Raw genomic sequence first — 52,759 nt, forward strand, 5'->3', positions numbered from 1 at the left:
CACCGACCCCTACCATGTCAAGGTAGTGCTCTAACCAACTGAGCTACAGTCGTACTTCTGTATTTAAGAATTGTTAATTGCTTAACAACGGTCGCTAATATATAGCGTGATGAGTGGTGAATCAAGCATGTTTATGGTTTTTAAGTTTATTTGCCGTTTTTTTATTCATATTGGACTGATTTCGCACGTTTTATAAAATTTTTGCCACCAGATAACATGCTCTTTTGCTGACGCTTTTAGCTGAGAGAGTAAGTTGTTAGAATTTGGGTCAAGTAGGGCATTTACCGCTTCACTACTCACTGCTTGATTAAACCACAGCTGCATATAAAGCGGCTGCAATGTTTCTAAATACCCGCTCAGCTGTGCTTGATAAGGCTGTATTTGTTTTAAATAATATTTATTAAATATATTACTGACAATTTTAGCCTGCTGCTTGTTTTTACCCTTTGGGCATATATCTTCAAACGTTAAAGTATTTACAAACTGGGTTGCCGCATAATTTAAGCTAATTTGTTCTCGCGCAGCTTGAATAAGCTGTTGGTCAAATTTGTATCTGTTGAGCGGTTCAAGCGCTGACAAAATATCATCGCTGTTTATTGCCATACTCTTTTTCGTTTCTATTTGGTGTTTTATGGTAGTTAGCTTTTTAAGTGCCTCAACTGTGTCGCTAAACCCAGCTGGTTGGGTGCTGAGTTCTTGGCCAGTTAGCTGCCAAGTGCTGCTCAGTTCAGGTTCACTATATAAAACATTATTAAAATAATGAGCGAGTTGAGTTTGTTTTTGGGTTTTTGCCGCTGCAATTTTACTGTGAACGTTGCTTTGTTTATCTAAGGTGTTTAAACAGTTTTGCGCGCTTTGAATAAAATCTATTTGGTACTTCAATTGGCTAGCAGCGGTGGCTATTTTGCCTAATTGATTATTATGCTCGCTTATCAGAACGTTAAGTTTACATTGGCTAATACCAGCTAGTTCAGTTATGCCAATTTTAATGGCAGGTTGCAACGCTTCAACTGGCTCTACTAAGGCTAATTGTTGCAGTGGCTTTGTGTGTGGCTCAGGCGTTTGTAAGGTATTACTCAAGCGAGACAAATAGGTTTTATTTGCCTCACTGGGCTGCTCTGAGCAGCCCAAAAGCACCATACAACATGCCGCCAATAACCAATTAAGCGGCAGTTTGGTATAGATTGATTGTTTAAGTGAGAATAAATGGTTCACGTTTAAATCGCCTATGAACGGTCAGCATCAGTAGTATAGCTGCAACTGATAAGCCAACGATAATGCCTATCCAAAAACCATGCGGGCCCATTGCTGGCACTATCATGTCTGTTCTTGCTAATACGTAGCCTAAACTAAAGCCGATTAACCAATAAGAAATAAAAGTAATATACGAAATCGGCGCTGTGTGTTTTAAACCACGTAAAATACCGTTTGCAGCTACTTGTAATGCATCAGGAAGTTGGTAAATACAGGCTAAAATCATAATTGATGAAGCAAGCGCAAGTACCGCAGGGCTATCGCTATATAATTGGCTGATCACATCACGCCCTATAAATGTAATAAAAGCGATAAACAACGCAACCATAGCCGCCATAATATAACTTGTTGATACTGCTACTTTTAATTGATCTAAATGATTTTGCCCAAATAAATTACCAATTCGTATGCTAATGGCAATTGAGAGGCTCAGAGGCATCATAAATAACAGTGCAGTCACACTGGCTGCAATTTGATGGCCAGACACAGCCACCGCACCCAAATGCGCAATAAACAGAGGAATACAGGCAAACAAGGTCACTTCAAAAAAAGTAGCGAGTGAAATAGGAATACCGAGTTTGGTAATAATACCAATGGTTTTAAAATTGGGTTTTTCAAAGCCAGTTAATAAGCCTTTGGCATCTATTTTTTTACTCAGCTGGCAATAAGTAACTTGCGCAATAGCCATTACAGTAAATACCAGTGCGGTGGCAATACCACAGCCAGCGCCCCCAAATGCGGGTAGACCAAATAAGCCCTTAATAAAAATATAATTGAGTGGGATATTTACCGCAAGTCCGAGTAGGCTGATATAAAACGCAGGCTTGGTCATCCCCATGCCTTCAGTCATATTTCTATACACGGTAAAAATTAAAAAACCAAATACACCCCATTTAACAAAATGAATGTAGTCAAAAGCAAGTCCCGCAATCGCCGGGCTAGTATCAAGCTGTAAAATAACGGTGTTGGCAAGCTGGGCAGCACAAAAACCTGCAATACTCAAAAGGAGCGTTAAATAAAGCGCTTGCTGAAAATAATGGCTAATGCCGTTGCGGTCTTTAGCACCCGCAAATTGAGCAATAACTCCCGTTAGGGCTAATAAAATACCTTGTATTGCTAATAAAATTGGGTTCCATATTCCTGTAGCAATTGAGAGGGCAGCGAGATCGGTTGGACTCACTTGTCCGGCCATAATGGTATCAACCACTGACATTAATACTAAGGTCACTTGTGCTAAAAAAACGGGAAAGGCGAGGGAAAGTAAACGTTTAGCTTCCCAACTACAAAAAGTCATAAAAATCAGCTATTCAGAAAAACATGGGCGCATTGTAGTCTATTGTGATTGCTCTATCTATGTAGACAATCAGCGAATCTATTAAATTGCTGCATAAGCTTACTTTTGTTGCGAATAAAAGTGCTATTAAGTGAATTATTTTAGCGATTGATACGTTAAACTAGCACTTTGTTAGAAAGAGAAGCGATTTTTATGTTTACCGGTATTATTCAAACTCAAGCAACAGTAGTCTCTAGAACCCATACGCAGGGTGTATTACGTTTAGTCGTTTCTGTTAATGAGCAATACGTAAAGCATTTAGACTTAGGTGCTAGCATCGCTATAAATGGTTGCTGCTTAACGGTAGTTAAAGTAGAGCTTAGTAATCAAGATGTAGTGGCTCAAGTGCATTTTGATGTTATTGACGAAACTTTGCAGCTTACTAACCTTGGACAACTGGAATTGGGTAGTTTAGTCAATTACGAGCGTTCTGTGTCGTTTGGTACTGAGCTGGGTGGGCACATAGTCTCTGGTCACATTCATTGTACTGCCAAAATAGTGCAAATAGTTAAACTAGAAAATAACTATAAAATGCAGCTTAGCCTTCCAAAAAAATGGCAAAAATATCTGTTATACAAAGGGTTTGTATCTATTAATGGCGCCAGTTTAACGGTTGGTAATATTGATGAGCATGGCTTTTGGTTACACTTAATACCAGAAACACTCGATATTACTAATTTAGGTGCAGCTGTTGTAGGTGATGAATTTAATATAGAAGTTGATCAGCAAACATACACTATTATAAACACCGTCGAAAACTACATGCGCCAACATAGCTAAAATATTTGTTCGTCATCGCTGTCCACGTGTAACTCTAACTTATTACGTGCATAGTCTATATGCATATTTAAATGAATTAGATTACAGCAAGCACTGCATTCTTCATAGTAGTCTTGATCGCCCATACTGGCATCAAGGTCTAAATGAATATGGTGTCCACAATGTGGACAGGCGATACGTTGTGATAAAAAGTCTTTCATAACACCCCCTTAAAAATTAAGTTATTTTACCTAGATAGCACATAATGGCTTAACACTAAGTAGCTTGAACTCTGACTAAATGATTTACTCATATTGAGCTATCAACAGTGACTTATTACAAGTAAATTTAATGCAATTAGCGTTAAAAATAACGCTCGAATAGATTTATTTTTTAGAGTTCAAGTATAAGTATAGTGCTTATTTTTTGTTTACTCATTTATTTAAGTTTAGTAGTTTTTCAACGTGTTCTTTAGCCTGATTTAAGTAATGGCCTGCATAAATATTGGCATGGTTTAAAATAGGGTAAAGCTGATAAACAAGCTTGCGATGTTGGTAGTTCTGAGAGAGTGGATAATGGTGATCATAGGCGTTATAAAATTCATCGGGTAATGGGGCAAAAAGTTCACTCATAGCAATATCGACCTCCCGATCACCGTAATAGCAGGCAGGGTCAAATAGGGTCGGAATATTATTTACAAATCCCATGTTTCCGCGCCAAAAGTCGCCATGTAATAACGAGGGCAAAACATGATGATTATGCAGTTGCTCTTTTACTAAATTTATCAGTTGTTCGGGGTCTGCCAGCACAATGTCTTTTTCAGCTAATAGCTGTAATTGCCAACCAATACGTTCTTCTGCAAAAAATACATCCCATTTTTTATGCCATTGATTTGGTTGAGGCGTAGAGCTTAAATAATTGTCTGTATCAAAACCAAACATCGCTTGCTCGTGTTTTTGATGTAACATGGCAAGGTGTTCACCCATCGTTGACCAATGCGTGTGGGGAAGGTCATCAAGTGTAAGCCACTCTAATACAATAAACGCATATTCTATATTGGCGCCAGTTGTAATACAGTCGGGCACCATAAATATACTGTTTTGAGTGAGTTGTTTTAAGCCCTGTGCTTGTGCTTCAAAGCGATCGAGCTCATTCTTTTGCGCAATTTTAACTAAATAATTGTGCTTGCCATCACTTATATGGAAAAGCTTATCGGTTGATGTGTTTTGCAACTGACGTTTATGGGTGTGTTTAAAATCGTAATGGATAGCTTGGCTGATCTGTTGATTGATTGTTTTCCACATAACAATTGCTCACCTTTTAAACCTATAAATAAACTATGGCAAAAAGGGATTAAATAAACAAATTAATCGGTGTAAAATTAAGACTATCAATTTCTGATACAAATCACTGAAATGGAATAAAAATGAATAAAAGTTTTATCACTAACTTATTGGCAGCGTGTTGTGTTGTTATTGGTTTTGTATTTGATCAAGCCATTGTACTTTCGGTGGGCTTATTTGCACTCTCTGGTGCGGTTACAAACTTACTCGCTATTCATATGCTATTTGAAAAAGTCCCGTTTTTATATGGATCGGGGGTGATTGCGCTCAAGTTTGAAAGCTTTAAAGTAGCTATAAGAAATTTAATCCTCACTGAGTTCTTTTCTGAGCATAAAATAGACAAGCTTCTAAGCAAGGCGCAGCCAACGATTGATTTTGAATCGGTAATTTATAAAGTAGATTTAAATCCCGCTTTCGATAATTTGTTAGTGGTGATAGAGCAATCACAATTTGGCAGCATGCTGGCAATGTTTGGCGGTACAGAAGCGGTAGAGCCAATGCGAGAAAAATTTATCGAAAAAATGCAATTATCACTGGTGCAAATAAGCGGCACCGACGATTTTAAAATGCTACTAAGCGATATGCTTACTCAAGGCAATAACGCGGAAAATTTACATAATACAGTACTCAAATTAGTGGATGAACGCTTAGATGAACTCACCCCTAAAATGGTAAAAGAAATAATTCAAACTATGATCCGCGAACACTTAGGCTGGCTCGTTGTATGGGGTGGGGTATTTGGTGGCTTGTTTGGTTTGTTGGCAGCGCTTATTTAATAATAAATACACGTTAAGCAGGTACTAAGCCCTGCTTAACGTGTTTGATTCGCGTAAATTGAACGTATTAAAACCGATTTCCTAGTCATAATTTAGGTTATTTAGATGCCGCCATAATAACCACCATCAGTTTATTTACCTTTGCCAAATCCCTTATTGATGTGCTGGTGGTAGCCTCAATATTGAAAAAGCGTGCAGATTTGTCTAAATCATAAAGCGCTACAAAATCATTCATTGATAAATCATTGCAGCGTAATTTTTTGCCAATTACATGCTTGTTGGTATGGAGCTCTTTAATTGTTTTGTGCAGTGTCAGTTGTTTGTTAGATGCAACGGCCATGCAAACTTGTGTACCGGGTGATGAATCAGTGGCAACAAAAGTGGTTGCCATTAGAGGCGCTGTTAATGTTGCTGCGCCCAATAATACAGTTGAATATAGAGTTGCTTTGAAAGAAATCATAGTAGTTGCATCTTTGTTTATGTGCAACTCAAGTATTGCTTAATGTAGCCGAAATCTTGTTAACTAAATGGGGCAAGCTGTAATAAGATGTGTATATAAATTATGCAATTTTGTAGGTGTATGAAAAGTTGTTCATAAGTAACCTGAACTATGAATAATGAATCTATCTCAAGCAGCTATTTTCAGCGCTAACTGCGTTGAATTTACTTGCAATAGGCCCGCTATTGACACGAAAATTCGCCTTGTTTTCACTGTAAATTTCTAGCTGGGGAAAACAAACCAAGTTATTAATATAATTCAATATGTTAGTAAATCTCTTAACCAGAGTTCAGGTTAAGTAATTTATTTTTGACACACTTTAGCGTTTTCATACTGAAATATTTTTTCAGACTGTTATTATCGCGCCCTAAATTTGTGGCATTTTATATTTTTGGAGCGCAATTGTGAATAAAACGTTAGCCAGTTACTACCAGCAAGCTTATGCATGTGAGCAACAGCATTTTAACCAATGTTTTTATTGCGGCTGTGAGGCAACAGAGCGCGATCATTGCCCGCCATTACACATGCTACAAAGTATTATTGATTTAGGCGAAGAAGCAGATTTTGTTGCTATTGCGGCTTGTTATGAATGCCATGCATTACTTCATAATGAACGCTTAATGACCATTGATGAGCGTTTTAGTAAGCTTAAAAAGAAACTATCAAATAAATACGCAAAGCCCTTACGTGTGTACAACATGTGGGAAGAAAGCGAGCTTGGCGACATGAGCGATGAATTTGCGCACAGCATTAAAGCAGGCATGAAACTCGGTAAAGAAGCGGCTGAGCGACTCGCCTTTACAGGGTTTAGTTATGCCACTGAAGAAGCGCGCGTTACGGTGCGCGAAAAAACCAAAGAGTTTGATGTAGAAGGCACCGTATTTACCGACTTCAAAGAAGCGCTTAACTATTGCATTACTGTATTAAAAGTACAAAAAAGTGATTTTTATAAAATTTTAGTCGAGGATTATCAAGGCGATTTTAATAAGGCATTGAGCCAATACAGGCATCGTCATGATAAAGTCACCGCCGCAAAAGATGGTAATACATTAATTAAAGATTTTTCAAAATTACATAAGCAAAATTCGGATTTTGTAACCCGAACGGTTAAACACTTTATTAGTAAAGATCCATCGCTCACCACAGAAGGGGCACTGGATAAGCTTTATAACAATTATATAAAAAAATAATTACAGAAACTCACCTTAAATAACCGCCTTTTCACCTGTTTTTTTAGCTTTATACGTTTGCTTTCGCTAAAGTAGTAAAAAAACAGGAGAACCTAAAAACATGCAAAAATTTGCTCCCTCATTGTTAGCTGTTAGTTTAGCAGCGGCTCTTGTTGGTTGCCAAGAAAGCGGCCCGCAAGATGCAAAAGTAACCATTAATAAAAACCCATACCCAAGTACTTATCAACCCGTTGCTACATCAAGCACATTAATTACCAATGCCACTGTATTAACAGGCACGGGTGAGCGTTTAGATGAAGCCGATGTATTACTTGTTGATGGTAAAGTACAGCAAGTTGGTAAAGATTTAACCGCTAACGCAGACACCACTATAGATGCGCAAGGCAAATGGGTAACGCCAGGTATTATTGATGTTCACTCTCATTTAGGTGCTTATCCAAATCCGTCGGTTGAGTCTCACCAAGATGGCAACGAAATGACTAGCCCAAATACAGCAGAAGTATGGGTTGAGCATTCAATTTGGCCACAAGATCCAGGCTTTAATCGCGCACGTGAAGGCGGTATTACCTCGTTACAAATTTTACCAGGTTCAGCTAATTTATTTGGTGGACGTGGCGTTACCCTTAAAAATGTACCGGCTCACACCATGCAAGGGATGAAGTTTCCTGATGCACCATACGGTTTAAAAATGGCGTGTGGTGAAAACCCTAAACGCGTTTATGGCCGTAAAGGTGAATTACCGATGACACGTATGGGTAATATGGCAGGCTATCGCACAGCTTGGATTGGGGCGCAAGAGTACAAGCGTGCTTGGGACAAATACGATGCTGATTACGCTGCGGGTAAAAACCCAGAAGCTCCACACCGCGATATTAAATACGATACCCTACGTGGTGTTTTAGAAGGTGAGGTTCGTATTCACAATCACTGTTATAAAGCTGAAGAAATGGCGATGATGATCGACCTTTCTAAAGAGTTTAATTACCATGCGGGTACATTCCATCACGGTATTGAAGCCTATAAAATCGCAGATTTACTGGCTGAAAATGGCTCGTGTGCAGCACTTTGGCCAGACTGGTGGGGCTTTAAAATGGAAGCCTACGATATGGTACAAGAGAACGTAGCGATTGTTGATGCAGTTAAAAACTCATGTGCCGTTGTGCATTCAGACTCAGACACGACCATTCAGCGCTTAAATCAAGAAGCCGCAAAAGTAATGTACAGTGCAAACCAAAATGGTTTTGATATTTCTGAGCAGCATGCAATTAAGTGGATCACGGCTAATGCCGCTAAATCACTCGGCATTGAAGATAAAACAGGCTCACTTGAAGCGGGTAAACAAGCTGATGTGGTTATTTGGAATCAAAGCCCATTTAGCGTTTACGCAAAAGCAGAGCAAGTGTTTGTTGATGGCGCAAAAGTTTACGATAGAAACGATAGCGCATTCCAAGCACAAAGTGATTTTATGTTAGGTCAACAATAAGGAGCACCCAGAATGAAAAAATTATCACGTTCGTTTTCGCTTTCTCTGGTTGCTGCAGGGTTACTAGCATCGGGTGCGGTGAGCGCTCAATCTCTTGCTATAATTAACGCAACACTGCATACATCCTCAGATCAAGGCGTATTAGAGTCTGCCAGCATTGTAATGAATGATGGCAAAATCACTGCAATTAATCCTAGCGATGTTAAAGCAGATAAAATTATTGATGCCAAAGGTCAAATCGTGACCCCTGGTTTTATTGCCACTGTAAATCAACTTGGTTTAGTTGAAGTAGGTGCGGTTGCGGGCTCTCGCGATGCGGGAGAAGAAAAAGCAGGTATTGATTTTGATGCAAGCTTGGCATTTAACCCTCGTTCAAGCCTAATCCCTTATGCACGTAAAGGCGGTGTTACTCGCGATTTGATCACCCCGTACGGCGGTGACAGCATTTTTGCAGGCCTAGCAAGTGTTGTCGATTTAAGCGGCAGCTTTGAAAGCGTAAATAAAAAGCAAGCAGCACTAGTGGTTCATTTGGGTGAACGAAGCAAAGGCTCTCGTGCATTTACATTGCAAACACTGATCAATAAGTTAGATGAGCATCAAACTAAAGCAAGCAAAGAAGCCAAAAAAGACGATGCTAAGCCAAGTGCTGAAGATAAAATAATGGCTAAAGTACTAAAAGGCGATATGCCATTACTAATTAGTGTGTCGCGTGCATCGGATATTGTTGAACTTATAAAAGTGAAACAGCAGTTTGGGGTAAATATTGTTCTTAATGGTGCGCAAGATGCCGTTGTAGTTAAAGATCGTATCGCAAAAGCGGGTATTCCTGTGATCATCAGTGCAATGGATAACTTACCAGGCAGTTTTGATTCATTACATGCAAGCCTAAATAATGCCGGCATACTAGAAAAAGCAGGTGTTAAAGTACTTTTAACTGTGGGTGGCGATGCCAGTCATAATGTTTACCAGCTCCGCTATGATGCCGGTAATGCAGTGTCTTATGGTATGAGCCAGCAAGGCGCATTAAAAGCGATGACTTCAAATGTGGCTGATGTATTTGGTATTAATGCGGGTAGCTTAGAAGTGGGTAAAGCCGCTGATGTTGTAATGTGGAGTAACGACCCGTTTGAGCTGAGCAGCCACGTAAATAAAATGTTTATTAATGGGGTTGAGGTAAGTACTGAATCTCGCCAAGATAAACTGCGTGAGCGCTATACAACAGAATCAAACATGCCACGTGCATACACTAAATAAACTTGTTTAGTTGAATATTAAAGGTCGCATTAGCGGCCTTTTTTACGAATGCCTTTTACTTATACCAATCCGCAAAGTAAACCACTTAAATAAGCGAATTGGTATTAGGCACAAAAAAAGGCGCTCTTTGGAGCGCCTTTTCATTCATTTTATGGATTTATACCAGTTTAGATAAAATCTCGTTAAATGTTGTGCTTGGGCGCATTGCTTTAAAAGCTGCATCGTCATTTGGCTGGAAGTATCCGCCAATGTCCATTGCTGGGCCCTGTGCATCGTTTAGCTCGCTAACAATTTGCTCTTTGTTAGTTTCAAGGTCGCTAGCAATTTGCGTAAACTGCGCTTTAAGCTCGCTGTCATCATTTTGCTTAGCAAGTTCTTGTGCCCAGAATAAAGATAAGAAGAAATGAGAACCACGGTTATCAATCTCTTTTACTTTACGTGAAGGCGACTTGTTTTCAGCTAAAAATGTGCCGGTAGCTTTATCAAGCGTATCTGCAAGTACTTGTGCTTTTTTGTTACCTGTTGTTGTGCTTAGGTGCTCAAGTGAAGCAGCAAGTGCTAAGAATTCACCTAAAGAATCCCAACGTAAGTGGTTTTCTTTCTCAAATTGTTGAACGTGCTTAGGAGCAGAGCCACCCGCACCAGTTTCAAATAAACCACCGCCATTCATTAGTGGCACAATTGAAAGCATTTTAGCACTGGTACCCAATTCTAAAATTGGGAATAAATCTGTTAAGTAATCACGTAACACGTTACCCGTTACAGAAATTGTGTCTTTACCTTCTTTGATGCGTGCTAGTGAGAACAACGTCGCATCCATTGGCGATAAAATTTGAATATCTAGGCCAGCAGTGTCGTGATCTGGCAGGTATTTATTTACTTTTTTGATTAGCTCAGCATCGTGTGCACGTTCTGCATCTAACCAGAAAATAGCCGGATTACCTGTTGCGCGAGCGCGGTTTACTGCAAGTTTAACCCAATCTTGAATAGGTGCATCTTTAACCTGACACATGCGCCAGATATCGCCTTTCTCAACACTGTGCTCAAGTAACGTATTACCGTTTGTGTCTACAACACGGATAGTACCGTCAGCTTTTGCTTCAAATGTTTTATCGTGTGAGCCGTACTCTTCTGCTTTTTGAGCCATAAGGCCAACGTTTGGTACGCTACCCATAGTCGTAGGATCAAATGCACCGTGCTCTTTACAAAAATCAATCGTTGCTTGGTAAACGCCAGAGTAACAACGATCTGGAATTACAAAGCTTGTGTCTTGTAATTTATCGTCTTTATTCCACATTTGACCGCTTGAACGAATTGCAGCAGGCATAGAGGCATCGATGATCACATCACTTGGTACGTGTAAGTTTGTAATGCCACGATGAGAATCAACCATTGCGATAGCAGGGCGGTTAGCATAAACAGCTTGAATATCTGCTTCAATTTCTTCGCGCTTAGCGTCATCTAATGTTTGAATTTTAGAGTACACATCGCCTAAACCGTTGTTTACATCAACACCTAGCTCTTCAAAAAGTGCACCGTGTTTTGCAAAAACGTCTTTGTAGAATACTTTTACAGCGTGACCAAAGATGATTGGATCAGATACTTTCATCATGGTTGCTTTCATGTGAAGCGAAAATAACACGCCTTTTTCCTTAGCAGCATTAATTTCAGCTTCTAGGAATGCTTGTAATTTTGCAGCGCTAATACGTGATGCATCAATTACTTCACCAGCAAGTAATGGCGTGCTTTGCTTAAGTACAGTGATATCGCCATTAGCCGCTACGTGCTCAATACGTACATCCGTTGCTTCATCAACAGTTACTGATTGCTCAGAACCAAAGAAGTCACCTTCTTCCATGCTTGCAACATAAGACTGTGAATCTTTGCTCCATGCACCCATAGAATGTGGGTTATTACGTGCATATTCTTTTACTGAACTTGGTGCGCGACGGTCAGAGTTACCTTCACGAAGTACAGGGTTTACTGCACTGCCTTTAATTTTGTCATAGGCGGCTTGAATCGCTTTTTCTTCATCGTTTTTAGGTTCTACAGGGTATTCTGGAAGTGCATAACCTTTTTCTTGAAGCTCTTTAATTACAGCGCGAAGTTGTGGAACTGAGGCACTGATGTTCGGTAATTTAATGATATTAGCTTCTGGTGTTTTTGCCATTTCGCCAAGTTCTGCAAGTGCATCACCAATGCGTTGTTCTTCTGTTAGGTAATCCGGGAAGCTCGCAATAACACGACCAGCGAGTGAGATGTCGCGTGTTTCAACTTCAACACCTGCCGCATTTGTGTACGCTTGGATAATAGGTAACAACGAATACGTTGCTAGTGCCGGAGCTTCGTCCGTTTTTGTATAGATAATTTTTGATGTCATCATCATTCCTAGATAGTAGGCCGCATTGGCCAAATTCAACAATGCAAAGAAATCATCGCTTAATACCTTATAAATAAAGCATTAGTATATGCAATGAGTAGTCTGTTAGGTGTTGGTACTCGTATAACCTAAACAAGGTGAGAATAATCACACCTGACGGACTAGTGTCTTTTATAACTAAAATTTATGTAAATCTAAACTAGCCATTAGGCTAAAGTAATTACGTTTTACAGGATAAAGAGTGTAACAAGCTTGGCTAAAAAGGGCTAGGATTACGCGCCAAACGCCAGCAGTTAAACATCTAATAGTGAAATTATTGGGGTAGATAAAATAAAATCAAGGAGTGGGGTTGAATTAACGAACAATGAAGCAATTTATATGTAAGTGGTTAGGGGTTTTAGGGGATTAAGCGAGGATCTAAACAGGTCGCTCGCTTTAGTCTCATATTTACAATCACTCTATAATATCGCCGTTAGGGGCTATATTAGTAGCGTGTAGACCTTTAGGGCCCTGTTGTAATTCGAAGGTAACATCTTGACCAGCTTTAAGCGTCTTGTATCCGTCCATTACAATAGTGGAGTAATGAGCAAAAATGTCGTTCTCGCAACCGTCTTCTACGATGAAACCAAAACCTTTGGCGTTGTTGAACCATTTGACTTTACCACAAGCCATACTTCTACATCCTTCTATAAGTTGACTAATTTAGTTATCCTAAACTGTATTGTTTGCTAGACTGACTAAGGTTTAATCAATCACCATTTGACTGTAGTTTATTTAAGCAACCAGTCAAGTGTTTTGGGTTATTTTTTAACATTTTATTTATTTTTTTATTCAAGTTTGCTTGAGTTACAAAGACAAGACTATATTTAATTATGAGTGGTATGAAAGATTCTGGTGTTATCGACACCGTTCGCGATAGTGAAAAGCAAAAGTTGCAGCCACCGCGAAAATATAAAGTTGTGTTAAACAACGATGATTACACGCCGATGGATTTTGTAATTGAGATCTTGATGACGTTTTTTAATATGGATAGCGATAGAGCAACTGATGTGATGCTGCAAATACATCAGCAAGGTAAGGGCATTTGTGGTGTTTACAGCGCAGATGTAGCACATACCAAGGCTGAGCAAGTTAACCGCTACTCAAGGGATAACGAGCATCCACTGCTATGTAGTTGTGAGCAGGAATAAATACCACAAAGGTGAACTTTCATCTTGAAGTGCGGTATAAAATTATTATCTCTGTAAGGGGTTGCCAATGCTAAATAAAGACTTAGAACTAACTTTGAATACCGCGTTTCGTGAAGCGCGTACACGTCGTCATGAGTTTATGACCGTAGAGCATCTTTTATTAGCTCTACTCGATAATCCATCAGCTGGAGAAGCGCTTAATGCGTGTGGTGTTGACATTTCTGGATTAAAAACAGAGTTACTTGAATTTATTGATGAAACCACTCCGGTTATTCCTGATTTAGAAGAAGAACGCGAAACTCAACCAACGCTTGGTTTTCAGCGTGTATTACAGCGCGCGGTATTTCATGTGCAATCTTCGGGAAAAAATGAAGTGACAGGTGTAAATGTACTGGTGGCTATTTTTTCTGAGCAAGAAAGCCAGGCAGTTTATTTACTTAAAAAGAATGATATTTCTCGCCTTGATATTGTTAATTTTATTTCTCATGGGATTGCTAAAGGTGATGACGAATTAGGCGATGACACTGACGATATACATGAAGAAGTGCAAGAAGTTGACAGTGAAGAAGCGAGTAAGCTCGACAGCTTCACCACTAATCTCAACATACAAGCCAAAGAGGGCAACATTGACCCTCTAGTTGGTCGCGACAGCGAAGTAGAACGCACAGTGCAAGTGTTGTGTCGTCGTAAAAAGAACAACCCATTACTGGTTGGTGAAGCTGGCGTGGGTAAAACCGCTATTGCTGAGGGTTTAGCGTATCGAATTGTTAACGAACAAGTACCTGAAGTTATTGCAGATGCGGTTGTTTACTCTTTAGATATGGGCGCGTTACTTGCCGGTACCAAATACCGAGGCGATTTTGAGAAGCGCTTTAAAAGCTTATTAAAAGAGCTGCAAGCTAAACCAGGCTCTATTTTATTTATAGATGAAATTCATACCATTATCGGTGCAGGTGCTGCATCGGGTGGGGTAATGGATGCCTCAAACTTAATTAAACCGCTACTTTCAAGTGGGCAATTACGTTGTATGGGTTCAACGACTTACGGTGAGTACAAAAACATTTTTGAGAAAGATCGTGCCTTGGTACGTCGCTTTCAAAAAATTGATGTGCTTGAACCTAGCGTTGAAGATACCACTAAAATTCTTAACGGCTTAAAAGAGCGTTATGAAGCACACCATGGTATTCGTTACACGCAAAAAGCGTTAAAGGCGGCAGCCGAGCTTAGCGCAAAGTATATTAATGAACGTCACCTGCCTGATAAAGCGATTGATGTTATTGATGAAGCGGGCGCAAACCAACGTTTGTTACCTACCTCTAAGCGTAAAAAAACGATTGGTGTATCTGATATTGAGATGATTGTGTCTAAAATGGCGCGCATTCCACCACAAAATGTGTCGTCTTCTGATAAAGAAACGCTGAAAAACTTAGACCGTAATTTAAAAATGTTGGTGTTTGGACAAGATCAATCAATTGATGCATTAACTTCTGCTATTCGCTTATCGCGCTCAGGTTTAGCAAACGAGAACAAACCGGTTGGTTCGTTTTTATTTGCAGGCCCAACGGGGGTCGGTAAAACAGAGGTTACCAAGCAATTAGCTAAATGCATGGGTGTTGAGTTTATTCGTTTTGATATGTCTGAATACGTTGAGCGCCATGCGGTGAGCCGTTTAATCGGTGCGCCTCCGGGTTATGTAGGTTTTGAACAAGGCGGCTTATTAACAGAAGCGGTTATAAAAAATCCACATGCAGTGGTATTGCTGGATGAAATTGAAAAAGCCCATCCTGATATCTACAACATTTTATTACAAGTTATGGATCACGGTACGCTAACAGATAATAACGGCCGAAAAGCTGACTTTAGAAACGTAGTCGTGGTGATGACCACCAATGCCGGCGTACAAGAAACTACACGTAAGTCGATTGGTTTTAGTGAGCAAGACCATACACACGATGCAATGGGTGAAATTAACAAAGTATTTTCACCTGAATTTAGAAACCGCTTAGATAACATTATTTGGTTTAATCACCTCGAGAAAGAGGTTATTTTACAAGTGGTTGATAAATTTGTTGTGGAGCTTCAAGCGCAACTAGACAAGAAATCAGTTAATCTTGAGCTTACCTCTAAAGCACGTGAATGGTTGGCTGACAAAGGCTATGACAAAGCAATGGGCGCACGCCCTATGGCGCGTGTTATCCAAGAAGACCTTAAAAAGCAATTAGCAAACGAAATACTGTTTGGTGAGCTAATTTCTGGCGGTACGGTAAAAGTATCGGTTAAAGATAAAAAACTACGTTTTGATTACGAGAGTGACTTAACGCCAGCCTAACCTAAAAGGTTAGCGATTTTAAAAAGCCTGCTTTGTGCAGGCTTTTTTTATTTGCCAAAGAAATAGGCAACAAAAAACCCAGCAAAGGCTGGGTTTTTTGTTTATTAAATGTAATTACTGGCTACTAGGGTCTGTTGACCTTTCAAGGTTAAATTTGCAGCAGTCTGTTTGGTATTTAGGCAAGGCAGAGCCTATGTGGTGTGGTTATTCCCCATAAATAGGCGATAACGCAGCATCAATGCCAAACAGGCGCTGCCCGAAGGGTTCTGCCTAGGGGCGATTTACTCTTTGTTGCTCGGTTTTTACTTAGCCCACTAGGTTACAAACCTCGCGCCGCGATTAAACCGCCCCTAGTTTGAACAAATTTTAATCCGCAAAGGTCAACAGACCCTAGCATTAATTACATTTAATAAACGCTTAAAGCTAGTTTGCACTAGCCAAAAACTAAATCTCGTTTACGCACTTACTTAGCGAGCACGGAATACGATACGACCTTTCGATAAATCGTAAGGAGTCATTTCTACCGTTACTTTATCGCCGGTTAAAATACGGATATAGTTTTTGCGCATTTTACCTGAAATATGAGCCACAACTACGTGACCATTTTCTAGCTCAACTCGGAACATTGTATTTGGTAAAGTATCAAGGACTGTCCCTTGCATTTCGATTACGTCTTCTTTCGCCATGTTTAGCGTAACACCTCTTTAATAGTTAAACGCTGCAGATTTTGCCCAAAATACGCCAATAAGTAAAGGCGCAGGGGCTATTTTTGTAAATTAAATAGCCAGCCACTGGTCATTGCACTGTTTTTGAGCAGGTAAAAACTGCGTTTTATAGTTCATTTTGTCGCATTCATCTATTTGATAGCCTAAATAAACAAACTGTTTGCGCTGCTGTTTAGCAAGTTTAAGCTGCTGTAATATCATTACAGTGCCTAAACTAAAGTGTTCGTAGTCAGGATCAAAAAATGTATAAATGGCCGAAATAGCGTTGTCCATACAATCAGTTACAGCAACAGCTACTAAGTTTTCTTGATCCCAAAGCTCAATAAAAGTAATGGTTAACCAACTACAAAACAAAAAGCTGTGAAATTGTGATTTATCAGGCGGATACATACTACCGTCTTGGTGGCGCAAGCTAATGTATTTACTGTAAAGTGGATAGTATTGTTCGCGTTCAACTTGAGAATATTTTACCTCAAAGCGGTTTTTTGCTTTGTTAAGTTTACGTTTTTGCGATTTTGTCGGTATAAACATATCAGCTAAAACGCGCACAGAACTACACGCGCTGCAAATAGGGCAGTGCGGACGGTAAATTTGGTTACCGCTGCGACGAAAGCCTAATGCTAATAATGACTCAAACTTATTGCTGCTGTAACAACTTGGATCGAGTATCACCAGCAATTGCTCTTGGCGATCAGGTAAATAACTGCACTCAAATGGTTGGCTTAGGCCAATACGAGCCGGAAGTTGTTCATTCATATATCGCGATTAGCTCCTGTGGCTGCCACATACTGGCAGCTGGGGTGTAACACTGTGCTTTATTAAGTTTAGTTAAAAATTCTTCACGTGGAATCACGCTGGCACCTAACGACATTAAATAAGGATTTTCTAATTGGCAATCAATAAAATGCGCATTGTGGCGTTTAAGCCAATTAACCAGCGCCCACATAGCCAGTTTGGAACAATTTGTTTGATGATGAAACATTGATTCACCACAAAAAACACCTGTTTGCATGATGCCATATAAGCCACCTGCAAGCTCTCCCTCGCGCCAAACCTCTAAACTATGAGCTAGGCCATTGTGATGGGCATTAATGTACGCCTGTTGCATTTGCAAAGTGATCCAGGTGCCATCGGTATCAATGCGTTGATCGCGACATGCTTCTATCACTTCTTCAAAGGCATGGTTTATGGTTACGGTGACCGGGTGCTTTTTTAAATGCTTACGTAGGCTTTTACTAACATGAAAGTCATTGAGCTCAACAATACCGCGTTCACTAGGCGACCACCACATAATTGGCTCGTGTTCACTAAACCACGGAAAAATACCTTGGCTGTAGGCATTTTTTAATCGTGATACTGATAAGCATCCACCAATGGCAAGTAAACCATCGGGATCATCTAATGCATGGTTGGGATCAGGAAAAGCAAAGTGGCTTTGAGCGAGTTGATAGAGTTGTTTAGTCATAACACCGATTGAATAACTGCATGGTCAAGGTAAAGTGTAACCTGTTGCTTTAAAATCACAAACCACAAATTATTGTGTTGTCCATAGGGTTGAGCAGGGCTTACATTCCTGTTAGGTAAATTTTAGACATAAAAAAAGCGCGTTAAAAAACGCGCTTAATTAAATGGTAAACTAATCGAATTAGCTAACCACTTTTACAGGTACTGCTTGTCCAGCGTTAAACTTAGTTGTCATTGCTTCTTCAACAGGTGTAAACGAGGTAAGGTCAATGCCTTCAACCGCAGACTTATACTCTTCGATAGTCGGGAAACGACCAAGTACAGTAGAAAGTACTACAACCGGCGTAGAACCTAGTAGTGACTCACCTTTTTTCTCAGATGTATCGGCTACTACACGGCCTTGGAACAGACGAGTTGATGTTGCGATAACAGTGTCACCAGGTTCTGCTTTTTCTTGGTTACCCATACATAAGTTACAACCAGGGCGTTCTAGGTATAGGATATTTTCATACTTAGTACGTGCCGCTGTTTTTGGTTTTTCATCGTCAAATTCAAAACCAGCGTATTTAGCAAGAATATCCCAGTCGCCTTCCGCTTTAAGCTCATCAACAATGTTGTATGTTGGTGGCGCAACAACTAATGGTGCTTTGAATGTGATAGAACCGTTTTTCTTTTCAAGGTTACGTAGCATGTGAGCAATAATTTTCATATCGCCTTTGTGAACCATACACGAACCAACGAAACCTAAATCAACAGGTTTGTCGTTGTAAAAAGAAACAGGGCGGATCACATCGTGAGTATAACGTTTAGAAACATCATCGTTGTTCACGTCTGGATCGGCAATCATTGGCTCAACGATTTGGTCCAAATCAACCACAACTTCTGCGTGGTATTTAGCGTTGTCGTCTGGAGAAAGTGCTGGCTCTTCACCAGATTGAATACCTGCAATACGCTTGTCAGCTAAGTCGATTAGACCTTGTAGCGTTTGCGCTTCGTTATCCATACCTTTGTTGATCATGATTTGGATACGTGATTTAGCAAGTTCAATTGACTTAATTAGCGTTTCATCATTTGAAATACAGATTGACGCTTTCGCTTTCATTTCTGCAGTCCAGTCAGTGAAAGTAAACGCTTGGTCAGCCATTAGGGTACCAATATGCACTTCAATGATACGACCTTGGAACACGTTTTCTCCGCCAAATTGCTTAAGCATTTGCGCTTGCGTTGCATGAACAACATCGCGGAAATCCATGTGCTTAGCCATTTTGCCTTTAAATGTCACTTTAACTGAATCAGGAATCGGCATCGCTGATTCACCGGTTGCAAGTGCAACAGCAACGGTGCCTGAATCGGCACCAAAGGCAACGCCTTTAGACATACGTGTATGCGAGTCACCACCGATGATGATAGCGCGATCATCAATGGTAATGTCGTTCAATACTTTGTGAATAACGTCAGTCATTGCATGGTAAACGCCTTTCGGGTCACGTGCAGTGATCAAACCAAACTTATTCATGAACGCCATTAGTTTTGGAATATTTGCTTGTGCTTTGCTATCCCATACTGATGCAGTGTGACAACCAGACTGATAAGCACCATCAACAAGTGGTGAAATCGTTGAAGCAGCCATCGCTTCTAATTCTTGTGCTGTCATTGGACCGGTTGTATCTTGCGAACCAACGATGTTCACTTTAACACGAACATTTGAGCCTGCGTGAAGTGGCGTATCTGATAGAACACCTACCGCATTACGGTTAAAGATTTTTTCAACCGCTGTTAAGCCTTGGCCTTCATGTGAAATTTCTTTTGAAGGTGCATACACAAGAGGAGTTTCAATACCCAGCGTTTCAGCAGCAAACGTTTGTAGTTTTTTACCAAATACAACAGCGTAAGAACCACCAGCTTTCATGAATTCAACTTTTTGCGGTGTGAACGCTGATGATACATCAACCAGTTCTTTATCGCCGTTATAAAGCTTTTTCTCTTTTGTATTGATTGTTAATACAGTACCTGTGGCAACTGAATAAGCTTCTTCAAGCACTGCATCGCCATTTTCATCAGTTACAGTATTGCCTTCTGCATCTACTTTCTTAACCCAGTTTTTAAGGTCAAGACCAATACCGCCGGTTACATCAACCGTCGTTAAGAAGATTGGTGCGATACCATTAGTACCTGCAACAACAGGTGCAATGTTGATGAAAGGAACGTATGGACTTGCTTGTTTACCCGCCCAAAGTGCAACGTTATTTACACCAGACATACGAGATGAACCAACGCCCATTGTACCTTTTTCAGCAATAAGCATTACTTTAGCATTAGGGTGTTTCTTTTGAAGTTCAACGATTTCTTGTTGTGCTTCTTCAGTGATCATACACTTACCGTGTAATTCACGGTCAGCACGTGAGTGTGCTTGGTTACCTGGAGACAGTAAATCAGTTGAGATGTCGCCTTCACCAGCAATGTAAGTTACTACTTCGATTTTTTCTTCGATGTCAGGTAGTTTTGTGAAGAATTCAGCTTTTGAGAAACTCTCTAGTAATTCTTTAGCAATTGCGTTACCTGCTTCGTAGGCCGCTTTTATGCGCTCCATATCAGCATCGTATAAGAATACCTGAGTTTTAAGTACTTCTGCAGCCTGTGCTGCAATTGCTGCGTCATCACCAAATGCTAAATCAATTAGCATTTCAATTGACGGGCCGCCTTTCATGTGTGAAAGCAGTTCAAATGCAAATTCTGGAGTGATCTCTGCAACGTGCTCTTCACCTAAAATGATTTCTTTTAGAAACTGTGCTTTAACGCCCGCAGCACTAGTTGTTCCAGGTAAAGTATTATAAATAAAGAAATGCAGTGAATCTTTACGGTGCTCGTTATTAGTATCTTTAATTTGATTAATTATTTCTGATACTAGTTCAGCGCTATCGATTGGTTGTGGGCTTAATCCAAGCTCCGTTTTACGGGTTTGGATTTCTTCCATATATTTTGTATACAAACTCATAGAAAACTCTCGGTAATTTACTTGATATGAAGTTAAGCATTTTAACTGATTTTACAGTTTCTAGTAATGCCTAAATGAATAAAGCTTTTATTCCTGACGATAATTATAGCTAGTTTTACTTATATAATTTGACGGTATTTGTTGCTCACCCTTAGATCCTATCGCACCTAAGCCATTAATTGTATAAATAAAACTAATTTCAATTATAAGTACAATGAATTTTGGTGTGAGTACAGTTATGTTTGGGCACAAAAAAGGGCTGAAAATTCAGCCCTTTTTTAATTTAGATTCTAAATTACAGATTATCTAAAAAGCGTTCTGCATCAAGTGCAGCCATACAGCCAGTACCGGCAGAGGTAATCGCTTGACGGTAAATATGGTCAGATACATCACCAGCAGCAAATACACCTGGCACACTAGTTTGTGTTGCATTACCGTTAAGACCAGATTCAACCACTAGGTAGCCGTCTTTCATTTCTAGCTGACCTTCAAACATATCGGTGTTTGGCTTATGGCCAATGGCAATAAACACACCCGCTAAATCAAGTTCTTCAGTAGCATCTGATGCCACATCTTTAATGCGAACGCCGGTCACGCCCATTTGGTCACCAAGTACTTCATCAAGTGTACGGTTGTAGTGCATGACAACATTACCGTTCGCAGCTTTTTCAGCAAGGCGGTCAGCAAGAATCTTTTCACTACGGAAACTATCACGACGGTGAATAACATGAACTTCATCAGCAATGTTAGACAGGTATAACGCTTCTTCAACCGCTGTGTTACCACCACCAACAACCGCTACTTTTTGACCTTTATAGAAAAAGCCGTCACAGGTTGCACAAGCAGAAACACCACGGCCTTGGAAATTAGTCTCAGACTCTAAGCCTAAATATTTCGCAGAGGCACCGGTTGCAATAATTAAAGCATCACATGTGTAAGTACCTTGGTCACCGGTTAGTGTGAAAGGGCGCTTAGATACGTCAACTTTGTTGATGTGGTCGAACACAATTTCAGTTTCAAAGCGTTCTGCATGCTCTTTCATACGATCCATTAATGCAGGACCAGTTAAACCGTGTGCATCGCCAGGCCAGTTTTCAACTTCAGTAGTGGTTGTTAGCTGGCCACCTTGTTGAATACCTGTAATTAAAACAGGGTTTAAATTAGCACGTGCAGCGTAAACTGCAGCTGTATAGCCTGCAGGGCCCGAACCTAAAATAAGTAACTTACAATGTTTTGCTTCAGTCATGATCTTTTCCTAAACGTTTAATACGGTTTTAATGCGCCCGATTCTAAGAAAAACAAGCAGGAAGTAAATAAAAGATGAGATTATTTTTTTTCGCAAATTACAAAGCTGTTCATTAATGTGTACTGGTAAATGCATTAAAGCCAGCGCCCGCCTAATAAATAGACTGTTAGCCAATAAAACGACGTTAATTCATGACCAGCCTGATTTTTTTTGTTATCTTTTAACTAATTTTGATTTGTCACTGCTTAATTATGTGACCTAAGTGAATAGGCAACTATGTTATTTTGGCAAGAGAAACCCGCATTTGGGTTGACTTCAAAAGACGTTAACGTCTTAACCAATGCGCAAGAATACCGTACGCAATTGTTAGATTTAATTGCCAACGCAAAAAAACGAATTTATATCACCACACTTTACTTACAAGATGATGAAGCGGGTCGTGAAATATTAGCCGCACTACACAGTGCATCGTTAGCTAACCCTTCGCTTGAAATTAAAGTACTGGTTGATTTTCATCGTGCGCAACGCGGTTTAATTGGAGCTGAAAAGTCTGAGGGCAATGCAAGCTTATATTGCGACGATTTAGAAAAATTTAATTCAAACGTTCAAGTGTATGGTGTCCCCGTAAAGGCAAAAGAACTGTTTGGGGTGTTGCATTTAAAAGGCTTTGTTATTGACGACACACTGCTCTACAGCGGTGCCAGTTTAAATAATGTGTATTTGCAATATAGCGACCGATACCGGCTCGATCGCTACTTTTTAGTCTTGCAAAGCGAATTATGTGACTCAGTAGTCGATTTTATTGAATCAACTTTATTAAGCTCTGAAGCGGTACCAAGAATAGATCAAAGACCGCTTAAACGCATGGCTGACTTTAAACTTGAACAAAAGCAACTTATGCGTGAGCTTAAATCGGCAAGCTATAAAAGTGCGCAGCACTTGAATACTCATGCAATGGGTATTCGTTTATTTTTAGGATTAGGCCGTCGTAATAATGAGCTTAATCGCTTAATTAAAGCGTTATTTGATACCACCGAGCAAGAGCTGGTGTTATACACGCCGTATTTTAATTTTCCGGCGCCATTAATGCGCTCTTTACGCAGGTTATTAAAGCAAGGTAAACAAGTTACTATTGTGGTGGGTGATAAAACCGCAAACGATTTTTATCTGCCACCTAGCGAGCCATTTAGTAAAATTGGTGCACTGCCGTATTTATACGAAACTATTTTGCACAAGTTTGTAAAATCGCAAAAACGCCACATAGATAATGGCAACCTAAACGTATACCTTTGGAAACACGAGAGTAACTCGTTCCATCTAAAAGGGATTTGCTGCGACCGTAAAATGCATTTACTTAGCGGGCATAACCTAAATCCGCGCGCGTGGGGGCTGGATATCGAAAATGGCATTCTGATAGAAGATCCTGAACAATCTATCATGCGCGATATTGATAATGAACGCCAAGAAATTTTAAAGCATTGTCGACGTTTAACCGGCCCAGATGATCTAGAAACCATGGACGATTACCCACAGCCAGTGAAAAAACTGCTTGGTCAAGCTAAGCGCGTAAAAGTCGACTTTATTATTAAACGATTTATATAACATTAAGGTCTGTTAACCACAGACCCTAAAATTTAGATACAAAAAAAGCAGCTAATTAGCTGCTTTTTTAATGCTTATACCTAAATTATGGCTTAGGTATAAGCGGTAAGAATAATAGTTACGCGTTTTCTACTGCAGTGCGTGGGTCAACATATTCCATATTGAACGCTTCAGCTACTTCTTTGTAAGTTACTTGGCCTTTAATTACGTTTAAGCCTTTTAAGAAGTGAGCGTCATCTAGTAGTGCCTTTTTGTAACCTTTATTTGCAAGGTTAATAATGAACGGCAATGTTGCATTGTTAAGTGCAAACGTAGATGTACGTGGAACAGCACCTGGCATGTTAGCAACACAGTAGTGAACAACTTCATCAACGATGAAAGTAGGATCAGCGTGCGTAGTTGCTTTAGACGTAGCAATACAACCACCTTGGTCAATGGCAACATCAACAATTGCAGCACCTGGCTTCATTGCTTTAATGTGTTCAGCAGTCACTAGCTTAGGTGCAGCAGCACCCGGTATAAGTACGCCACCAATTACTAAATCAGCTTCAAGTACGTGCTTTTCAAGCGCGTCAGCTGTTGAATAAATAGCTTTAACTTTATTACCAAACTGTGCGTCTAGTGCACGTAATACGTCGATGTTACGGTCAAGTACAACAACCTCAGCACCTAGGCCAACGGCCATTTGTGCAGCGCTTCGACCAACCATGCCGCCGCCAATAACAACTACTTTAGCTGGCTCAACACCTGGTACACCACCTAGCAACATACCACGACCGTGGTTTGCTTTTTCTAGCGCTTGTGCACCTGCTTGAATAGACATACGGCCAGCAACTTCACTCATTGGCGCTAGAAGTGGTAAACCACCGCGTGAATCAGTCACAGTTTCATAAGCAATACAGATTGCTTTACTTTTAACAAGGTCTTCAGTTTGTGGAAGATCCGGTGCAAGATGAAGGTAAGTGAAAAGAATTTGGTCTTCACGTAACATTGCACGCTCAACAGCTTGTGGCTCTTTTACCTTGATGATCATTTCTGCTTTTGCAAAAACATCAGCAGCTGTTTCTAAAATTTCAGCGCCTGCTTGAACATAATCATCATTTGTAAAACCAATGCCCATACCAGCGTTAGTTTCAACAATCACTTGGTGGCCGTGATTTACAAGTTCGCGAACACTCGCAGGAACCATACCTACACGGTACTCATGGTTTTTAATTTCTTTAGGTACACCAATAATCATAATTTTGCCTTGTTAGAACGGGATAAAAATTTTTCACTATTATATTCATGCTAGGGTAGTGTGTCTCACCTTTTTTTAATCTCTTTGTAGTGTTAGTATCTGTAAAATTAATTTTATTAGAATAAAAAACTAAAAAGCCATGCATAACTTATTAGACCGTATTGATCGCAAAATTTTAGTCGAATTACAACTTGATGGCCGCCTGTCAAATGTTGAACTGGCCCGACGAGTTGGCCTAAGCGCCACGCCCTGTTTAGAGCGAGTGAAAAAGCTCGAACGAGAAGGGTATATTTTAGGCTACAAAGCAGTGGTTGATCCCGCCAAGCTTGGTCAAGGGCTTTCTGTGTATGTAGAAGTAACCATTACCAAAACATCGCCCGACGTATTTGAAGAGTTTAGTGCTGCTGTTAGAAAGCACAAAGAAATTATAGAATGTCATTTGGTTTCGGGTAATTTCGACTTTTTATTAAAAACCCGAGTTAACGATATGTCAGAATATCGAGGCGTGCTCGGTGATATATTATTAAAGCTGCCTAATGTGAGTGAAAGCCGCACCTATGTAGTCATGGAAGAAGTAAAAGGTGAAGAGGGCGTGGTTATCCGTCCTTTTGTTGCTTAATGACAGAGTAACAGCCTTTAATATACTTTTATTGTTGCAGCCAACTTTGCTTTTTTAATAAGTGTACGACTAAATAATAAAAACTTGTTCATAATCAGGCCATCATGGTTAAGATAAAGTGCATCAAAATACATTTCCTGCTAAGGTATTCTATTGCCAAGTGAGTGTAAAAAATAATAATGAGGGATAGGTAATTATGCGCCTAAACGGTGTACAAAGACTATTAGAAGCGGGGCTGATCGTCAGCACCTTTGCAGCGGTATTTATTTTATGTGCTTTAATTAGTTTTCATCCTGCCGATCCTGCTTGGTCGCAAACGGGTGAATTTACCAACGTACATAATATTACGGGTACAGCGGGCGCGTGGGTGGCCGACATACTATTACTTACCTTTGGCTGGCTTGCCTATTTTGTGCCAGCGGCTATTCAGCTGCTAGGTTACTTGGTGTTTAAGCAGCCACACCGTATTTTACAACTCGATTACACCACACTTGGATTACGCATTATTGGTTTTGCGCTGTTTATTACCTCAGCCACCGCTATTAGCAGTATTAATTTTGATGATATTTATAATTTTTCATCCGGTGGGGTAGTGGGTGATGTGATTGCATCAGCCATGATGCCAGCGTTTAATTTTACCGGTACCTCTATTTTACTACTGTGTTTCTTTTTTGCAGGGTTAACCCTATTAACAGGTGTGTCGTGGGTACAATTTGTTGATTACTTAGGTGATTTAATTGTTAGGTTATACCGCTTTTTGGTGACCTATGCCCGAGGCTGGATGCAACGTGAACGCATTGCAGGTAAAGTACAAGACGAGCAACCTGATGCTTATTTTGAAGACGATACACGCCAACAAGAACCTGATCTTGCTAATAAAGTAGCAGACAAACCAAAAGCACTCGATAAACCAGCAACTAAGGTTAATGCCCCTCAAGACGACGAGTTTATGCCGTTTGACGAGCTTGACCAAATACTCGATCAAGAAATTAGCTTTAGCGCCATAGACGATGAACCGATGGACACCGAGGCAGCACTTAACGCGCTGGATCAAAGCCCTGTGGTTGAACCTGAAAAACCAGCAACAACCGTGGTTTCACCAGCAAGGCCAATTAACAAGCCAAAATCAGGGTTTCAACCGCCGCCAACTGCCAAAGAGAAGTTTGAACAATTATTAGAGCAAGAGCCACCTCCGGGGCCATTGCCGTCACTGGATTTACTCGACAGACCCGACAAAGCAAAAAACCCAATTTCGCAAGAAGAGCTCGATAGCGTATCACGCCTTGTAGAAACAAAACTACTCGATTTTAACGTGCAAGCCACTGTGGTTGGGGTTTACCCAGGGCCTGTTGTTACTCGTTTTGAGCTTGATTTAGCACCGGGTATTAAGGTGTCTAAAATTACAGGGCTGTCAAAAGATTTAGCGCGTTCACTTTCGGCAATTAGTGTGCGCGTGGTTGAAGTTATTCCTGGTAAAACCTATATAGGTATTGAGCTGCCTAATAAATACCGTGAAATTGTACGTTTATCAGAAGTCATAAACGCACCTAAGTTTGAGCAAAACCCATCGCCACTAACCATGGTGCTTGGTAAAGACATTGCAGGGCAACCTGTGTGTGCCGACTTAGGTAAAATGCCACATTTATTAGTGGCCGGTACAACCGGTTCAGGTAAGTCAGTGGGCGTTAATGTAATGATATTAAGCTTACTGTATAAATCGGGCCCTGAAGATGTTCGCATGATCATGATTGACCCGAAAATGCTTGAACTTTCAGTATACGAAGGTATTCCGCATTTATTGTGTGAAGTTGTGACCGACATGAAAGAAGCCGCTAACGCACTGCGTTGGTGTGTAGGTGAAATGGAACGCCGTTATAAGCTGATGTCGGCTTTAGGTGTACGTAACTTAAAAGGGTACAACCAAAAAGTAATGGAAGCCAAAGAAGCGGGCTACCCAATTATGGATCCATTATTTAAAGACACCGACGGCATGAAAGACGGCCCTGATGAGCTAGATAAATTACCTAGCATAGTGGTGGTTATTGACGAATTTGCCGACATGATGATGATTGTAGGTAAAAAAGTTGAAGAGTTAATTGCCCGTATAGCGCAAAAAGCGCGTGCTGCGGGTATTCACTTAATTTTGGCAACGCAGCGTCCGTCGGTTGATGTAATAACCGGTTTAATTAAAGCGAATATACCTACACGTATGGCGTTTCAGGTATCAAGTAAAATAGACTCGCGCACCATACTTGATCAACAAGGCGCAGAAAATTTATTAGGCATGGGTGACATGCTTTATTTACCGCCAGGTACCAGTGTACCTGAGCGTGTGCATGGCGCGTTTGTAGACGACCATGAAGTACATGCTGTGGTAAACGATTGGAAAGCCCGTGCTAAACCAAATTACATAGACGAGATTTTAAATGGCGATGCCACGGAAGATATTCTATTACCAGGGGAAGCCAGTGAAAATGGCGATGAAGAGTCAGATCCGTTATACGACGAAGCGGTCGCCTTTGTAATAGAAACCGGTAAAGTGTCGGTATCATCAGTGCAACGTAAATTACGTGTAGGCTATAACCGTGCTGCACGATTAGTAGAACAAATGGAAACATCAGGTATCGTGAGTGCACCAGGACACAACGGCGCGCGCGATGTATTAGTACCTAATGGAGCAAATTAATGAAAAAATTAAGTAGTTTATTATTGGTATTGGGCAGTTTAGTGGCGATGCCAAGCTTTGCTGACGACAGCCAAGCATTACAAGATAAGTTATCGACCTTAAAAAGCTTTAAAGCACAATTTAAACAAAACGTAACCGACGGTGAAGGCCAACTGGTAATGCAAGGCCAAGGCAATATTGCGCTGCAACAGCCATTGATGATTCGCTGGCAGCAAACTAACCCAGACGACACCTTATTTGTGTCAAACGGCGATAAAACCTATTACTTTGATAGCTTTGCTGAGCAAGTAACCATTATGAAAACCAGCGGTTTAATTGACTCTACACCGTTTATATTGCTCACCTCTGAAGACCCTGCGCAATGGGAAAAATACAGCGTGCTTGCCACCGATTTAGGCTTTAGCATTACCCCAAATAAAGGCGTAGAAAGCCAAGTAGAGCAGCTTGATATTACTTTTGCTGATAACGAGCAAGGGCTTGCAAAACTGGTGGTTAAAGATAGCTCAGGCCAGCTATCTGCGTTTACATTTAGCAATGCACAGGTTAATACTGAGCTTGATAAAACAACTTTTGAATTTACCCCGCCAGCGGGTGTAGAAATAGACGATCAGAGTAACGGTGAGTAATTTAGGATTTAACTTTGGGCCCGATGTGCGCCCACTCGCTGCGCGTATGCGCCCTTTATCGCTAAACGATTACATAGGGCAGCAACATTTACTCAGCGCTGATAAACCTCTTCATCAAGCGATAGTAGCAGGGCGCTGCCATAGTTTAATTTTATGGGGGCCGCCGGGGGTAGGTAAAACTACGCTGGCGCAAATTATTGCCAACCATGCAGACGCTGAACTAATTCAAATGTCGGCAGTAACCGCTGGCGTAAAAGATATTCGCGATAGCGTAACCCAAGCGCGCGATAACTTACAAAGCCGTGGTCAGCGCACTTTAATGTTTGTTGATGAAGTACACCGCTTTAATAAATCTCAGCAAGATGCGTTTTTACCGCATATTGAAGATGGCACTTTTATATTTGTTGGTGCCACCACCGAAAACCCCTCGTTTGCGCTTAATAACGCGATTTTGTCTCGTGCAAGGGTGTATGTTTTAAAATCCTTGCAGGAAAGCGATTTATACACGGTAATAGAGCGTGCACTTAAACAAGATGAGCAATTAAGCCAAAAACACATCGTGATTGCAGATAACGCCAAACAAGCGCTGTGCCAAGCAAGCGGTGGCGATGCTCGTAAAGTGCTTAATTTACTCGAGCAAGCAGTGGATTTAACCACTGAGCAAAACGGCCAATTTCATGTTGACGAACAGGTACTCAGCCAAGTACTGCCTACGCATTTAGCTAAATACGATAAAGGCGGCGATGAATTTTACGATTTAATTTCGGCGTTTCATAAATCAGTGCGAGGCAGTTCGCCAGATGGTGCGCTTTACTGGTACTGCCGTATTTTAGCCGGTGGCGGCGACCCGCTTTATGTTGCAAGGCGCTTATTAGCAATTGCTACAGAAGACATTGGCAACGCCGATCCGCGCGCTATGGAAGTGGCTTTAAACGCATGGGATATATTCCAACGTGTTGGCCCAAGCGAAGGTGAGCGCGCTATTGCACAGGCCACTTTGTACTTGGCTAGTGCACCTAAAAGTAATGCAGTTTATATGGCGTTTAATCAAGCTAAACAAGACGCTAAAAACGAGCCAAGCTACCCCGTACCAGAGCATTTACGAAACGCCTCCACCAACTTAATGAAAGACTTAGGCTATGGTGCAGAGTATCGTTATGCGCATAACGAAGAAGGCGCATTTGCTGCTGGTGAAAAATACCTACCGCCAGAAATGGATGGCAAACAATACTACCAGCCAAGTGATCGTGGACTTGAGCAAAAAATTAAACAAAAGCTCGAGTATTTAAAAGAGCGCGACGCACAAAGCCCAATAAAACGTTATGAGCATGATTAAACTTTACATGATGATAGCCCTTGGCGGAGCGTCAGGAGCCTGTTTACGGTTTTTTATTAGCGAAACCATGCTAAAACTCCTCGGTAGGGGATTCCCTTTTGGCACGTTGACGGTTAATATTCTGGGTTCATTGTTGATGGGCATTTTATACGGTTTAATAGATAAACAAGTTATTGCCGTCAGTCCTGCTAAAACCCTCATCGGAATTGGCTTTTTAGGTGCGTTAACCACCTTTTCAACATTCTCAATGGATTCGTTGTTGTTTTTACAACAAGGTCACTTTATTAAAATGGCCCTCAATATCATCTTAAACGTGATGGTGTGTATTTTTATGGCTTGGCTGGGCCTTCAGCTAGTAATGCAAAAAGGTTAAAAAACTAACATGTTAGATTCTAAATATTTACGTCAAGATGTCGAACAAACTGCAGCACGTTTAGCCGCACGTGGTTATGAGCTAGATGTAGCGGTAGTGACTGAACTTGAAGAAAAACGCAAAACATTACAAGTAAAAACGCAAGAACTTCAAAGTCAACGTAACGCCAGTGCTAAAGCCATTGGTCAAGCAAAAGCAAAAGGCGAAGATGCACAGCCATTGCTAGACGCAGTTGCTAACTTAGGCAGCGAGTTAGACGCAGCTAAAGCTGAGCAAGACGAAGTGTTAGAAGCAATTAAACAAATTGCCTTAGCAATTCCAAACTTACCGGACGAGTCGGTACCAGAAGGCGCTGATGAAGACGACAACGTAGAAATTTTAACTTGGGGTACACCTAAAAAGTACGATTTTGAAGTTAAAGACCACGTTGATGTAGGGCAAGACCTAAACGGCCTAGACTTTGAAATGGGCGTTAAAATTAGTGGCGCACGTTTTACCGTAATGCGCGGCCAAGTAGCGCGTATGCACCGTGCACTTACCCAATACATGCTAGACACCCACATAGATAAAAACGGCTACACAGAAATGTATGTACCGTACTTGGTTAATAGTGCAAGCCTTTACGGTACGAGCCAATTACCTAAGTTTGCGGGCGATTTATTCCACACGTTAGGCCTAGTGAACGATGATGGCGAGCAGCAAGCTGGCTTTAGCCTTATTCCTACGGCAGAAGTACCGCTTACAAACAGCGCACGTGATGAAATTTACGAAGAAAGCGATTTACCTATTCGCTTAACAGCGCACACGCCATGTTTTAGAAGTGAAGCAGGCAGCTACGGTCGCGATACCCGCGGTTTAATCCGTCAGCACCAGTTTGATAAAGTAGAGCTAGTACAACTTGTAAAACCAGAAGATTCAATGCAAGCACTCGAAGAGCTAACAGGTCACGCAGAGCAAATTTTACAAGCGCTTGAATTGCCATACCGCAAAGTAATTTTATGTATGGGCGACATGGGCTTTGGCGCAGCAAAAACATACGATTTAGAAGTATGGTTACCAGCACAAGACACCTACCGCGAAATTTCATCATGTTCAAACATGGTTGATTTCCAAGCACGCCGTATGCAAGCACGTTTTCGTCGTGAAGGCGCTAAAAAACCAGAGCTTTTACACACACTAAACGGCTCAGGTTTAGCGGTTGGCCGTACACTTGTAGCAATACTAGAAAACTACCAACAAGCCGACGGCTCAGTAGTAGTACCAGAAGTACTTCGCCCATACATGGGTGGACTTGAAGTGATTGGGAAAGCTTAAAGCACTAGCTGTAAGCTGTCAGTTTTTAGCTATAAGCTTTAGAAAGCCGCTGTTTTAACGAACAGCGGCTTTTTTTTGTTTTAGGAAAAGGTTCGAGGTTAAAGGTAAAAGCTGAGATATTAATTCGCAGTGAAATTCATTGTGTAAGAATCGGCTTCATACATATCGGCGCTATTTTTGTATAAGGCGTACTTTAACGCGTGACACACAATTAAAAACTTTTGCTGGTTTTATAATCTCGAAAATGGGCTTACAACACCATTGGCTCCTTGTTGTAAAACATGAGTATATATTTGGGTTGTTCGCACATCACTATGGCCTAATTTTGCCTGAACCGTGCGAATATCAGCGCCACTTTGCAATAGGTGCGTTGCAAATGAATGGCGTAAGGTATGTGGTGTAACGTGTTTCCTAATTTTTGCATCGTCAGCAGCCTGTTTAACAGCGCGTTGTAATTGCTTTTCATCAATATGATGACGCCTCAACTGCTTACTCTCAGGATCCATGCTTAATTTATGTGATGAAAATAAATATTGCCACCCTAATTGTTTGTTATGGTTTGGATATTTTTTACGTAACAAATGCGGCATGTAAGCGCCGCTATATAAGGGGTTTTTCAGATCTAATTGCAGGTAACTATCAACTAATTGTATTTGAGAACGTAATTGCGGTATGAGCTCTACTGCAAGCGTTACAACACGATTTTTACCTCCTTTGCCATCCCAAATTCGAATGCAGTTATAGTCAAAGTCAATATCGTGTACTCGTAAACGCAGTACCTCCATTAATCGCATACCACTGCCATAAAGTAGTCCACAAGGTAAATAATGCTTCGCAGAGCACACTTTAAAAAAATTATTTATTTCCTGCTGCGTTAAAACTACCGGTAGTTTAGTTGCTCGTTTACTCTTAATAAAACCTAATGATAATGAGAGTGGCTTTTTAATCACTTCTTTAAATAAAAAGCTCAACGCATTTAAGGCTTGTGTTTGAGTATTAGGAGCAACATTTTGTTGGTTGACTAAATGATTTAAAAAAAGTTCGACCTCATTATCTCCCATCGTTGTTGGGTGCCTCATAGAGTTAAAACGAATAAACGAAGCTATCCAGTATAAATACGCTTTAATGGTACTTTTAGCATAACGCTTTAAATACATTTGTTCGGCTATCATAGTTAAAAAAGGTGATTTCATGATATGAATCTCTAGCAAAATTTAACTGTATATATAGACAGTGCATATTGTTTTGTCCAATATTACTGATCTCCACCATTTCGGTGTATTTTCGCACTGATTAAAAATAATTTTCAGTCAACTAATTGTTTACAGATGTTTATTTGATGGTTAAGATAAATGCATTGTAATATATGGACATTTTTCTGTTTATAAAACGACAAATGTCGTAGACAAAATTGTTATGAATTATCAAAAGGATTGATCATGAAAATTATGCTTATTTTCCCATTCTTAATCTTAGGCTTTGTCCAATTAGCGCTTGCTGAGGATAAGGAAGAGCCATCACTTGCACTTGAAGGCGGAATGAGCAGTTTATTGGTACTTAGAGATAACTTTATTATTACTTACAGCGACCAAGTTACGGACGGTTGTCTTCCTCAGCCTCACAAAATGAAAGACAAAATGGAAATTTCCTTGCGGCAAAACAATTTCTCTATAGAGACTGAAGAGGGCTGGTTTCCAAATAAAATACTAGTTACTGCTCTAGGCTTTAGTACTGGGGGTTCATCTTGTGCTATACACCTTAGCGCTAGTTTAAGTTTTTGGGCTTCTGTTGTAGTTCCATATGCGCAATCAGTACCTAGTGGTAATAATACACTGGCGCCATTAACTTACGATTTTGGTAGTGTCATATTGACTGGCAGCAAGCATGGAATGCAGGCTAGAGTTGAAAAGCAAGTTAAAGAATTTGGAGATACCTTATTTCTCGATATATCTAGAGCTAAAGATTTAGTAAACAAAAAGTTTCCAGAAATCTTCGAATACTATAAAACTCAACTCAAGAAACAATAAAAATTCATAACAAAGCGTTCAACCGGACTCGCCTTCGGCTCGCGCGGTTAACGCGGCGTTATGCTTTAAAACAAAAATCTTGTCATTTCTAACTTTAATAAGGAAATTTATGAAACGTTTATTTTTACCTGTAGCTGTACTTGTGTCTGTTATGTCTGGTTGTGCCAGCGTTCCAATGGAGTCGACTGCAGTTTCATCCAAAGCTAAGAAGTTTGAAGAGCCTTCCCCCGATATGGCTGGGATATACATTTACCGCAAAGATACTCCGGTAGGCGCTGCGCTTAAGAAGGATGTTTGGGTTGATGGCAAATGCATTGGTGAGACAGCTAAAGGAGTTTTCTTCTATCACGAGGTGGAAGGTAATAAAGAGCATACAATTTCCACTGAATCTGAGTTCTCTCCTAACGATCTCACAATTAACACTGAGACAGGCTCTCTGTACTTCATTGAGCAATATCTGAAAATGGGCGTATTTGTTGGTGGTGCGGGTCTCGAACTGAATAACATTGCTGAAGGTAAGCAGGAAGTATCAAAACTTGAGATGGCAACGCAAGGCAATTGCAGCGCTACTAAGAGCTAAAGCATAACAAAGCAGCTCACTAACTCGTCGCTACGCTCCTCGGGGACAAAGGCCACAACGCGGCAAGACGCTGGCCTTTGCCCGTGGCTGCGGCGTTAGCCATACATAAGGATCTGCATGAGCGTTGTTGCAAAGGTTAAAAAATCAGTCTGGAATCTTGGTGCAGCTTTATTCTTTATTTGGTTTGGATTTAAGGCCCTGGGATACGGAATGGATCTTTTAGGAATTGAAGGCCCATCATTATGCTCTTATACCGACGTCGCGGAATTTATTTCGCCGAATGGTAAAAAAATTGCGAAGCTTGGTTATTCAGATTGTGGAGCAACAACTAACTGGCAAACTGGAGTAAACATCGTAGATGTAGAATCAGGTAAAGAGTATAACGGATTCTTCGGATTGGACGGTAAGCCTGAGAATTTAAAAGTGGTCTGGACCTCAGATATTGAATTAACGTTTAGTCACTTTCCAGTAGATAGGTTACTTTGGTTCAACCAAGACTATATGTCAGGTGTAAAAGTAAAAATCGAGGCCAGTATGGCTAACAAACAAATTCATCCGACGCCAAACAGCGGCACGGCTGATTAGGGCGTTAGTTTCACAAGGAAAGTTTGTGCGAATATTTAAAATTCTTGTACCTGTTTTTATATTGCTTCTTTTTGCGTCTTTTATCTTCTTTAAAAAGGATGCGATAGCATGCGAAATGATCGGGCAGACGCATTTTTCTCAGATTTCAACAAATCTCTATGTTGATGACAGCCTTGACGAAGCACAACAATCGAACTTGATAGAAGCAATAAATGATGCAATCGAAAGAGTTTCAAATGTGTATGGTAACCCTATATCTTCACCAAGAATTATTGCTACAACTGGGGACCAGTACTCCAGTTTTGGCTTTAATCCAACGGGCATGCAAGCATCAGGGTTCTTTAGAGAATGCATATTTCTAGGCCCTAAGGGGCTCAACACAGACGTGATAGCGCATGAATTTGTTCATGCAGAGGTAAGGTACAGAACTGACCTTCTTGTAGAGCTTACGCAATTACCAGCCTGGTTTATTGAAGGAACAGGTATTAAAGTTGACTATCGCAGACCTTTTTTACTTGAAAATATAGAGATAACAGAGGAAGAACTAGCAAAAGTTAAATCTATTTTTTTTCTAAGCGACTTTCCAAATACAAGTGTGAAATACTACCAAGCATCAAGAATAGCTGTTGAACCAATGCATACTAAAAGTTTGTACTCAGGATTGGAAAGGTTAAACAATGGAGAGAAGTTTGAAGTGGTGTTTGGGCTGTGAAACTAACAAGGCGCTACTACGGAAAATTTATTCGCTAAGGCTCCTATATTTCCGCAGAGCGTGGCGTTAGCTATTTGATTTCTCAAGCCCTTGTAAGATGCCAAAATGATTAGTAAGAAAAGACCTAACGGATATTGGACAAAAGAGCGTTGCACTGACGAAGCTTTGAAATACAGGACTCGAAGTGAGTTTAAAAAATTGAGTCGGTCAGCTTTTGCTTCTGCGAAAAGGAATGGTTGGCTAGATGAACTTTGCGGTCATATGGTCCTGATGAAAAAGGCTAATGGTTATTGGACAAAAGAACGTTGTTCAGAAGAAGCACTCAAATATCAGACTAGAACTGAATTTCAGAAAAAGAGTAACTCAGCCTATAGCACCGCAAACAAAAATGGTTGGCTAGATAAACTTTGTAGTCATATGAGCACAAGGAAAATGTTGGGGAGTTACCAAACAAAAGAACAATGTGCTGAAGCGGCTATTAAGTTCAAATCAAGAAGCGAATTTAAAAGGGAGTGTTCAGCCGCCTATAATGTTGCTCGAAAGCGTGATTGGCTAGAAGATGTTTGTGCTCATATGAATTCTAGAGGTGGCTGGGACAAAAACCGTTGCTTCGAAGAGGCGATCAAATACCAAACTAGAACAGAATTTAATAAATTATGTGGAGCCGCTTATAGTGCAGCTTGCAAAAATGGTTGGCTGGATGAAGTTTGTCAACATATGAAAATCCAACGGAAGCCACAAGGATACTGGACAAGAGAACGCTGCGGTGTAGAAGCTCGTAAATATCAAAGTCGGGCGGAGTTTAATAAATTGTGCGGAGGAGCTTTTAAGGTATCTAGGGAAAAGGGCTGGTTGGATGAAATTTGCAAACACATGAAAGTTCCAAAAAAGCCAAATGATTATTGGACTAAAGAACGCTGCGGTGTAGAAGCTCTTAAATATCAAAGTCGGGCGGAGTTTGAAAAATTGTGTAGAGGAGCTTATAGGGTATCCAAGGAAAAGGGCTGGTTGGATGAAATTTGCAAACACATGAAAGCTCTACAAAAGCCAAGAGGTTATTGGACTAAAGAGCGCTGCTCAGAAGAAGCTCTTAAATATCAAACAAGACTTAAATTTCAAAAAAGTAATGAAGCTGCTTATACGGCAGCTCGCAAAAACGGTTGGTTAGATTCAATTTGTGCTCATATGATTGAAATAAAGAAACCTAAAGGTTTTTGGACTAAAAAACGTTGTGCGAAAGAAGCTTTAAAGTATGAGACCAGAACTGATTTCAACACCGGAAGTAACGGAGCGTATAAAACTGCAGTTAAGGAAGGCTGGCTAGATGAAATCTGCACCCACATGCTCCCTGTTGGCAATGAATACCTTAGAGGTTTGTACTTAATAATAAATAAGAGGCTAAATACTGTATACATCGGATTAACTTCTAACTTTAAACGCCGAAAAGAAGAACACCTCAAAGGGAGCCGTACCAATGCCTCTGAAATTATGAAAGAAAAGGATACGGATTTTATCCCCCTTACTGACTATGTAAGTGTAGAACAAGCGACAATTCTTGAGCTTGACTTTGCAAATAAATATGAAAAAGAAGGCTACCGATTGTTAAACGACAGAAGCAGGATTGGTGGACTAGGCGGCTCACGGCTAAAATGGACCGAAGAGCTTTGTAAAGTGGAGGCTTTAAAATATAACACTCGTTACGAATTCCAAAAAGGTAGCAGGCAAGCCCATGCTGCGGCACAAAGGCAAGGCATTCTTGAGAATATATGCAAACATATGGTTACAGCAAAACGTGAGGTTTACTGGACTAGAGAGCGTATAGAAGCTGAAGCAATTAAGTACAAAAAAAGATCAGCTTTTGCTAAAGGTAGTGGCGGAGCCTATAATGCAGCCAGAAAAAACGGATGGCTTGATGAGATATGTTTACACATGCGTAAACTAAAGTAATAATATCATGGAATTAAAAGAACTTTTAGAAATAGCTGGAGTGACTTTAGGTGCGCTTGGCGGTGGAGCCGCAATCATATTCGGGTTTTCAAGTTGGCTTGGAAAAATTTGGGCTTATAGGCTCATGGAAAAAGAAAAAGCTGAGCATTATCGAGAGCTTGAATCGCTTAGAAATAAGCTTACTCAAGATACTGAAAGTTATAAAGTTAAACTCAAGAAATCAGAATTTATTTTCGAGAAAGAATATGAAGCTGCATCCGAATTGGTATCACTCAAAAGAAGCTTTTTACCCACCTATTCTCACCCTAATATGTGCTGGAATGAGGCATGTGACGAAGTCGCTCATAATTTTCACAAAATTGAAACTGCGTTAAGTTCATACTTATCTAAGCATGGTGCTGTCTTAAGCAAAGAGACTAAAGACTTACTTAGCTATTCAATTGGAATTGCTGGTGAAAGTAAATTTGATATAACCAATCCAGATGTACCTACAGAAGCAAGTGCCGCTGCTGATAAATTATTAAAAAAATTAGATGAAGCAGAAGAGTGCTTGCTAAATCAGGTTCATTCACAATCAAGCAGCTAACGAACACCTAAAGCAGTGGACGCAAAAAGTTTGGCTTGCGCTCCTTCGTCGCTAATTATAGCCAAGCATTTTGCGCCGCTTAGGTGAGGCGTTAGCTGTCTTATCAATATCGCATGTTCAATTTACTGTACAACTTGAGTGGTGAAGACTATACTTGTTCCATTAAACGTACATGTGGAGGTTCTTATGAGAATCGTATCTTTTACTGAAGCTAGAAATGGTCTCAAAGCTGTTTTGGACGGTGTAGTTAATGACGCTGATACAACAGTTATTACACGCCGCGATTCTGAAGATGCTGTGGTTATGTCTTTAGACTACTACAATAGCCTTATGGAGACAGTTCACTTACTACGCTCTCCTCAAAACGCTGAACACCTAAACCGTTCAATAGCACAGTACCGTGCTGGTAAAACAACAGCACGAGAATTAATTGATGAGTAGTAGTCAACGTTTACTGTCGTGGACTGATGACGCTTGGGATGACTACCTGTATTGGCAAACTCAAGACAAGAAAACACTCAAGCGCATTAACAAACTTATCAATGATGTTAAGCGCTCTCCATTTGAGGGCATAGGTAAACCAGAGCCGTTAAAAGAGAACTTATCTGGTTTTTGGTCTCGTCGTATTGATGACACTAATAGGCTTGTTTACGCAGTCGATGATCAAGCGATAACGATAATTTCGTGTCGTTACCACTACTAAATCAGGTTCAGCGATCTGGCATCTAACAAACAATTTAAGAGTGATTCCCAACGCTTGGCATTTTTCATTCCATCGTTGGGTTTTGTGTTTAAGGTATAATGGTTTCGTTTCGTGGTAGCGTTGCTAACACCTTAATTGGGCGTTGGTATGACTCCCACTGTCAAGTTAAACGCACTGATCCTTGCTTAACTTTTTAAGCCATAATTACTTCAGCTCGAATTAGAGCGAGTTAATACATAGGATGAAGCAAGTAAGTTCGTCGGTTATCTTGCTGATATTCGTTGGTTATTACTATTTCTAGTAACAGAGCAGACCTTACTTATTCCGTCGTGGCACCTGTCTTCAGTCTATGTTCGTGGTTCAACGCAGCGTTAGCTGCATTGCCATCCTAACGCCGTCGGTGGTTGTGCCACACCCGATGCTTGATCCCATGCATTAACTCTAATTCGTTTATCATGCGGGTACTCTTGCCAATCTAAGTTTTGTATTCACTGGCGTAAGCACCACTTCTTTAGCAATGACCCATATGTACGCAATCATTTCTCGGGCAATTGCGGTGACAACCAGGTTGTAGTGTTTCCCTTTGGCTATCATTTTTTTATAGCGCTTGCAGAGCCTAAGTTGTGCTTTCCACGCAATATCAATAATGTCCTTTGGTAAACCTTCTTGTCGTTTTTGCATATCTGTCGATATATTTGCTGCATATCGATAAGTGTGCGCGCCTTCAACAAGGAGGCGTCTTGCTCGGCCATTTCCGCATTTTGTGATAGCGCCAATATGGCGTTTGCCACCACTCGAGTGTTCACTGGGTACAAGACCAAGATAACTCATTAATTTACGGGGATGATCGAAGCGCGTTAAATCGCCAAGCTCAGCAACAACACCGGTGGCGACCAACAAACGAACACCTCGCATTGCTTGTATTGCTTTAACAACGGGATAATAACGCCATTGATGGACGTGATGTGTAAGTTCATTATCTAATCGTTCAAGTCGGCTTATTCGCTCGGTAATTGTTTGTAAAAACTCTTGTAAAACGATGTGCTGTGCTGGGTGTGGAAGCACAAGCTCAGTGAGCCAACGTAAATGTTTTTGTGACCAATTTGCAGTGCCTTTGTAATTAATATTATTACGAAGCAGCAGTGCTTTTAATTGATATTTAGCATCTTTTAAATCTTTCATGGCTACTTCGCGTGCGCGAGATAAATCGCGTACGGCTTCATCTTCAGGCTCGGGAACATAGATAGGTGTTAAATCTTCAGATTTAAGTAATTTAGCGAGCTTAAGGGCATCACGTTTATCGGTTTTAATTTTTTCACCAGGTTTTTTAGGAATAAGAGACGGGGCAACCACATAACAGCAATGGCCAAGGCTTGTGATTAATCTGTAAATCCAATAACCACAAGGGCCTGCTTCATAAACAAAGTGTAGCGTTGCGCCAGGGTATTTAGATTCAAACTGACGGACAAGCTTTTGAACGGCCATTTTGGAAGAAGAAAATCGACCTAGGTGAACAGGTTGAGCGCCTCTATGTTCGTCAATATAGGCGACTTCATTGAATTCTTTATGTGTATCAAGACCGATAAAAAGTATGCTATGTTTATTCATGTTAGCCTCTGCTGTTTAGTTATTTGACAAACTAATTATGGCTCTGGCTTTGAATTAAGCTAACCCACGAAAAGCGGAGGCTAACACCGTGTGGGAGTCATTATGTCTATACGAATTGAGAAGTATGTATGTACATTGGACTAGCAATTATATTCCTTACACCATTTCTATTAATTGTATTGATACCAGTGCTTGTTTCAAAATTAACCGAAGTTGAAAAATATACTCATAATTTTAGCAATCGGAAAAAGCATTTTGTAAAAGTCAGTATTTTGTTCACATTAATGCTTTTATCAATCGCTATTAGTAAATTCTTCATGATTCCAGCATTTGCTTTAGGTATAGTATTTTGGTTACAGATTTTCGGTCGTAAGGTAGTCAAAAATTTTAAACTGCTAGTGCGTCGGTAACATTCGTATAGAGTTAAAGGGTTCAGACATTAAATTGCAAATGCCTAAACCGTCTTAATATAACCCATTATATTCCTCTTAAAGTGAAGCGCCTATAATCCTCTTTGTGAGCTAATTTGCTTTAAACAACATCAGCTCAGCATCTTTCCCATCGGTTAATATTGCAACATTACCTTGCGTGGTCACATACACATCCCTTAATCGTCCTATTGCTTCTGGAAATATGTGCGATTGGGTGAACTCACCATTCGCTAAATTTACACTGTAGAGCTTTTTATCGACCAATGTAGTAATAAGCACGTGACGTTGCAGTGAAGGGAAGGCTGCATGGTTAGCGCCATAATATGCCATGCCTGATGGGGCGATTGAGGGCGTCCAATCTACGGTTGGTTGAGCCATTCCGGGGTAGTCTCTAAAGGGGGAAATACGTGCTTGTGAATAATCGTCACCGTTGGTGATTACTGGCCAGCCGTAATTGGTGCCAGCCGTTAAATAGTTAAGCTCGTCACCGCCTGCAGGGCCGTGTTCGTGACTAATAATTTGCTTGGTATCGTAATCATAAACCAAGCCTTGCAAGTTACGGTGCCCGAGTGAATAAATGGCATGCGCGTTAGCGTTTTTGTGGCTAATAAACGGGTTATTGCTTGGTATTGTGCCGTTTAAGTTTATGCGTAATGTTTTGCCAAGTTGACTGGTAATAACCTGTGCTTGCTCACGGTAGTCAAAGCCATCGCCACTTGAAAATAATAAGGTGTTATCAGGCAGCACAAGCGCGCGGCCAGAATAATGCTGCGGTGTGCCTTTATCGGTGACTACTTTATAAATAATTTTTGGCGTTGAAAATTGCGCACCATCAAACGTGGCTTTGGCTATTACTAGCCTGTTTGCATCAAGCTCACCTTGGGCGTAAGTGAATATAATTTCTTGTGATTCACTGTAATTTGGCGAAAGCACTACATCAAGTAAACCACCTTGCCCTGCAACGTATAAGCCCTCGAAGTTTATTTTAACTCGGGTTTGTTGGTTGTTTTTAATGATAACAACATGGCCATCACGCTCGGTGATTAACCAGGTATTGTTTGGGAGTTTAACCATGCTCCACGGTGAATTGAGCCCTGTTGCTAAAGTACTAGCAGTATATTGCTGTGTTGGTAACTCGGCACTGGCGTGACAAGAAAACGCTAAAAGTGACAGTAGCGTAATACAATATAGAGATTGTTTACCCTGCAAGCCTTTGCTAGTGTAAGGAAAAAGTTTTATTTTAAGTTGAGATAACCATGCAGTTTTTAACACGTATACTCCCGTCATTTTTAGTTTCTTGGTTACTAACATTCACTCTTGCTAGCTTGTTTCATAGTCAATACGTTGTCAATCAATTAGTTAATGTAGGTGTTGTAGTGGGCTTTAATGATCGTGTTAACTTAACCCTTGAAGATTGGCTCGGCTTGCTACCGACCTATGGCGCTAATATTGCGGTTGCACTTGCTATCGCGTTTTTGGTTACTTGGTTTATTGCTAAAAAAATGAACAAGCAAGGTACACAACTATTTGTTATTGCTGGTGTGGTGGCGTTTGCAACGGCGTTAATTGCGATTGAATCTATTATGAATATTACTATTATTGCAGGCGCAAGAGGTTGGGGTTTTTATGCGCAATTATGTGCAGGTGCAGTAGGGGGTTATGTATTTGCAAAATTCATTAAGGAAAATAAGCACAAGGCAGCGCATCGCGGCTTTTAAGTCAGTATTGGTCTGCAATGTAAAAAGCCGCTATTAATATAGCGGCTTTTGTGTGTATAAATTGCGTCTTGATATCAAAAAATCAAACTAAACAGCTTGTAACTACTTAGGCCAAAAATAAGCACTAACACTGGTAAAGTAAATAGGTTTACCAACACTGAGTTAGTGTATTTACCCATTACAGAGCTTTGATTAACTAGCCAAACAAGGTAGGCAGTTACAATTGGCAACAGTAAACCGTTAGCGGCTTGGGCAAAAATTATCACCGAGACAGGGTCTAAACCCAGAGAAGCCACCGCCGCACCAAATAATAAAATAACAATGGCAACGCTTTTAAAGCGAACGTTATCCATTTTATTTGACCAACCTAACATGCCACATACGGCATAAGCGCCGGCAAGAGGAGCAGTTATTGCGCTGGTTAAACCTGCGGCAAATAAACCAATAGCAAAAAAGTAATGGGCGGCATCGCCAAGTAATGGCTCAAGCTGCACCGCCATATTGGCAGCGCTAATTTGCCCTGCATCGGTGCCATAAAATGCCACTGATGCGGTTGATAAAATAGCTAAGGTGATCACACCACCTAGGGTGATGGACACGCCCGTATCTATATTGGTTTCTTTAATTACTTTTTGTTTGTCACTCTCGCTGTCATGGCGAGCAGCCAGTACCCCTGAGTGTAAAAATAAGTTGTATGGCACTATGGTCGTACCTACCAATGCTAATACTGTGGTGACTGAGCCCTCAGGCATGCTAGGAATAAAACCAGCTAATACGTCACTGAGCGAGGGAGCCGCCATAATAAGCGTAGAGATAAACACTAGGCTCATTAAAATCACTAGTAAAATAAGCGCATTTTCAACAACTTTGTGTTTACCGCTATAAAGTAGTATGGCACTTAAAAAGGCAATCAGTGGCGTCCAAAGTTGGGCATTTACCTGAGGGAATATTTCAATTAATCCCATGCTGGCACCGCTTAAATTACCAGCCTCGTAGGCGGCACTGCCAACACCAATGGCGCTGATCACTAAAAATATAGCGAGAGATTTAAATAGGGGAGTTTCAATATGGGCTCTTAGTGCTTGTGCTAAGTCTTGCCCAGTGGCTACGCCTAGGCGCGCCGCCATAGATTGTAATAATATGGTGGCAATTACTGAAAATAGTAATGTCCATATTAGTGCAAAACCAAAGTTTGCACCCGCTACGCTCGCGGTGGTAATAGTCCCTGGTCCAATGAAGGCAGCGGTGACGAGTAGTCCTGGTCCTAATCGCATAATTGACCTTAATAGTGCTTTTTATATTGCTATTTAAAGTTACACCTAACGTTTGTTTAACGTGATGCCTGTAATATTGCTGCCACTTATACTAAGTGCCTTGCAGCATTAGCCGCCCCTTGGCTTTGCCTTTTTTGATAACCATATGTTAAAAAAGGTCGCGTAGGATACCAACTTATATATAAATTTAAAGGGGGTGTGGCGCGTTTGCACAAAATTAATACAATCAATAAATAACAGTAATACCGGCTGTCTATCATCAACATTCCCAGCTGTCACTTTTACAGCTAATAAACCCACTTCATCATTATGATGAGGTGAAGTTTAAAGCCATAAAATCAGCCCATTGATCCTTTGCCTCGTTTGGCTTCTCCCGTGAAAACGTGGTTGCGAGGAATACGCATGTTGTGACACACACCTGATTGATGAAAGGCAATTAATATAGTTATCACTTCGCTAGAGGATAGTCGAGGTGGCTTAATGCGTTGCTTTTCACCTGATTCTATTAGGTGTTTAAGCCACTGAGGTTCAAACAATAAACAAAAATCATCGACATCTACGTAAATTGCATCTAAGTTATTCATGCCCTTGCCTCGGTAATCTTATGTTTCTTGGTCGAAAGATCTGATCACCGCAAGGGCATTTAGTTCCATTTCTTATGTGCAGCTCAGGTTAGCTAATAAATCGAGATGCTGTACTTCTTCATCAGTAATAACATAGCCTGTAGGGTTAGTAGGGCAAGACACATAGTACGCTAATGCTGCTGTCGCTTGCTAATACTTGCTCAACAGCTTTAAATTTAATGATATATTTAAATTGGTTTGAGCCACTTTCAGTATTTAAAATTTCGATATCGGGCTTTATTGCTACAAACATATCGTCTGTTAAGCCTTGATCTGCATAGCTTACATATCAGGTGCCAGCGGAAATAAAACCTTTTTATGGCTTCCATCAGGCATACTGCCAGCTAACAGATTGAATAACAAAAAAATTGGCTTGGCTGCCATTACCCGCAGGGCCATCGTAAAGTCTAAGTACGTTGGAAAGTGTATTATTCACAACAAACTTTTGTAACTCATTGATAAAAAATTATTAACCTCAGGCACTAAGGCCGGATTACCACCACCGAGCATAACAATATTTGGATTGTTACTGTTTTTAGCATCGCCTAAATCTTCAATTAACTGAGTAATACCATTAGGTTGAGTAAATTTAGTGCCGAAGTTTGAGTAATCCATAATGACCGTGTGCCTTAAAAAATGATAAGTTAGTGTAAATTAACACTATGAATTTGATATTGAAAAATTTTCACCGCTTAGATTACTATAGCGATAACCCGCTATGATCGTTTTTAATATTTTAAGTAGGGCAGCCTTATCAGCAACCTTGAATCACACACTAAAACATCGTTAAACACCACAGCAGACGATTCGGTTATTACTGATACGAGCCTTAAAATTGCTACTTTTAATTTGTTTAATTACCTCGAGCCGCCTAATGCCTATTATGAATTTGAACGCATATACACCGCAGAGCAGTGGGCTAAAAAGCAGCGTTGGCTTGTAAATTACTTAACCGAGCATCAGCCTGATGTGATTGGCTTTCAAGAAGTATTTAGTATTAAGTCGCTTAAAGAATTAGTTAAAGAGCAAGGTTATGCGTACTTTGCCGTGGTAGATGAGCCCCAGGTAATCGACGACTTTATTTACAAACGCCCTGTAGTAGCGCTTGCTGCTAAATATCCCATCGTTGAAGTGGCGAGTGTTGAGCATGACCATGAGCTTGCTAAAACCCTTGGCTTAACTGAGGATTTTACATTTAGCCGAAAGGTGCTTAGAGCTACAATAACCTTACCGCATATCGCCAATACCGATTGCTATGTGGTGCATTTTAAGTCTAAGCGCTCAATGATAGAGCTCGATGAGCAAAACCAAGATCTAACACCCGAAAAAAACATTATCGAGCTATTAAAAGCCGATATAGCAGGGAGTTGGGGCTCAACAATTCAGCGCGGCAGTGAGGCTACATTGCTGATGATAGACATCATTGCACGCCGCGAATCTGCACAAAACCCAATGGTTTTAATGGGCGATTTTAATAACAACTTAGCCGATGGTGTATTAAGCCATTTGTTAACTAATACGCTGCGTTTTGCCCCGACGTTTGACAGTAAAACTTACCTTGCAAAATATTGCCTTAACGACGCATGGCAGTTATTTACAAGGTCGCAATTAAATTCGGCTAATCAAAATAATGAAAATACAGTAGATTTAAAGCGAAAGCCTACCCATTATATTGGCGCGAGCAGCTCAGTGCTTGACTACATTTTGCTATCTTGCGAGTTTGACTCAAGTTACGACGACAGCTTTTTTGAAGTGAGCCAGTACCATACTTACGATCGTCATTTAATTAACCCTGAATTTGAGCGTGATGATTTAAGCACCGATCATGGCGTGGTATTGATTAGCTTAGCATTAAGGTCGTAACGGGTTTTGTTACTAAAAATTACAAGCTAATCTGCCGCTGACATAATTAATATTAAGGCGCTCAGTAGGTGCCTTGATGTTATCCCTTTCTTTTATCCTGCTGTTTTAAAAAATCACTAATAAATAGTGCATTAACTCTAATTTATATTGATCCACATCATCTTTATTAGCGGTGAGGATGGTAGATTAGTGACGCTGGATTTTTAAGTTCGTTTAAATTGCTTATTACAACTACCCATGTTGTACTTTCAAGGCAGGGTTGCTTTAATATAACAAATAGCGTGCTGTATCATAAAAATTTTTACCTTGACTACCCTCACTTACATTACTTTATACATACATGGAGTTTTAGCACATGACAATTAAATCAACGTTCAAATCTTTGAGTAAGCTCGCTGTTTTGGTCATTGTGGGGGGGGCTGGCTGGTATGCTTGGCAAACCTTGCAGCCTACATCATTTGCTGAACAACTTCCTGACAGTGTTGCCTATGGAAATGGGCGAATTGAAGCGACTGAGTACGATATTGTTACAAAATTACCGGGCCGCTTAGTTGACGTTATGGTGCAAGAAGGCGATATGGTCAAAGCGGGTCAAACGTTAGCGGTTATTGACACTGATGATTTAAATGCACAGTTACGTGAAGCTGAGGCGGGGCTTCGTGTTGCTAATGAGTCTCGTAAATACGCATTAGCGATTGTAGAGCAGCATAAAAGTGAGCTTAATTTTGCACAAACTGAATTGCGCCGCTCTGCAAAATTATTGGAAAAAGGCCATATTTCAAAAGAAGTGGTTGATCAACAACGAACCACCTCTGCTATTGCGCAAGCTGCTTTAACCGCGGCAAACGTAAAAGTTGTGCAGTCGGATGCTGAAATAGAAGCAGCGCAGGCACGTATTGAGCGATTACAAAGCAACATAGCCGACAGCACGCTCACAGCACCAATCAATGGACGCATATTGTATCGATTAGCTGAACCTGGCGAAGTGCTTGGCAGTGGTGGTAAGGTTTTATCGTTATTGGATTTAACCGATGTTTATATGAGTATATATTTACCAACAGCGCAAGCGGGCAAGGTAACAATAGGCTCACAAGCGCGCATTGTTATTGATGCTATTGCCGAGTATACATTACCGGCTAAAGTGACGTTTGTATCTGCACAGGCGCAATTTACCCCTAAATCGGTAGAAACCCGAAACGAGCGCGATAAACTGATGTTTAGAGTTAAGGTAAAGCTCGACTCGCAGTTATTAAAAGATCATATAAAACAAGTAAAAACAGGGGTGCCAGGGCTTGCTTATGTGTTGTTAGCGCCTGAAAAAAATTGGCCTACGTCATTACAGGTACGAGTGCCTGAATAATGGATAACGACGATAAAAACATTCAACAGCCATCAAGTGAAAGTGTGGTTAGGCTTACTAAGGTGAGCCATCGCTATGCTAATAATCGCGTGCTTGACAACATTAGTATTTCATTACCTGCCGGGAAAATGGTCGGGTTTATAGGCCCTGATGGCGTAGGAAAATCAAGCTTGTTGGCACTTATCGCAGGGGCAAGGGCGATTCAAGAGGGGGAGGTTGAGGTATTAAACGGCAATATGCGCAGCAGTGGTTTTCGTAATACGGTGTCGCCACGCATTGCTTACATGCCTCAAGGACTTGGCAAAAATGTGTATCCAACACTTTCTGTGTTTGAAAATATAGATTTTTTTGGTCGTCTATTTTCTCAAAATAAAGCCGAGCGAAAACAACGAATTAATAACCTTTTAAAAAGTACAGGCTTAGAGGCATTTGCCGATCGCCCCGCAGAAAAGCTCTCTGGCGGGATGAAACAAAAACTTGGTTTGTGCTGCGCACTGATCCATGACCCTCAATTATTAATTTTAGATGAGCCAACAACCGGGGTTGATCCGTTATCGCGTCGTCAATTTTGGCAATTAATAAACAGTATTCGCGCTGAAAATACACAAATGAGCGTACTGGTTGCGACCGCCTACATGGAAGAAGCCGATGATTTTGATTGGCTAGTCGCTATGGATGATGGAAAAGTAATCGGTACGGGCAGCCCACAAAACCTAAAAGCGCAAACGAATAAAGAATCGCTTGATGAGGCGTTTATAGCATTACTTCCTGAAGAAAAACGCCATGATCATCAGCGGTTAGTTGTGCCACCTCGTAAACAAGACATAAACACAACCCAGTTCGCTATAGAAGCAAATGGATTATGTAAAACATTTGGTGATTTTACCGCCGTTAACAAGGTGAGCTTGAGTATTGAACAAGGTGAAATTTTTGGCTTTTTAGGCTCAAATGGCTGTGGAAAAACCACCACAATGAAAATGCTTACGGGGTTACAACCGGCAACCAGCGGCGAAGCAAAATTGTTTGGTGAAAAGGTCGATGCCAATAACATCGAAAGCCGCAAACGCGTTGGTTTTATGTCACAAGCATTTTCGCTTTATAACGAGCTTACAGTGAAGCAAAACTTGGTATTGCATGCACGTTTATTTCACTTACCCGCAGAGAAAATAGAGCCGCGCGTTAAAGATTTAATTACTCGGTTTAACCTTAAAAAATACAGTGACGATTTTCCTACCGATTTGCCCCTAGGTATTCGCCAGCGTTTATCGCTTGCTGTTGCGGTAGTACATAGCCCTGAAATGCTCATACTTGATGAGCCCACATCGGGGGTAGACCCCGTTGCGAGGGATGACTTTTGGCAGCTACTCATTGAGCTTTCGCGCGAACAAGGCGTGACTATTTTTATTTCGACTCACTTTATGGATGAAGCGGCACGTTGCGATAGAATTTCGTTAATGCATGCAGGTAAAATACTTGCCAGCGATACGCCAGCTGCACTGTGCCAAGCGCGTAATACCGACACACTAGAAGCTGCCTTTATTGAATATTTAGAAGAGGCGGTAAATGCAGCCGGAGCAAGCTCGGTGATACAAGCATCGATAACGGATAAAACCAAAGCATTGGATTCAGCGCCCGCTACTTGTAAAAATAACATTAACCCCGCATTTAGTTTGTTGCGGTTATTTGGTTATGCGCATCGCGAAACGCTAGAGTTATGGCGCGATCCTATTCGCCTAACGTTTGCTTTGCTGGGCTCGATAATTTTACTGTTTATTTTAGGTTACGGCATTACATTTGATGTTGAAGATTTAAGCTTTGCGGTACTAGATCAAGACCAATCGCCCGAGAGCCGCAACTACATTCAAAATATGGCAGGTTCACGTTACTTTATTCAAAGAGCAGATATTAAAAGCCCGCAAGAACTTGATAAACGAATGCGAAGTGGTGAGTTAAGCGTGGCCGTTGAAATTCCACCTAACTTTGCTCAGCAATTTAAACGTGGCCGTAAACCTGAAATTGTAGTGTGGATTGATGGTTCTATGCCGTTTAGGGCAGAAACGATTAATGGTTATATGAGCGGCTTGTATTACAGCTATTTAACCAACTTATCTTTGCGCACTTATGCACAAGTACCAAACTTAGTGCCAGCTAATATTGAATCTCGCTATCGTTATAACCAAGATTTTAAAAGCATTGAGGCCATGGTGCCGGCGGTTATTCCACTGCTATTGGTATTTATTCCTGCGATATTGATGGCGCTTGGCGTAGTGCGGGAAAAAGAGTTGGGTTCAATCATAAACTTATATGTAACACCGGTTAACCGGCTGGAATTTATTATTGGCAAACAGCTGCCTTACATTTTAGTGAGTATGATCAGCTTTTTTGGCTTAGTCGCACTTGCTATTACTGTGTTTGGTGTGGCGCTAAAAGGCAGCTTTTGGGCGCTTAGTTTGGCTGCATTATTATACGTTACAGCGACTACCGGAGTTGGGCTGTTAATTTCGGCTTTTACAAAAACACAAATTTCAGCATTGGCAGCCACTACGGTGGTTGTGTTGATGATTGCCGTTAACTTTTGTGGGCTAATTGACCCTGTTTCTTCCTTAGAAGGGTTTGGCGCTATTATTGGTAAACTGTTTCCGACCACCTACTTTTTAGAGGCGTGTCGAGGAGTCTTTAATAAAGCGCTTAATTTTTCTGATTTATCAGCCCAGCTACTGCCTTTATTCGCTTTTATACCTGTGCTGACTCTGGCCAGTGTATTTTTACTTCCAAAGCAGGACAAATAGCCATGCAACGTCACGGAAATATTGTTAATTTAGGTATTAAAGAGTTGCGTAGTTTATGGCGTGATAAGGTTTTACTGCTATTTGTTTTTTTTGCTTTTACTGGGTTGATTTATGTGGTGGCTTCAGCCACGTCGATAGAGTTAAATAATGCGCCGATTGCAGTTGTTGATCACGACCAATCGCAATTATCTAAGCGTATTATTAATGCCTTTTATGAGCCTTACTTTAAAACGCCAGACAGTATTTCATTAAGCGATGTTGACTCAGCTATGGATAATGGCCGCTATACTTTTGTGCTTAATATCCCGCCTTATTTTGAGCGTGATGTACTTGCAGCTAAGCAACCTACAATTCAAGTAAATATAGATGCTACGCGCATGTCGCAAGCATTTATTGGTGATAACTATATTCAAACCATTATTAACGGCGAAGTAAATGAGTTTGTGCAAGGTTATCGAACCGTTTATTCACTGCCAATAAAGCAATCGGCGCACATTATGTTTAATCCAAACATGACAAGTGTATGGTTTGGTAGCGTGATGGAATTGATGAACGTGATCACAATGATTTCGATTATTTTAACTGGCGCCGCGGTGATCCGTGAACGCGAACACGGCACATTAGAGCATTTATTAGTGATGCCATTAAGCCCATTTGAAATAGTGATGGCGAAAATTTGGGCCAATGGGGTAGTGATTTTATTACTAACTGCGTTTTCATTATTTATTGTGATCGAAGGTTTGTTACAAGTGCCTATTCATGGCTCGCCAGGCTTATTTTTATTTGGCGTTGCTATTCATTTATTTGCGACCACATCGCTGGGTATATTGTTAGGCACACAGGCGCGCACCATGCCGCAACTCGGGTTACTGATGATTTTAATTTTATTACCATTACAAATGCTCTCTGGCGGTGTTACGCCGCGAGAAAGTATGCCTGAGGTGGTACAAAATATAATGTTATTGGCGCCAACAACGCATTTTGTCAAATTTGCTCAAGCTATTTTATACCGAGGAGCAGGGTGGGATGTAGTTTGGCCTTACTTTTTAGCATTAACAGTTATTGGCAGTGTGTTTTTTACTGTTGCATTAATGCGCTTTCGTAAATCAGTGGCGCAAGGTTAGGGTAATATACCAACCTGCATAAATATTTGAACAATTTAACGAATTAAATCACCCTATAACGTTGTTAAAAATTTTTCATTTAGAACAACTAGATATCAAAAATTTTGCCTAGTTATAGAGCAATTTTCTTATCGTTAAAATAGATCCCATATCCAAGCAGATTGGTATTAAATATAACGCGTGTTTTCAAAAAATGACTTTAAGATAAAGCCACCCGTTAACGTTAAAGCGCTAATGGGTGGCTGTTGAAGTATGGGGGAGTGATACCATCCGCAATAATTATTAAGCGAATGGGTTTGACTTAGTTTAGTCTTGGGTTAAGTGGTAAACCTTTCAGTTGTTGTAACGCGTTGTTTGCTAAACGAGTATTTTGTTGTGTGTGCATACCTAAAGACGGTAGCTGATCCGCATTCAAAACCAGTTTATATTGGCTTAGCGTTTGTATAAGATCAGCGTTTAATACACTGTAATTAAGCGCTATTTTTTTGCGAAATTGCGTTTAATGGTGGCTACGTCTTTGTATTGTGCCAACTTAGCCAAGTTTTCACCTTTTTCGATTTCATATTGAGCTGAAAAATCGGGCGCTGATACACAGTTCAATAGCGCTAAGGTTACCAAGCATTTGGTTATTTTATTCATCATATTCATTTTACCGTTCCGTTATCAGTAACACCATAAAACAACACTTAGAATAAATGCTAAAATAAAAATTATAAAAATACGTAATTAGTACTGATTTTAAGTTGCGCTCAGACTCTAAAAAAATACCAAGACGCTGTGATAGAGTAAGTTTTATATAAAGAATGAATCTAT

Annotated in this window: 46 protein-coding genes and 1 pseudogene; 27 read left to right on the top strand and 20 right to left on the bottom strand. The window is 40.6% G+C overall.

Annotation, left to right across the window (positions count from 1 at the left end; all coding sequences use genetic code 11):
- Window positions 1-165 precede the first annotated feature (165 nt).
- Both QMA00_RS10490 and QMA00_RS10495 read right to left on the bottom strand, forming a co-directional pair.
- Window positions 166-1,215 carry a DUF3080 family protein gene (locus QMA00_RS10490; protein ID WP_076920902.1) on the bottom strand — a complete coding sequence of 350 codons (1,050 nt, stop codon included), beginning with the start codon at window positions 1,213-1,215 and terminating at the stop codon, window positions 166-168.
- Window positions 1,193-2,548 (bottom strand): MATE family efflux transporter, encoded by a 1,356-nt coding sequence (locus QMA00_RS10495; protein WP_013464741.1) that lies wholly within the window; start codon window positions 2,546-2,548, stop codon window positions 1,193-1,195. Before QMA00_RS10495 ends, QMA00_RS10490 begins: the two co-directional genes overlap by 23 nt.
- 192 nt (window positions 2,549-2,740) lie before the next feature.
- On the opposite strand from QMA00_RS10495, the gene QMA00_RS10500 reads away from it, so the two are divergent.
- Complete coding sequence (locus QMA00_RS10500; RefSeq protein WP_076920904.1) at window positions 2,741-3,367, top strand: riboflavin synthase subunit alpha; 627 nt, start codon at window positions 2,741-2,743, stop codon at window positions 3,365-3,367.
- Here QMA00_RS10500 and QMA00_RS10505 read toward each other — a convergent pair.
- Both QMA00_RS10505 and QMA00_RS10510 read right to left on the bottom strand, forming a co-directional pair.
- Entirely contained in the window at window positions 3,364-3,567 is a 204-nt protein-coding gene (locus QMA00_RS10505; protein WP_008464077.1) for a CPXCG motif-containing cysteine-rich protein, read from the bottom strand. The genes QMA00_RS10500 and QMA00_RS10505 overlap by 4 nt on opposite strands.
- Window positions 3,568-3,780: 213 nt before the next feature.
- A complete protein-coding gene (locus tag QMA00_RS10510) occupies window positions 3,781-4,650 on the bottom strand; it encodes a fructosamine kinase family protein (protein ID WP_024601679.1) in 870 nt (289 codons plus the stop codon).
- Between the two features lie 122 nt (window positions 4,651-4,772).
- On the opposite strand from QMA00_RS10510, the gene QMA00_RS10515 reads away from it, so the two are divergent.
- Window positions 4,773-5,465 carry a DUF445 domain-containing protein gene (locus QMA00_RS10515; protein WP_076920908.1) on the top strand — a complete coding sequence of 231 codons (693 nt, stop codon included), beginning with the start codon at window positions 4,773-4,775 and terminating at the stop codon, window positions 5,463-5,465.
- A gap of 97 nt (window positions 5,466-5,562) precedes the next feature.
- Here the strand turns inward: QMA00_RS10515 and QMA00_RS10520 are convergent, their stop codons facing one another.
- Window positions 5,563-5,925, bottom strand: a complete 363-nt coding sequence (locus QMA00_RS10520) for a DUF3718 domain-containing protein (RefSeq protein ID WP_076920909.1) — start codon at window positions 5,923-5,925, stop codon at window positions 5,563-5,565.
- Between the two features lie 443 nt (window positions 5,926-6,368).
- Between QMA00_RS10520 and QMA00_RS10525 the strand changes: the two genes are divergently transcribed.
- The 3 genes from QMA00_RS10525 (at window position 6,369) to QMA00_RS10535 (ending at window position 9,891) form a co-directional block, all read left to right on the top strand.
- Window positions 6,369-7,154: a hypothetical protein gene (locus QMA00_RS10525; RefSeq protein WP_076920911.1), complete on the top strand. Its 786-nt coding sequence runs from the start codon at window positions 6,369-6,371 to the stop codon at window positions 7,152-7,154.
- Between the two features lie 100 nt (window positions 7,155-7,254).
- Window positions 7,255-8,637 carry an amidohydrolase gene (locus tag QMA00_RS10530; RefSeq protein ID WP_193048897.1) on the top strand — a complete coding sequence of 461 codons (1,383 nt, stop codon included), beginning with the start codon at window positions 7,255-7,257 and terminating at the stop codon, window positions 8,635-8,637.
- A 12-nt stretch (window positions 8,638-8,649) separates the two neighbouring features.
- Entirely contained in the window at window positions 8,650-9,891 is a 1,242-nt protein-coding gene (locus QMA00_RS10535) for an amidohydrolase family protein (RefSeq protein ID WP_013464749.1), read from the top strand.
- 157 nt (window positions 9,892-10,048) lie between these two features.
- On the opposite strand, the gene QMA00_RS10540 is transcribed toward QMA00_RS10535, so the two are convergent.
- Window positions 10,049-12,271 carry an NADP-dependent isocitrate dehydrogenase gene (locus QMA00_RS10540; RefSeq protein ID WP_138627697.1) on the bottom strand — a complete coding sequence of 741 codons (2,223 nt, stop codon included), beginning with the start codon at window positions 12,269-12,271 and terminating at the stop codon, window positions 10,049-10,051.
- 453 nt (window positions 12,272-12,724) lie between these two features.
- Window positions 12,725-12,943 carry a cold shock domain-containing protein CspD gene (cspD, locus tag QMA00_RS10545; RefSeq protein WP_008110104.1) on the bottom strand — a complete coding sequence of 73 codons (219 nt, stop codon included), beginning with the start codon at window positions 12,941-12,943 and terminating at the stop codon, window positions 12,725-12,727.
- Window positions 12,944-13,152: 209 nt separating this feature from the next.
- Between cspD and clpS the strand changes: the two genes are divergently transcribed.
- Both clpS and clpA read left to right on the top strand, forming a co-directional pair.
- Window positions 13,153-13,461, top strand: a complete 309-nt coding sequence (clpS, locus tag QMA00_RS10550; RefSeq protein ID WP_008110102.1) for an ATP-dependent Clp protease adapter ClpS — start codon at window positions 13,153-13,155, stop codon at window positions 13,459-13,461.
- Between the two features lie 67 nt (window positions 13,462-13,528).
- Complete coding sequence (clpA, locus tag QMA00_RS10555; protein WP_036982899.1) at window positions 13,529-15,790, top strand: ATP-dependent Clp protease ATP-binding subunit ClpA; 2,262 nt, start codon at window positions 13,529-13,531, stop codon at window positions 15,788-15,790.
- Between the two features lie 467 nt (window positions 15,791-16,257).
- On the opposite strand, the gene infA is transcribed toward clpA, so the two are convergent.
- The 5 genes from infA to trxB form a co-directional block, all read right to left on the bottom strand.
- Entirely contained in the window at window positions 16,258-16,476 is a 219-nt protein-coding gene (gene infA, locus QMA00_RS10560; RefSeq protein WP_002962494.1) for a translation initiation factor IF-1, read from the bottom strand.
- A gap of 90 nt (window positions 16,477-16,566) precedes the next feature.
- A complete protein-coding gene (locus tag QMA00_RS10565) occupies window positions 16,567-17,271 on the bottom strand; it encodes an arginyltransferase (protein WP_290157126.1) in 705 nt (234 codons plus the stop codon).
- A complete protein-coding gene (gene aat / locus QMA00_RS10570) occupies window positions 17,264-17,980 on the bottom strand; it encodes a leucyl/phenylalanyl-tRNA--protein transferase (protein ID WP_036982897.1) in 717 nt (238 codons plus the stop codon). The genes QMA00_RS10565 and aat overlap by 8 nt, the downstream gene beginning before the upstream one ends.
- A 180-nt stretch (window positions 17,981-18,160) precedes the next feature.
- Window positions 18,161-20,974, bottom strand: a complete 2,814-nt coding sequence (locus QMA00_RS10575; RefSeq protein WP_290157129.1) for a bifunctional aconitate hydratase 2/2-methylisocitrate dehydratase — start codon at window positions 20,972-20,974, stop codon at window positions 18,161-18,163.
- A 295-nt stretch (window positions 20,975-21,269) separates the two neighbouring features.
- Window positions 21,270-22,220 carry a thioredoxin-disulfide reductase gene (gene trxB / locus QMA00_RS10580; RefSeq protein WP_008110078.1) on the bottom strand — a complete coding sequence of 317 codons (951 nt, stop codon included), beginning with the start codon at window positions 22,218-22,220 and terminating at the stop codon, window positions 21,270-21,272.
- 276 nt (window positions 22,221-22,496) lie between these two features.
- Between trxB and pssA the strand changes: the two genes are divergently transcribed.
- Window positions 22,497-23,822 (top strand): CDP-diacylglycerol--serine O-phosphatidyltransferase, encoded by a 1,326-nt coding sequence (gene pssA, locus QMA00_RS10585; RefSeq protein ID WP_290157131.1) that lies wholly within the window; start codon window positions 22,497-22,499, stop codon window positions 23,820-23,822.
- Between the two features lie 118 nt (window positions 23,823-23,940).
- On the opposite strand, the gene ald is transcribed toward pssA, so the two are convergent.
- Entirely contained in the window at window positions 23,941-25,062 is a 1,122-nt protein-coding gene (gene ald / locus QMA00_RS10590) for an alanine dehydrogenase (RefSeq protein WP_008110075.1), read from the bottom strand.
- Window positions 25,063-25,201: 139 nt separating this feature from the next.
- On the opposite strand from ald, the gene lrp reads away from it, so the two are divergent.
- From lrp to serS, 6 genes are all read left to right on the top strand, one after another.
- A complete protein-coding gene (gene lrp / locus QMA00_RS10595; RefSeq protein ID WP_036982893.1) occupies window positions 25,202-25,681 on the top strand; it encodes a leucine-responsive transcriptional regulator Lrp in 480 nt (159 codons plus the stop codon).
- Between the two features lie 196 nt (window positions 25,682-25,877).
- Window positions 25,878-28,367, top strand: coding sequence for a DNA translocase FtsK 4TM domain-containing protein (locus QMA00_RS10600; RefSeq protein WP_290157135.1), 2,490 nt, complete (start codon window positions 25,878-25,880; stop codon window positions 28,365-28,367).
- Entirely contained in the window at window positions 28,367-28,993 is a 627-nt protein-coding gene (gene lolA, locus QMA00_RS10605; protein WP_290157137.1) for an outer membrane lipoprotein chaperone LolA, read from the top strand. The genes QMA00_RS10600 and lolA overlap by 1 nt, the downstream gene beginning before the upstream one ends.
- A complete protein-coding gene (locus QMA00_RS10610) occupies window positions 28,986-30,329 on the top strand; it encodes a replication-associated recombination protein A (RefSeq protein WP_290157139.1) in 1,344 nt (447 codons plus the stop codon). The genes lolA and QMA00_RS10610 overlap by 8 nt, the downstream gene beginning before the upstream one ends.
- Entirely contained in the window at window positions 30,322-30,702 is a 381-nt protein-coding gene (gene crcB, locus QMA00_RS10615) for a fluoride efflux transporter CrcB (protein WP_290157140.1), read from the top strand. The genes QMA00_RS10610 and crcB overlap by 8 nt, the downstream gene beginning before the upstream one ends.
- A gap of 9 nt (window positions 30,703-30,711) precedes the next feature.
- Window positions 30,712-32,016 (top strand): serine--tRNA ligase, encoded by a 1,305-nt coding sequence (gene serS, locus QMA00_RS10620; protein WP_248474591.1) that lies wholly within the window; start codon window positions 30,712-30,714, stop codon window positions 32,014-32,016.
- Between the two features lie 230 nt (window positions 32,017-32,246).
- Here the strand turns inward: serS and QMA00_RS10625 are convergent, their stop codons facing one another.
- Entirely contained in the window at window positions 32,247-33,209 is a 963-nt protein-coding gene (locus tag QMA00_RS10625) for an integron integrase (RefSeq protein ID WP_290157143.1), read from the bottom strand.
- A gap of 246 nt (window positions 33,210-33,455) precedes the next feature.
- Here QMA00_RS10625 and QMA00_RS10630 point away from each other — a divergent pair, with 246 nt between their 5' ends.
- The 8 genes from QMA00_RS10630 to QMA00_RS10665 all read left to right on the top strand — a co-directional run bounded on the left by QMA00_RS10630 (window position 33,456) and on the right by QMA00_RS10665 (window position 39,156).
- On the top strand, window positions 33,456-34,043 hold the full coding sequence (locus QMA00_RS10630; RefSeq protein ID WP_290157145.1) for a hypothetical protein: 588 nt from the start codon (window positions 33,456-33,458) through the stop codon (window positions 34,041-34,043).
- Between the two features lie 109 nt (window positions 34,044-34,152).
- The gene (locus tag QMA00_RS10635) at window positions 34,153-34,623 is read left to right on the top strand and encodes a DUF2846 domain-containing protein (protein ID WP_290157147.1); all 471 of its coding nucleotides are present in this window, start codon (window positions 34,153-34,155) and stop codon (window positions 34,621-34,623) included.
- Between the two features lie 117 nt (window positions 34,624-34,740).
- Complete coding sequence (locus tag QMA00_RS10640; protein ID WP_290157148.1) at window positions 34,741-35,208, top strand: hypothetical protein; 468 nt, start codon at window positions 34,741-34,743, stop codon at window positions 35,206-35,208.
- Window positions 35,209-35,233: 25 nt separating this feature from the next.
- Window positions 35,234-35,920, top strand: coding sequence for a hypothetical protein (locus tag QMA00_RS10645; protein WP_036983925.1), 687 nt, complete (start codon window positions 35,234-35,236; stop codon window positions 35,918-35,920).
- 105 nt (window positions 35,921-36,025) lie between these two features.
- Window positions 36,026-37,867, top strand: a complete 1,842-nt coding sequence (locus tag QMA00_RS10650) for a GIY-YIG nuclease family protein (RefSeq protein WP_290157152.1) — start codon at window positions 36,026-36,028, stop codon at window positions 37,865-37,867.
- A gap of 7 nt (window positions 37,868-37,874) precedes the next feature.
- Window positions 37,875-38,453, top strand: a complete 579-nt coding sequence (locus QMA00_RS10655) for a hypothetical protein (protein WP_290157155.1) — start codon at window positions 37,875-37,877, stop codon at window positions 38,451-38,453.
- A gap of 186 nt (window positions 38,454-38,639) precedes the next feature.
- A complete protein-coding gene (locus QMA00_RS10660; protein WP_005526636.1) occupies window positions 38,640-38,894 on the top strand; it encodes a type II toxin-antitoxin system prevent-host-death family antitoxin in 255 nt (84 codons plus the stop codon).
- Window positions 38,887-39,156, top strand: a complete 270-nt coding sequence (locus QMA00_RS10665; RefSeq protein WP_005464459.1) for a Txe/YoeB family addiction module toxin — start codon at window positions 38,887-38,889, stop codon at window positions 39,154-39,156. Before QMA00_RS10660 ends, QMA00_RS10665 begins: the two co-directional genes overlap by 8 nt.
- A gap of 453 nt (window positions 39,157-39,609) precedes the next feature.
- Here QMA00_RS10665 and QMA00_RS10670 read toward each other — a convergent pair whose 3' ends face one another.
- Both QMA00_RS10670 and QMA00_RS10675 read right to left on the bottom strand, forming a co-directional pair.
- Complete coding sequence (locus QMA00_RS10670) at window positions 39,610-40,764, bottom strand: IS110 family transposase (protein ID WP_290157157.1); 1,155 nt, start codon at window positions 40,762-40,764, stop codon at window positions 39,610-39,612.
- Window positions 40,765-41,285: 521 nt separating this feature from the next.
- Complete coding sequence (locus QMA00_RS10675; protein WP_290157159.1) at window positions 41,286-42,467, bottom strand: PQQ-dependent sugar dehydrogenase; 1,182 nt, start codon at window positions 42,465-42,467, stop codon at window positions 41,286-41,288.
- On the opposite strand from QMA00_RS10675, the gene QMA00_RS10680 reads away from it, so the two are divergent.
- Window positions 42,452-42,913 (top strand): hypothetical protein, encoded by a 462-nt coding sequence (locus tag QMA00_RS10680; protein ID WP_290157161.1) that lies wholly within the window; start codon window positions 42,452-42,454, stop codon window positions 42,911-42,913. The two genes, QMA00_RS10675 and QMA00_RS10680, sit on opposite strands and share 16 nt — an antisense overlap.
- 74 nt (window positions 42,914-42,987) lie before the next feature.
- On the opposite strand, the gene QMA00_RS10685 is transcribed toward QMA00_RS10680, so the two are convergent.
- The 3 genes and pseudogenes from QMA00_RS10685 to avtA form a co-directional block, all read right to left on the bottom strand.
- Window positions 42,988-44,187: an Nramp family divalent metal transporter gene (locus QMA00_RS10685; RefSeq protein ID WP_290157162.1), complete on the bottom strand. Its 1,200-nt coding sequence runs from the start codon at window positions 44,185-44,187 to the stop codon at window positions 42,988-42,990.
- Window positions 44,188-44,525: 338 nt separating this feature from the next.
- A complete protein-coding gene (locus tag QMA00_RS10690) occupies window positions 44,526-44,771 on the bottom strand; it encodes a hypothetical protein (protein WP_290157165.1) in 246 nt (81 codons plus the stop codon).
- A 90-nt stretch (window positions 44,772-44,861) separates the two neighbouring features.
- A pseudogene (gene avtA, locus QMA00_RS10695) lies at window positions 44,862-45,425 on the bottom strand (valine--pyruvate transaminase); the annotation flags it as partial.
- A 234-nt stretch (window positions 45,426-45,659) separates the two neighbouring features.
- Between avtA and QMA00_RS10700 the strand changes: the two are divergent.
- The 4 genes from QMA00_RS10700 to QMA00_RS10715 all read left to right on the top strand — a co-directional run bounded on the left by QMA00_RS10700 (window position 45,660) and on the right by QMA00_RS10715 (window position 51,946).
- Complete coding sequence (locus QMA00_RS10700; protein ID WP_290157166.1) at window positions 45,660-46,673, top strand: endonuclease/exonuclease/phosphatase family protein; 1,014 nt, start codon at window positions 45,660-45,662, stop codon at window positions 46,671-46,673.
- Between the two features lie 355 nt (window positions 46,674-47,028).
- The gene (locus QMA00_RS10705) at window positions 47,029-48,033 is read left to right on the top strand and encodes an HlyD family efflux transporter periplasmic adaptor subunit (RefSeq protein WP_290157168.1); all 1,005 of its coding nucleotides are present in this window, start codon (window positions 47,029-47,031) and stop codon (window positions 48,031-48,033) included.
- Entirely contained in the window at window positions 48,033-50,822 is a 2,790-nt protein-coding gene (rbbA, locus tag QMA00_RS10710) for a ribosome-associated ATPase/putative transporter RbbA (protein WP_290157170.1), read from the top strand. The genes QMA00_RS10705 and rbbA overlap by 1 nt, the downstream gene beginning before the upstream one ends.
- 2 nt (window positions 50,823-50,824) lie before the next feature.
- On the top strand, window positions 50,825-51,946 hold the full coding sequence (locus QMA00_RS10715) for an ABC transporter permease (protein ID WP_248474596.1): 1,122 nt from the start codon (window positions 50,825-50,827) through the stop codon (window positions 51,944-51,946).
- A gap of 477 nt (window positions 51,947-52,423) precedes the next feature.
- On the opposite strand, the gene QMA00_RS10720 is transcribed toward QMA00_RS10715, so the two are convergent.
- Window positions 52,424-52,594 carry a hypothetical protein gene (locus QMA00_RS10720; RefSeq protein ID WP_290157171.1) on the bottom strand — a complete coding sequence of 57 codons (171 nt, stop codon included), beginning with the start codon at window positions 52,592-52,594 and terminating at the stop codon, window positions 52,424-52,426.
- Between the last annotated feature and the right edge of the window lie 165 nt (window positions 52,595-52,759).

It is taken from the genome of Pseudoalteromonas sp. APC 3694 (genome assembly GCF_030407565.1).
Lineage (GTDB): Bacteria > Pseudomonadota > Gammaproteobacteria > Enterobacterales > Alteromonadaceae > Pseudoalteromonas > Pseudoalteromonas tetraodonis.

Bases quoted from the DNA above. Each gene is read 5' to 3' on its own strand.
- QMA00_RS10495 (WP_013464741.1), bottom strand. From the start codon at position 2,548: ATGACTTTTTGTAGTTGGGAAGCTAAACGTTTACTTTCCCTCGCCTTT.
- QMA00_RS10500 (WP_076920904.1), top strand. From the start codon at position 2,741: ATGTTTACCGGTATTATTCAAACTCAAGCAACAGTAGTCTCTAGAACC.
- QMA00_RS10505 (WP_008464077.1), bottom strand. From the start codon at position 3,567: ATGAAAGACTTTTTATCACAACGTATCGCCTGTCCACATTGTGGACAC.
- QMA00_RS10510 (WP_024601679.1), bottom strand. From the start codon at position 4,650: ATGTGGAAAACAATCAATCAACAGATCAGCCAAGCTATCCATTACGAT.
- QMA00_RS10515 (WP_076920908.1), top strand. From the start codon at position 4,773: ATGAATAAAAGTTTTATCACTAACTTATTGGCAGCGTGTTGTGTTGTT.
- QMA00_RS10520 (WP_076920909.1), bottom strand. From the start codon at position 5,925: ATGATTTCTTTCAAAGCAACTCTATATTCAACTGTATTATTGGGCGCA.
- QMA00_RS10530 (WP_193048897.1), top strand. From the start codon at position 7,255: ATGCAAAAATTTGCTCCCTCATTGTTAGCTGTTAGTTTAGCAGCGGCT.
- QMA00_RS10535 (WP_013464749.1), top strand. From the start codon at position 8,650: ATGAAAAAATTATCACGTTCGTTTTCGCTTTCTCTGGTTGCTGCAGGG.
- QMA00_RS10540 (WP_138627697.1), bottom strand. From the start codon at position 12,271: ATGACATCAAAAATTATCTATACAAAAACGGACGAAGCTCCGGCACTA.
- cspD (WP_008110104.1), bottom strand. From the start codon at position 12,943: ATGGCTTGTGGTAAAGTCAAATGGTTCAACAACGCCAAAGGTTTTGGT.
- clpS (WP_008110102.1), top strand. From the start codon at position 13,153: ATGAAAGATTCTGGTGTTATCGACACCGTTCGCGATAGTGAAAAGCAA.
- clpA (WP_036982899.1), top strand. From the start codon at position 13,529: ATGCTAAATAAAGACTTAGAACTAACTTTGAATACCGCGTTTCGTGAA.
- infA (WP_002962494.1), bottom strand. From the start codon at position 16,476: ATGGCGAAAGAAGACGTAATCGAAATGCAAGGGACAGTCCTTGATACT.
- QMA00_RS10565 (WP_290157126.1), bottom strand. From the start codon at position 17,271: ATGAATGAACAACTTCCGGCTCGTATTGGCCTAAGCCAACCATTTGAG.
- aat (WP_036982897.1), bottom strand. From the start codon at position 17,980: ATGACTAAACAACTCTATCAACTCGCTCAAAGCCACTTTGCTTTTCCT.
- QMA00_RS10575 (WP_290157129.1), bottom strand. From the start codon at position 20,974: ATGAGTTTGTATACAAAATATATGGAAGAAATCCAAACCCGTAAAACG.
- trxB (WP_008110078.1), bottom strand. From the start codon at position 22,220: ATGACTGAAGCAAAACATTGTAAGTTACTTATTTTAGGTTCGGGCCCT.
- pssA (WP_290157131.1), top strand. From the start codon at position 22,497: ATGTTATTTTGGCAAGAGAAACCCGCATTTGGGTTGACTTCAAAAGAC.
- ald (WP_008110075.1), bottom strand. From the start codon at position 25,062: ATGATTATTGGTGTACCTAAAGAAATTAAAAACCATGAGTACCGTGTA.
- lrp (WP_036982893.1), top strand. From the start codon at position 25,202: ATGCATAACTTATTAGACCGTATTGATCGCAAAATTTTAGTCGAATTA.
- QMA00_RS10600 (WP_290157135.1), top strand. From the start codon at position 25,878: ATGCGCCTAAACGGTGTACAAAGACTATTAGAAGCGGGGCTGATCGTC.
- lolA (WP_290157137.1), top strand. From the start codon at position 28,367: ATGAAAAAATTAAGTAGTTTATTATTGGTATTGGGCAGTTTAGTGGCG.
- crcB (WP_290157140.1), top strand. From the start codon at position 30,322: ATGATTAAACTTTACATGATGATAGCCCTTGGCGGAGCGTCAGGAGCC.
- serS (WP_248474591.1), top strand. From the start codon at position 30,712: ATGTTAGATTCTAAATATTTACGTCAAGATGTCGAACAAACTGCAGCA.
- QMA00_RS10625 (WP_290157143.1), bottom strand. From the start codon at position 33,209: ATGAAATCACCTTTTTTAACTATGATAGCCGAACAAATGTATTTAAAG.
- QMA00_RS10630 (WP_290157145.1), top strand. From the start codon at position 33,456: ATGAAAATTATGCTTATTTTCCCATTCTTAATCTTAGGCTTTGTCCAA.
- QMA00_RS10635 (WP_290157147.1), top strand. From the start codon at position 34,153: ATGAAACGTTTATTTTTACCTGTAGCTGTACTTGTGTCTGTTATGTCT.
- QMA00_RS10640 (WP_290157148.1), top strand. From the start codon at position 34,741: ATGAGCGTTGTTGCAAAGGTTAAAAAATCAGTCTGGAATCTTGGTGCA.
- QMA00_RS10650 (WP_290157152.1), top strand. From the start codon at position 36,026: ATGATTAGTAAGAAAAGACCTAACGGATATTGGACAAAAGAGCGTTGC.
- QMA00_RS10655 (WP_290157155.1), top strand. From the start codon at position 37,875: ATGGAATTAAAAGAACTTTTAGAAATAGCTGGAGTGACTTTAGGTGCG.
- QMA00_RS10660 (WP_005526636.1), top strand. From the start codon at position 38,640: ATGAGAATCGTATCTTTTACTGAAGCTAGAAATGGTCTCAAAGCTGTT.
- QMA00_RS10665 (WP_005464459.1), top strand. From the start codon at position 38,887: ATGAGTAGTAGTCAACGTTTACTGTCGTGGACTGATGACGCTTGGGAT.
- QMA00_RS10670 (WP_290157157.1), bottom strand. From the start codon at position 40,764: ATGAATAAACATAGCATACTTTTTATCGGTCTTGATACACATAAAGAA.
- QMA00_RS10680 (WP_290157161.1), top strand. From the start codon at position 42,452: ATGCAGTTTTTAACACGTATACTCCCGTCATTTTTAGTTTCTTGGTTA.
- QMA00_RS10685 (WP_290157162.1), bottom strand. From the start codon at position 44,187: ATGCGATTAGGACCAGGACTACTCGTCACCGCTGCCTTCATTGGACCA.
- QMA00_RS10690 (WP_290157165.1), bottom strand. From the start codon at position 44,771: ATGAATAACTTAGATGCAATTTACGTAGATGTCGATGATTTTTGTTTA.
- QMA00_RS10705 (WP_290157168.1), top strand. From the start codon at position 47,029: ATGACAATTAAATCAACGTTCAAATCTTTGAGTAAGCTCGCTGTTTTG.
- rbbA (WP_290157170.1), top strand. From the start codon at position 48,033: ATGGATAACGACGATAAAAACATTCAACAGCCATCAAGTGAAAGTGTG.
- QMA00_RS10715 (WP_248474596.1), top strand. From the start codon at position 50,825: ATGCAACGTCACGGAAATATTGTTAATTTAGGTATTAAAGAGTTGCGT.
- QMA00_RS10720 (WP_290157171.1), bottom strand. From the start codon at position 52,594: ATGAATATGATGAATAAAATAACCAAATGCTTGGTAACCTTAGCGCTA.